The organism is Aquimarina muelleri DSM 19832 (assembly GCF_000430665.1).
GTDB lineage: Bacteria > Bacteroidota > Bacteroidia > Flavobacteriales > Flavobacteriaceae > Aquimarina > Aquimarina muelleri.
The window spans coordinates 1-57,671 of record NZ_AUML01000029.1 but is presented as its reverse complement, the minus strand read 5'-3'; the positions used below and the strand labels follow the sequence as shown (position 1 = coordinate 57,671).

The 57,671-nt window shown below is 30.9% G+C and carries 59 protein-coding genes (1 of these 59 running past the window's edge); 27 read left to right on the top strand and 32 right to left on the bottom strand.

Translation table 11 applies throughout. The features are described from left to right. Positions 1-1,043 carry the 5' portion of a glyceraldehyde-3-phosphate dehydrogenase gene (locus H527_RS0112635; RefSeq protein WP_027413056.1) on the bottom strand. 406 nt of this gene lie to the left of the window's left edge, so the window shows 1,043 of its 1,449 coding nt (coding positions 1-1,043); it begins with the start codon at positions 1,041-1,043; its stop codon lies off the left edge, out of view. Positions 1,044-1,184: 141 nt separating this feature from the next. Continuing rightward, a complete protein-coding gene (locus H527_RS0112630) occupies positions 1,185-2,600 on the bottom strand; it encodes a trypsin-like peptidase domain-containing protein (protein WP_027413055.1) in 1,416 nt (471 codons plus the stop codon). 165 nt (positions 2,601-2,765) lie between these two features. Here H527_RS0112630 and dapF point away from each other — a divergent pair, with 165 nt between their 5' ends. The 4 genes from dapF (at position 2,766) to H527_RS0112610 (ending at position 6,091) form a co-directional block, all read left to right on the top strand. Then, positions 2,766-3,551: a diaminopimelate epimerase gene (gene dapF, locus H527_RS0112625; RefSeq protein ID WP_027413054.1), complete on the top strand. Its 786-nt coding sequence runs from the start codon at positions 2,766-2,768 to the stop codon at positions 3,549-3,551. Next, positions 3,545-4,072, top strand: a complete 528-nt coding sequence (locus H527_RS0112620; RefSeq protein ID WP_027413053.1) for a GNAT family N-acetyltransferase — start codon at positions 3,545-3,547, stop codon at positions 4,070-4,072. Before dapF ends, H527_RS0112620 begins: the two co-directional genes overlap by 7 nt. Further along, entirely contained in the window at positions 4,062-5,105 is a 1,044-nt protein-coding gene (gene mltG / locus H527_RS0112615) for an endolytic transglycosylase MltG (RefSeq protein WP_027413052.1), read from the top strand. The genes H527_RS0112620 and mltG overlap by 11 nt, the downstream gene beginning before the upstream one ends. A 341-nt stretch (positions 5,106-5,446) precedes the next feature. Further along, entirely contained in the window at positions 5,447-6,091 is a 645-nt protein-coding gene (locus H527_RS0112610) for a hypothetical protein (protein ID WP_027413051.1), read from the top strand. Between the two features lie 7 nt (positions 6,092-6,098). Here the strand turns inward: H527_RS0112610 and H527_RS0112605 are convergent, their stop codons facing one another. The 3 genes from H527_RS0112605 to dnaA all read right to left on the bottom strand — a co-directional run bounded on the left by H527_RS0112605 (position 6,099) and on the right by dnaA (position 8,944). Beyond that, positions 6,099-6,827, bottom strand: a complete 729-nt coding sequence (locus H527_RS0112605; RefSeq protein WP_027413050.1) for an SAM-dependent methyltransferase — start codon at positions 6,825-6,827, stop codon at positions 6,099-6,101. Between the two features lie 209 nt (positions 6,828-7,036). Continuing rightward, entirely contained in the window at positions 7,037-7,501 is a 465-nt protein-coding gene (locus tag H527_RS0112600) for a low molecular weight protein-tyrosine-phosphatase (RefSeq protein WP_027413049.1), read from the bottom strand. Positions 7,502-7,516: 15 nt separating this feature from the next. Further along, complete coding sequence (gene dnaA, locus H527_RS0112595) at positions 7,517-8,944, bottom strand: chromosomal replication initiator protein DnaA (RefSeq protein WP_027413048.1); 1,428 nt, start codon at positions 8,942-8,944, stop codon at positions 7,517-7,519. Positions 8,945-9,133: 189 nt separating this feature from the next. Here dnaA and H527_RS0112590 point away from each other — a divergent pair, with 189 nt between their 5' ends. Continuing rightward, on the top strand, positions 9,134-9,538 hold the full coding sequence (locus tag H527_RS0112590) for an acyl-CoA thioesterase (RefSeq protein WP_027413047.1): 405 nt from the start codon (positions 9,134-9,136) through the stop codon (positions 9,536-9,538). Here the strand turns inward: H527_RS0112590 and H527_RS0112585 are convergent. The 5 genes from H527_RS0112585 to H527_RS0112565 all read right to left on the bottom strand — a co-directional run bounded on the left by H527_RS0112585 (position 9,535) and on the right by H527_RS0112565 (position 13,040). Beyond that, a complete protein-coding gene (locus tag H527_RS0112585) occupies positions 9,535-10,149 on the bottom strand; it encodes an IMPACT family protein (protein ID WP_027413046.1) in 615 nt (204 codons plus the stop codon). The two genes, H527_RS0112590 and H527_RS0112585, sit on opposite strands and share 4 nt — an antisense overlap. A 12-nt stretch (positions 10,150-10,161) precedes the next feature. After that, a complete protein-coding gene (locus tag H527_RS0112580) occupies positions 10,162-11,031 on the bottom strand; it encodes an EamA family transporter (protein WP_027413045.1) in 870 nt (289 codons plus the stop codon). Continuing rightward, positions 11,028-11,636: an HAD family hydrolase gene (locus H527_RS0112575; RefSeq protein ID WP_027413044.1), complete on the bottom strand. Its 609-nt coding sequence runs from the start codon at positions 11,634-11,636 to the stop codon at positions 11,028-11,030. The genes H527_RS0112580 and H527_RS0112575 overlap by 4 nt, the downstream gene beginning before the upstream one ends. Beyond that, positions 11,629-12,672 carry a bifunctional diaminohydroxyphosphoribosylaminopyrimidine deaminase/5-amino-6-(5-phosphoribosylamino)uracil reductase RibD gene (ribD, locus tag H527_RS0112570; protein ID WP_027413043.1) on the bottom strand — a complete coding sequence of 348 codons (1,044 nt, stop codon included), beginning with the start codon at positions 12,670-12,672 and terminating at the stop codon, positions 11,629-11,631. Before ribD ends, H527_RS0112575 begins: the two co-directional genes overlap by 8 nt. 107 nt (positions 12,673-12,779) lie before the next feature. Then, complete coding sequence (locus H527_RS0112565) at positions 12,780-13,040, bottom strand: hypothetical protein (RefSeq protein WP_027413042.1); 261 nt, start codon at positions 13,038-13,040, stop codon at positions 12,780-12,782. Positions 13,041-13,169: 129 nt separating this feature from the next. Between H527_RS0112565 and H527_RS0112560 the strand changes: the two genes are divergently transcribed. The 18 genes from H527_RS0112560 to H527_RS0112475 all read left to right on the top strand — a co-directional run bounded on the left by H527_RS0112560 (position 13,170) and on the right by H527_RS0112475 (position 31,009). After that, complete coding sequence (locus H527_RS0112560) at positions 13,170-13,658, top strand: GNAT family N-acetyltransferase (protein ID WP_027413041.1); 489 nt, start codon at positions 13,170-13,172, stop codon at positions 13,656-13,658. 16 nt (positions 13,659-13,674) lie between these two features. Then, complete coding sequence (gene prmC / locus H527_RS24595) at positions 13,675-14,529, top strand: peptide chain release factor N(5)-glutamine methyltransferase (protein ID WP_027413040.1); 855 nt, start codon at positions 13,675-13,677, stop codon at positions 14,527-14,529. Positions 14,530-14,538: 9 nt separating this feature from the next. Then, the gene (locus tag H527_RS24590; protein WP_027413039.1) at positions 14,539-15,129 is read left to right on the top strand and encodes an LOG family protein; all 591 of its coding nucleotides are present in this window, start codon (positions 14,539-14,541) and stop codon (positions 15,127-15,129) included. 78 nt (positions 15,130-15,207) lie between these two features. Then, positions 15,208-17,202, top strand: coding sequence for an NAD-dependent DNA ligase LigA (gene ligA / locus H527_RS0112545; protein WP_027413038.1), 1,995 nt, complete (start codon positions 15,208-15,210; stop codon positions 17,200-17,202). A gap of 433 nt (positions 17,203-17,635) precedes the next feature. Further along, positions 17,636-18,181 carry a hypothetical protein gene (locus tag H527_RS0112540; protein WP_155837888.1) on the top strand — a complete coding sequence of 182 codons (546 nt, stop codon included), beginning with the start codon at positions 17,636-17,638 and terminating at the stop codon, positions 18,179-18,181. 118 nt (positions 18,182-18,299) lie between these two features. Next, a complete protein-coding gene (locus H527_RS0112535) occupies positions 18,300-18,824 on the top strand; it encodes a DUF6913 domain-containing protein (protein WP_229809291.1) in 525 nt (174 codons plus the stop codon). A gap of 1 nt (position 18,825) precedes the next feature. Continuing rightward, positions 18,826-19,701, top strand: a complete 876-nt coding sequence (gene dapA / locus H527_RS0112530; RefSeq protein ID WP_027413035.1) for a 4-hydroxy-tetrahydrodipicolinate synthase — start codon at positions 18,826-18,828, stop codon at positions 19,699-19,701. Positions 19,702-20,113: 412 nt separating this feature from the next. Next, entirely contained in the window at positions 20,114-20,923 is an 810-nt protein-coding gene (locus H527_RS0112525; protein WP_027413034.1) for an outer membrane protein assembly factor BamD, read from the top strand. A gap of 15 nt (positions 20,924-20,938) precedes the next feature. Continuing rightward, positions 20,939-21,271, top strand: a complete 333-nt coding sequence (locus tag H527_RS0112520) for a DNA-directed RNA polymerase subunit omega (protein ID WP_027413033.1) — start codon at positions 20,939-20,941, stop codon at positions 21,269-21,271. 4 nt (positions 21,272-21,275) lie between these two features. Further along, positions 21,276-22,487: a bifunctional phosphopantothenoylcysteine decarboxylase/phosphopantothenate--cysteine ligase CoaBC gene (gene coaBC, locus H527_RS0112515; RefSeq protein WP_027413032.1), complete on the top strand. Its 1,212-nt coding sequence runs from the start codon at positions 21,276-21,278 to the stop codon at positions 22,485-22,487. Further along, a complete protein-coding gene (gene porD, locus H527_RS0112510) occupies positions 22,480-23,364 on the top strand; it encodes a type IX secretion system protein PorD (RefSeq protein ID WP_027413031.1) in 885 nt (294 codons plus the stop codon). Before coaBC ends, porD begins: the two co-directional genes overlap by 8 nt. 67 nt (positions 23,365-23,431) lie before the next feature. Then, complete coding sequence (gene recN, locus H527_RS0112505) at positions 23,432-25,087, top strand: DNA repair protein RecN (protein WP_027413030.1); 1,656 nt, start codon at positions 23,432-23,434, stop codon at positions 25,085-25,087. Between the two features lie 103 nt (positions 25,088-25,190). Continuing rightward, entirely contained in the window at positions 25,191-26,006 is an 816-nt protein-coding gene (locus H527_RS0112500) for an enoyl-ACP reductase FabI (protein WP_027413029.1), read from the top strand. Between the two features lie 77 nt (positions 26,007-26,083). After that, positions 26,084-27,088: a glycosyltransferase family 2 protein gene (locus H527_RS0112495; protein ID WP_027413028.1), complete on the top strand. Its 1,005-nt coding sequence runs from the start codon at positions 26,084-26,086 to the stop codon at positions 27,086-27,088. A gap of 5 nt (positions 27,089-27,093) precedes the next feature. Continuing rightward, positions 27,094-28,053, top strand: a complete 960-nt coding sequence (locus H527_RS0112490; protein WP_027413027.1) for a CdaR family protein — start codon at positions 27,094-27,096, stop codon at positions 28,051-28,053. Positions 28,054-28,064: 11 nt separating this feature from the next. Then, entirely contained in the window at positions 28,065-28,658 is a 594-nt protein-coding gene (coaE, locus tag H527_RS0112485) for a dephospho-CoA kinase (RefSeq protein ID WP_027413026.1), read from the top strand. A 68-nt stretch (positions 28,659-28,726) separates the two neighbouring features. Continuing rightward, a complete protein-coding gene (locus tag H527_RS0112480) occupies positions 28,727-30,292 on the top strand; it encodes a sensor histidine kinase (protein ID WP_027413025.1) in 1,566 nt (521 codons plus the stop codon). Positions 30,293-30,295: 3 nt separating this feature from the next. Continuing rightward, on the top strand, positions 30,296-31,009 hold the full coding sequence (locus tag H527_RS0112475) for a response regulator transcription factor (RefSeq protein ID WP_027413024.1): 714 nt from the start codon (positions 30,296-30,298) through the stop codon (positions 31,007-31,009). Between the two features lie 47 nt (positions 31,010-31,056). On the opposite strand, the gene miaA is transcribed toward H527_RS0112475, so the two are convergent. The 8 genes from miaA to H527_RS0112435 form a co-directional block, all read right to left on the bottom strand. Continuing rightward, positions 31,057-31,962: a tRNA (adenosine(37)-N6)-dimethylallyltransferase MiaA gene (gene miaA, locus H527_RS0112470; protein WP_035088122.1), complete on the bottom strand. Its 906-nt coding sequence runs from the start codon at positions 31,960-31,962 to the stop codon at positions 31,057-31,059. After that, positions 31,955-32,794, bottom strand: coding sequence for an ion transporter (locus H527_RS0112465; RefSeq protein WP_027413022.1), 840 nt, complete (start codon positions 32,792-32,794; stop codon positions 31,955-31,957). The genes miaA and H527_RS0112465 overlap by 8 nt, the downstream gene beginning before the upstream one ends. Positions 32,795-32,831: 37 nt before the next feature. Next, positions 32,832-34,202, bottom strand: a complete 1,371-nt coding sequence (locus tag H527_RS0112460) for an exonuclease domain-containing protein (protein WP_027413021.1) — start codon at positions 34,200-34,202, stop codon at positions 32,832-32,834. A gap of 63 nt (positions 34,203-34,265) precedes the next feature. Next, positions 34,266-34,928 (bottom strand): YggS family pyridoxal phosphate-dependent enzyme, encoded by a 663-nt coding sequence (locus tag H527_RS0112455; RefSeq protein ID WP_027413020.1) that lies wholly within the window; start codon positions 34,926-34,928, stop codon positions 34,266-34,268. Positions 34,929-34,974: 46 nt separating this feature from the next. Then, a complete protein-coding gene (locus H527_RS0112450; RefSeq protein ID WP_027413019.1) occupies positions 34,975-36,213 on the bottom strand; it encodes a DUF1015 domain-containing protein in 1,239 nt (412 codons plus the stop codon). Continuing rightward, positions 36,213-36,830, bottom strand: coding sequence for a M23 family metallopeptidase (locus H527_RS0112445; protein ID WP_027413018.1), 618 nt, complete (start codon positions 36,828-36,830; stop codon positions 36,213-36,215). The genes H527_RS0112450 and H527_RS0112445 overlap by 1 nt, the downstream gene beginning before the upstream one ends. A gap of 41 nt (positions 36,831-36,871) precedes the next feature. Continuing rightward, entirely contained in the window at positions 36,872-37,759 is an 888-nt protein-coding gene (locus H527_RS0112440) for a 3-hydroxybutyryl-CoA dehydrogenase (protein WP_027413017.1), read from the bottom strand. 124 nt (positions 37,760-37,883) lie between these two features. After that, positions 37,884-38,849 (bottom strand): Gfo/Idh/MocA family protein, encoded by a 966-nt coding sequence (locus H527_RS0112435; protein ID WP_027413016.1) that lies wholly within the window; start codon positions 38,847-38,849, stop codon positions 37,884-37,886. Between the two features lie 150 nt (positions 38,850-38,999). On the opposite strand from H527_RS0112435, the gene H527_RS0112430 reads away from it, so the two are divergent. Continuing rightward, positions 39,000-39,641 (top strand): protein-L-isoaspartate(D-aspartate) O-methyltransferase, encoded by a 642-nt coding sequence (locus tag H527_RS0112430; protein ID WP_027413015.1) that lies wholly within the window; start codon positions 39,000-39,002, stop codon positions 39,639-39,641. A gap of 59 nt (positions 39,642-39,700) precedes the next feature. Here the strand turns inward: H527_RS0112430 and smpB are convergent, their stop codons facing one another. Beyond that, complete coding sequence (gene smpB, locus H527_RS0112425) at positions 39,701-40,159, bottom strand: SsrA-binding protein SmpB (RefSeq protein WP_027413014.1); 459 nt, start codon at positions 40,157-40,159, stop codon at positions 39,701-39,703. Between the two features lie 96 nt (positions 40,160-40,255). Beyond that, the gene (locus H527_RS0112420; RefSeq protein ID WP_155837887.1) at positions 40,256-40,612 is read right to left on the bottom strand and encodes a DUF3887 domain-containing protein; all 357 of its coding nucleotides are present in this window, start codon (positions 40,610-40,612) and stop codon (positions 40,256-40,258) included. 215 nt (positions 40,613-40,827) lie between these two features. Here H527_RS0112420 and H527_RS0112415 point away from each other — a divergent pair, with 215 nt between their 5' ends. Then, entirely contained in the window at positions 40,828-41,577 is a 750-nt protein-coding gene (locus H527_RS0112415; protein ID WP_027413012.1) for a DUF6503 family protein, read from the top strand. A gap of 96 nt (positions 41,578-41,673) precedes the next feature. On the opposite strand, the gene H527_RS0112410 is transcribed toward H527_RS0112415, so the two are convergent. The 5 genes from H527_RS0112410 to clpB form a co-directional block, all read right to left on the bottom strand. Beyond that, complete coding sequence (locus H527_RS0112410) at positions 41,674-43,446, bottom strand: hypothetical protein (protein WP_027413011.1); 1,773 nt, start codon at positions 43,444-43,446, stop codon at positions 41,674-41,676. 305 nt (positions 43,447-43,751) lie between these two features. Further along, positions 43,752-44,306: a SixA phosphatase family protein gene (locus H527_RS0112405; RefSeq protein ID WP_229809293.1), complete on the bottom strand. Its 555-nt coding sequence runs from the start codon at positions 44,304-44,306 to the stop codon at positions 43,752-43,754. A gap of 222 nt (positions 44,307-44,528) precedes the next feature. Beyond that, complete coding sequence (locus tag H527_RS0112400; protein ID WP_035088113.1) at positions 44,529-45,011, bottom strand: acyl-CoA thioesterase; 483 nt, start codon at positions 45,009-45,011, stop codon at positions 44,529-44,531. A gap of 50 nt (positions 45,012-45,061) precedes the next feature. Beyond that, positions 45,062-45,658: a TetR/AcrR family transcriptional regulator gene (locus H527_RS0112395; RefSeq protein ID WP_027413008.1), complete on the bottom strand. Its 597-nt coding sequence runs from the start codon at positions 45,656-45,658 to the stop codon at positions 45,062-45,064. Positions 45,659-46,028: 370 nt separating this feature from the next. Next, positions 46,029-48,629, bottom strand: a complete 2,601-nt coding sequence (clpB, locus tag H527_RS0112390) for an ATP-dependent chaperone ClpB (RefSeq protein ID WP_027413007.1) — start codon at positions 48,627-48,629, stop codon at positions 46,029-46,031. A gap of 201 nt (positions 48,630-48,830) precedes the next feature. Here clpB and ytxJ point away from each other — a divergent pair, with 201 nt between their 5' ends. Further along, positions 48,831-49,226: a bacillithiol system redox-active protein YtxJ gene (gene ytxJ / locus H527_RS0112385; RefSeq protein ID WP_027413006.1), complete on the top strand. Its 396-nt coding sequence runs from the start codon at positions 48,831-48,833 to the stop codon at positions 49,224-49,226. A 9-nt stretch (positions 49,227-49,235) separates the two neighbouring features. Here the strand turns inward: ytxJ and H527_RS22045 are convergent, their stop codons facing one another. The 5 genes from H527_RS22045 to fahA all read right to left on the bottom strand — a co-directional run bounded on the left by H527_RS22045 (position 49,236) and on the right by fahA (position 53,420). Then, positions 49,236-49,670 carry a group III truncated hemoglobin gene (locus H527_RS22045; RefSeq protein ID WP_035088111.1) on the bottom strand — a complete coding sequence of 145 codons (435 nt, stop codon included), beginning with the start codon at positions 49,668-49,670 and terminating at the stop codon, positions 49,236-49,238. Positions 49,671-49,783: 113 nt separating this feature from the next. Continuing rightward, the gene (locus tag H527_RS0112375; protein ID WP_035088109.1) at positions 49,784-50,062 is read right to left on the bottom strand and encodes a hypothetical protein; all 279 of its coding nucleotides are present in this window, start codon (positions 50,060-50,062) and stop codon (positions 49,784-49,786) included. A gap of 89 nt (positions 50,063-50,151) precedes the next feature. Beyond that, positions 50,152-50,748, bottom strand: coding sequence for a Crp/Fnr family transcriptional regulator (locus H527_RS0112370; protein WP_027413004.1), 597 nt, complete (start codon positions 50,746-50,748; stop codon positions 50,152-50,154). Between the two features lie 67 nt (positions 50,749-50,815). After that, a complete protein-coding gene (locus tag H527_RS0112365) occupies positions 50,816-52,003 on the bottom strand; it encodes a hypothetical protein (protein ID WP_027413003.1) in 1,188 nt (395 codons plus the stop codon). Positions 52,004-52,139: 136 nt separating this feature from the next. Beyond that, positions 52,140-53,420 carry a fumarylacetoacetase gene (gene fahA, locus H527_RS0112360; RefSeq protein ID WP_027413002.1) on the bottom strand — a complete coding sequence of 427 codons (1,281 nt, stop codon included), beginning with the start codon at positions 53,418-53,420 and terminating at the stop codon, positions 52,140-52,142. 336 nt (positions 53,421-53,756) lie between these two features. On the opposite strand from fahA, the gene glyA reads away from it, so the two are divergent. Further along, positions 53,757-55,028 carry a serine hydroxymethyltransferase gene (glyA, locus tag H527_RS0112355; protein ID WP_027413001.1) on the top strand — a complete coding sequence of 424 codons (1,272 nt, stop codon included), beginning with the start codon at positions 53,757-53,759 and terminating at the stop codon, positions 55,026-55,028. Positions 55,029-55,104: 76 nt separating this feature from the next. Here the strand turns inward: glyA and H527_RS0112350 are convergent, their stop codons facing one another. Together H527_RS0112350 and H527_RS0112345 are read right to left on the bottom strand one after the other, a co-directional pair. Further along, positions 55,105-55,830, bottom strand: a complete 726-nt coding sequence (locus H527_RS0112350; protein WP_027413000.1) for a YebC/PmpR family DNA-binding transcriptional regulator — start codon at positions 55,828-55,830, stop codon at positions 55,105-55,107. Positions 55,831-56,173: 343 nt separating this feature from the next. Next, positions 56,174-56,872 carry a hypothetical protein gene (locus H527_RS0112345; protein WP_027412999.1) on the bottom strand — a complete coding sequence of 233 codons (699 nt, stop codon included), beginning with the start codon at positions 56,870-56,872 and terminating at the stop codon, positions 56,174-56,176. Positions 56,873-57,671 lie beyond the last annotated feature (799 nt).

Here is a 57,671-nt window from a genome sequence, read left to right as displayed (position 1 = left end):
GTAATTACCATGTTTAATGCTGCTGCACGACCTCTTCGATATTTGCTATGCATATTGTCTACCAAATTCTGATCGTTGGTATATGCATGAATTGTCTCTAAGTGTCCATTAATGACACCGAAACTTTCGTCTACCGCTTGTAAAATAGGCGTAATAGCATTGGTTGTACAAGATGCTGCAGAAAATATATCTACTTTATCAGGATCATGATCTTTATGATTTACTCCATGAACAATATTAGGTATCCCTTTTCCTGGAGCAGTAAGTAATACTTTATCAACTCCTTTTGCTAAAAGATGTCTATTTAAGGCTTCTTTATCTCTAAAGGCACCAGTATTGTCAATAACTAAGGCGTTTTTTATACCGTAACTAGTGTAGTCTATATCTTCAGGATTATTAGCACTAATAATTTTTACTGTAGTACCATTTATTATAAGAGCATTATTTGCCAGATCTGTTTCTACTGTACCAGCAAAATCTCCATGTACAGAGTCACTACGAAGTAAAGAAGCTCTTTTTTCTAAAATGTCTTGAGTAATTGCACCTCGTGTAACAATAGCTCTAAGTCTTAATTGACTTCCTTTTCCGGTAATAGTCATTAACTCTCTAGCTACTAAACGACCGATTCGGCCAAATCCATAAAGAACTACATTCTTAGGTGAGATAGGCTGGAATTTTTTAGCATCTTTTAGCTTATCTTGTACAAACCCATTTATAGAGTTGTATTCTTCGCTAGCTAAATGATACTCGTATGTAAGTTTACCTATATCCAATTTTGAAGGAGGTAGATTCATTAGCTTAATAGCTTGTGCAATTTCTACAGAATCAAAAATAGAAATTGGTTTTTGTACAAACTCACCAGCATATTCGTGTAGATTAATAATCTCACTTACATTTTTATCAATTAATTGATTTCGGAAAAGTACTAACTCTATAGAGTTGTCGTACCAGAGATCGCTTACAGTCTTGATGAATGCAACTGTGGCGCGACGTCTGTCTGCCTGAAAGGCTAATTCTTTTTCATAAACTTCGTTAGAGCTCATAATATGTTGTGTTTTACAGTCTTGAAATTTCGTGCAAAAGTATATATTTCAAACGTTTTCGTGAAACCTTTTATGAAAAAAAATCTCATTACTTTTTTTAAGTAATGAGATTTTCTTTTTTTTACTAAGATTTATTACGGATTATTGAAATACAAATTCTCTTTTTTTGCCATTTCTATCTACCAGACTAATGGTGATGTCTTCGTCTTTATATTTGTTGTCTAATATCTCTTTTACATCAATAACATTTTTTACTTTTTTCCCATCTATTTCACTAATAATAAGCCCTTCGAGGTTATATCTTTTCATTCGAGAACTTAGTGCTTTACTAATTACAACTCCATGATCTAGATTGAAATTTTTTAAATAATCTTTTGGAGGATTCATTACCTCAACGCCTACATCATCGATATTATACTTTTGAATTTTATATTTAGACAAAGTAACTGGCAAAACTAATTCTTTTCTTTTTCTTAAAATTTTTACGTTTATAATATCTTTAGGTCTTTTGCTATTTACATAACCTGTTAAATCTGCAAATTTTCTAATAGGTAATCCATCTATTTCTTTGATAACATCGCCTTCTAATAAACCAGCTTTTTTAGCACCACTGTTTTCTGCAACAGAAGATACAAAAACACCTTGCGAAACAGGGATGTCATATTCCTCCATGGCTTTTGGATTTATGGTGCCACCAGTTATACCTAATATACCACGTTGTACACCTCCAAACTCTATGATGTCATCTATGATTTTTTTAGCATTGTTAGATGGTACGGCAAATGCATACCCTACGTAGCTTCCTGTTTGAGATGTTATAGCAGTGTTAATCCCTATTAATTCTCCTCTGGTGTTTACTAATGCACCACCACTGTTTCCAGGGTTAATAGCTGCATCTGTTTGTATAAAAGATTGGATTTTGTCGTCAGACTCGTCTAAATCTCTGGATTTAGCACTAATTATTCCAGCTGTTACGGTAGAGGTAAGGTTAAAAGGGTTTCCTACCGCAAGTACCCATTCTCCTATTTTAGCAGAATTGGAGTCTCCAAAAGGGATGTAAGACAATTTTTCATCTGCATCAATTTTGATTAATGCAATGTCAGATTGTGGAGCGGTACCAACTATTTTGGCTTTGTAGGATTTATTATTGTTCAATGTTATCTCTAGATCAGTAGCACCTTCAATTACATGATTATTGGTTACTATATATCCATCCTCGGTAATGATAACTCCAGATCCAGCACCTTGAATTCGTCTTTCTTGTGTTCCTCCATTTCTAAAGAACTCCATTAGATTTCTTGGTGTGCGAGAAATGCCATATTGTTTAACATGTACTACAGCGTTTACAGTTTTTTCTGCCGCTAGGCTAAAGTCAATACTAGATACTGGTAAAGCTGTATTGCTGTTTGTAACAGTATAACTTGTTGGGATTACATTTGGTTTGGATTCACTTTCTTTAACAACAACAGTTTCGGTCTCTAAAAACATTTTGTATCCTCCTAGAGTAAACATTCCTGAAAGGATAGCTACAACCAATAAACTCAAAAATCTTTTCATATTTTTTTCTTTTTTTATGATTTAACTAGTATTACTTTATTATAGACTGTTATTAACTTTTAAAATTACAATTATAGTATACTTTTTTATGATATTTAACTCGCAAGTAACAACGATTTTGTATCAACATTCTTTTGTACCTTTGCCCTGCTAATTGAATAAATAATGATGCTCACTTTTTATAAATACCAAGGAACGGGTAATGATTTTGTTATCATTGATAACCGACAATCAATATTAACCAAAAATGATACCAAATTATTCGCTAGACTTTGTGACAGAAAATTTGGGATAGGAGCAGATGGTTTAATGCTTTTGGAATTACCTAATAATGAACAAGATGATTTTACAATGGTGTATTTTAATGCCGATGGAAAAGAGAGTTCAATGTGTGGGAATGGAGGAAGGTGTTTAGTAGCTTTTGCAGCTTATTTAGGTGTTATAAGTGATACTGCCACTTTTACAGCGATTGATGGTCCGCATAAGGCCACAATCAAAAAAGATCTGGTGCATTTACAGATGCAAAATGTCTCCTTGATAGAAAAATTTGATACACACTTGTTTTTAGATACAGGTTCTCCTCATCATGTGACAATGGTTAGAGAATTAGCTAATTATGATGTTAAGAATATAGGTAGAAAGATTAGAAATGGGGCTCCTTATTTTGAAAAGGGTAGTAATGTAAATTTTGTAGAAAAGAAACAGGATGGTGTGTTTGATGTACGCACTTATGAGCGCGGGGTAGAGGATGAAACACTATCTTGTGGTACAGGTGTTACTGCGGTAGCACTTTCTATGCATGCTACAAATTTAACAGATAGGCAAGAGGTTGTTGTTAATACATTAGGAGGAGAGTTAAAAGTTACTTTTCAAGAAACGGAAAACGGATATGAAAATATTTTTTTGATAGGTCCTGCAAAACAAGTTTTTAAAGGAGAGATTGAATGGTGACATTAAAAGGAGAAAATATTTATTTACGAGCTTTAGAGCCAGAGGATCTTGATTTTGTATATGTTATAGAGAATGACGAGCAAATTTGGGAAATGAGCTCTACGCAAACACCATACTCCAGGTTTTTGATCAAACAATACCTCGAGAATTCTCATAAAGATATTTACGAAGTAAAACAATTACGATTAGTTATTTGCTCTAATGATCATGCAGCTTTAGGTTTGATTGATTTGTTTGATTTTTGCCCTGCTCATAATAGAGCTGGAATAGGTATTTTAATAGCGGAAAAAGAAAATAGGGGTAGTGGTTATGGAGCAGAGGCTTTACAGCTTGTTGTAAATTATGGTTTTACGCACCTTAATTTACATCAATTATATGCTAATATTTCTGAAGATAATATAATAAGTATAAAGTTATTCGAGAATCAAGGTTTTAATAAAGTAGGTGTTAAAAAAGACTGGAATTTGGTAAAAGACACCTATAAAGATGAATTTTTATATCAATTAATATATGTACATTAAAAAAATATTATTCGTTATTGCAGGGTTAGGCTTAATTGCTGGAGGAGTTTTTGCATATTATGTGTATCAGGCTGTGTTCTCACCGAACACTAAATTTGAAACAGAAACAAAGGTTCTTTATGTGCCTACTGGGGCTACTTACACAGAGCTTATTGAGCTTATTAGCCCTGCGCTTAAAGATATTTATAGTTTTGATAGGATAGCTAGGAAAAAAGGGTATGTAGAAAAAATAAAGGCAGGAAGGTATATCTTGAAGAAAAATTTAAACAATAACCAGATAATAAATGTACTGAGGAGTAAAAATTCACCTGTTCAGATAAGTTTTAATAATCAAGAAAGACTCGAGAATTTGGCAGGCAGAATTGCATCGCAGATCGAGGCGGATAGTCTTTCGTTGTTAAAATCTTTTAAAGATGAGGTTTTTTTAAAATCAAAAGATTTCTCTTTAGAAACAGCATTAGCGATGTACATACCGAATAAATACGAATTTTTTTGGAACACTTCTGCACAACAGTTTAGAGAAAGAATGTTTAAAGAATATAATAGATTTTGGAACGATTCACGTGTTTTGAAAACAAAGCAAATAGGATTGACAAAAAATGAAGTTATTACTGTTGCTTCAATTGTTCAGAAAGAAACAGCTAAGGTTGATGAGCGTGCTAGGGTTGCAGGTGTGTATATGAATAGGTATAAAAATGGATGGAAATTGGATGCTGATCCTACGGTTATTTATGCAATAAAAAAACATCGTAATGATTGGGATACAGTTATAAAAAGAGTTTTGTATAAAGATTTAGAAATAGATAGTCCATATAATACGTATAAATATATGACTTTGCCTCCGGGGCCAATCGCGATGCCAGATATTTCTTCTATAGATGCTGTTCTTAATTATGAAAAGCATGAATATTACTTTTTTGTGGCAGATGTTGGAAATATAGGGTATCATAAATTTGCAAAAACATTAAAACAACATAATAATAATAAAAAACAATATGTTGATTGGATTAATAAAAAAGGAATAAAGCGATAATATTTATTAGTTATTATCGTATAAAAAAAATAGTATGTTTACTATTTTTTCAGTTCAAAAAACCACATCTTATTAACAAAGTTGTGGTTTTTTTTATGAATGATACTCTTGTTGATAGAGTATTTTTATTCGTTAAAAAGATATGATTCGACGTTTAAGTGTGTTTTTAGAAGGGTTTTTAGTCGTTTTTAACACTTTTTTTTAACGTAAAACACTGTTTTACAGTATTATAATTGTTTTTTATGATGATATTTTTTTTTAAAATAAAAGTTGTATATTTGCACCGCAAAAATTTAAGTAGATGGGGACATCTTTAAGGTGGCTACTTAGAAAATTTTTATATGATAAAAAGGATAATAGGATCATCGGTATTACTTACAATTGGTGGAGTGTGTTTGTTAAGTTTTACAAAAAAAGAGGACTTAGATCTTAGTTCGTATAGTACGGCAGGCTTAGACTTGTACTATGTTGCACCTAATTTTGATGAGATAGAAGATGACAATACATTTGTTTCTTTAAAACTAGGTAAATCTTATGTAGGTTTTAAAGAAGCTCTTGCTTTTAAGGAGTCTAGAGGAGACTACGGGGTTGTAAATCAGTTTGGTTATTTGGGTAAATATCAATTTGGCAAAGGTACTCTTGCTTTGTTAGGGGTTAAGGGTTTTAAAAAGTCTGATTTTTTAGATAATCCAGAGCTTCAAGAAAAAGCATTTTATGCTAATTTGTCCAGAAATAAATGGATTTTGCGTAGGGATATTAAATGGTTTAGTTCTAAAAAAATTAATGGAGTAGAGGTGACAGAATCAGGGATTCTTGCAGCTGCTCATTTGTCTGGTCCTGGTGCTGTAAAAAAGTATCTCCGTAGTGGTGGAGTAGAGGGCTTTGCAGATGCTTTCGGTACAACTATCCGTTACTATATGAAAAGATTTGGAGGATATGATACTTCTTTTGTAGTTGCGGATAGAAAAGCAAAAGTGGTTTTCTGATTTTTTTCTAGTCCTTTTGTATGATATATATAGTGGGTCTTTTGTGAAGACTTACCTCTTCTTGTTTCCATTTTGCTACAGTTTTGGTAGCAATAAATTCAGTTGTTAGTGTGATGTCGCAAGCAATGCAAAGTCGAGTATTTTCATTCAGTATTGTTTTTAGATCATCAAACATTTTGTCATTTCTGTATGGGGTTTCAATAAATATTTGTGCTTGACTTTTTTCAAATGAGGTTTTTTCTAATTGTTTTATAGCTGATTTTCTTTCGTTTTTATCAATAGGGAGATATCCGTTAAAAGTAAAACTTTGGCCATTCATTCCGCTGCTCATCATTGCTAATAATATAGAGGATGGTCCAACAAGTGGTGTGACAGGTATTCCTTTTTCATGAGCAATTTTTACTACTTCAGCTCCAGGGTCAGCAACTCCAGGACATCCTGCATCTGATAATAATCCAATGGACTCTCCATTTAAACAAGGGGTTAGATAACTGGGGATTTCGGAGATGTCAGTGTATTTGTTAACAGTGTTTATTACCAAGGAGCGTTGAGATTTGCTAGGACTTACTTTTTTTATAAATCTTCTGGCTGGTTTTTCATTTTCTACAATATAATGATTGACTTGTTCTAATACTTTTTTAATAGATATAGGAAGTACTTCTAAGGGCATATCGTCTCCTAAACGTGTTGGGATTAGGTATAGTTTGCCTTTGGTGTCTAAGGGTTTGGGTTCCATAAGTTTTTATAGCTGATTTTGATTAGATTTGTCTGAAGAATCTAAAAACGCTGAATATAATATATTATCGAATTTGTACTAATTTAATATTATTTTTTTATAGACAACTATTGTAACGTTATTATTTACTTATATAGTATTTGTAGAGAGGTAATAATGATTTATCATTAAAAGGTCTTTGCTGTTTGCTTGTTTAAACAAGTATAAAGCTAATCTATTGTTTTAAGTTTTGATGCAATATTATCGCATGCTTTGTCTAGCATTTGAAAAACTTCTTCAAAACCTTGTTTTCCTCCATGATATGGGTCTGGAACATCAAGGTTTTTCTTGGGGTGTAGTTCGTTAAGAATGTATTCTACTTTTTCTTTTTCTTGAATGTCTTTGGTTAAAGCTATTATATTTTTGTAATTAGAGCTATCCATGACATATATGTAGTCATACGTTTTAAAATCACTTTTTTCAAATTGAGCTGCTCTTTGTTGTGTAATATCAATGTGGTGTGCTTTAGCAACTCTTATAGATCGTTCGTCTGGTTTGCTGCCAATATGAAAGTCGCTGGTTCCGCAAGATTCTATTGTATATCTGTTTAAATCCAGTTTAGATTTGAGGATGCCTTCTGCTAAAGGAGATCTACAGATATTGCCAAGGCAAACCATTAAGATTTTGGTTTTCATTTGATAGTTATGAAATTACAAAGTAAGCTTTTTTCTTAAATCATCTACATATTTTTTAAACTGTTTGTCTGTAGAGGATAGGTTGTCTACTGTTTTACAAGCATGAAGAACTGTTGCGTGATCTCTTTTGCCAATTTGAGTACCGATACTTGCTAATGAGGCTTTTGTTAGTTTTTTTGCAAAAAACATTGCCAACTGTCGTGCTTGTACGATATGTCGCTTTCGTGTTTTAGATTGTAATGTTTCTACGTCCATCTGGAAATAGTCGCTTACTACTTTTTGGATATAATCTATAGATACCTCTCGCTTCGTGTTTTTAACATAGTTGTCTACTATTGTTTTAGCAAGATCTATAGTAATGTCCTTTTTATTAAAAGAGGAATGTGCAATTAAAGAGATAATAGCACCTTCTAGTTCTCTAATATTAGTTTTTATGTTATTGGCTAAAAATTCAACTATATCTTCTGGCATTTCTACACCATCTCGGTATAGTTTATTTTTTATGATTGAAATTCGAGTTTCAAAATCTGGTTGATGTAATTCGGCAGATAAGCCCCATTTAAATCTGGATAGCAGGCGTTGTTCTATGTCTTGCATATCTACAGGAGCTTTGTCGCTGGTCAGGATTACTTGCTTTCCGTTTTGATGTAAATGATTAAAAATATGAAAAAATACATCTTGTGTTCCAGCTTTTCCAGATAAAAGTTGGATGTCATCAACAATTAGCACATCGATAATTTGATAAAAATGAATGAAATCATTTCTGTTATTCTTTTTTACCGATTCAATATATTGTTGTGTAAATTTCTCTGCAGAAATATATAAAACTGTTTTCTCTGGATAGTTATCCTTTATGTTTACCCCAATAGCATGTGCTAAATGCGTTTTGCCTAAGCCAACTCCTCCAAAAATAAGTAGGGGATTGAAAGAAGTTCCTCCAGGTTTGTTAGCTACTGCCATCCCTGCAGAACGGGCTAATCTGTTAGAATCTCCTTCTAAGAAATTTTCAAAATTATAATTTGGATTTAATTGAGATTCTATTTTTACATTTCGTATTCCTGGAATGATAAACGGGTTTTTTAATTCCGGATTTCTGCTTTTTATAGGGACATCAACTTCTTGAGAGTTGACTGGTGTTCTGTTAGAGCTGGGTATTTTTTCTGTAAATGGTTTCTTGTTGCCATAGGTGTTTTCCATCTTGATAACATAAACTAACTTGGCGCCTTCTCCTAGTTCTCTGGTTAGAGATACTTTAAGGAGATTTACGTAATGTTCTTCTAGCCATTCATAAAAAAATTTACTAGGAACTTGAATACTTAAAGCGCCATCTGTAAGTTTTACAGCTTTTATTGGTTCAAACCAAGTTTTAAAAGCTTGGGGTGTAATATTGTCTTCTATAAAAGACAAACAATTATCCCAAACTGATTGCGCGGTTACATTCATTCTTACGGTTAGATTTACTTTTTTTTGTTAAGATACTAAAAAGAAATTATCGAAAAACTTCTTACTAATTTTGCAGGACAAATATGTGAACAAAAAATGTAAAAAAAAAACTATTAGGGGGTTGAATATTAATTATTTTTTTCGCATAATTTGATAGTACTACTATTAATTAACTTATATATTTAAAATATGCTTATCACTTCGGAAACATTACTAAAAGTACGATACTCTGAAACAGATCAAATGGGTGTTGTACACCACGGTAACTATGCACAGTATTTAGAATTGGCACGAATTGATTGGTTATCAAAATTAGGGGTTTCTTATAAATCAATGGAGGAAAGCGGTATCATGCTTCCAGTGTTTGTAATGGACTTTAAATTTAAAAAATCTGCTTTTTTCGATGATGAATTAACTATTAAAAGTACGCTAAGGAAAATTCCTACAATTAAAATAATTTTTGACTTTGAAATTTTTAATCAAAAAAAAGAATTGTTAACAATAGCATCTACAACTTTAGTTTTTGTTAATAGCGAAACAAGAAAGCCTATTTCATGTCCTCCATATTTAATTGATAAAATAAAGAAATATTAATTCCCTAATTTTTTAATTTCTACTTCATACAACGGTAAGAAAACCTCTTTTATTTTATCTACCATCTTTTTTCTTACAGAAATATAAATTTTGCAATTAAGGTTAAGATCTTGACTATAGATGTTAAGGTTATTTTCCTTAATAATTCTCATGACTTTATTCATGTCTTTATACTCAAAAATAATCACAAAGTTGATGTTTATAGTCTTTTTAGTTATTTTGGAAGCCTCTAAGGCTAATTGAGCAGTAGATCTGTAAGCGTTTATTAAGCCGCCAACTCCTAATTTTACTCCGCCAAAATATCGAACAATAATAATTAGGATATTTGTAACATCAAAGGAAAGAATTTGACCATAGATAGGTTGTCCTGCAGAGTTAGAAGGTTCTCCATCATCATTAGCACGATATTTTATGTTTTCGGTTCCTATCTGCCATGCATAACACCAATGTCGGGCAGAATGATGTTGTTTTTTTAGATTTTCTATAATTTGTTTAACATCCTCTTCATTGTTTATAGGGAATGTATATCCAAAGAACTTGCTGTTCTTGTCTTTAAAAAGTACTTCTGCTCCTGGAGAATCAATAGTTTTGTATGTGTCGTCTATTTCCAAATAATACTATTTTTATATAGAAGAGGCTACTAAAATAATGCTAAATATAGCTAGTAAGATACCAATCCAATTTTTTAAAATTAATCGTTCTTTAAAAAGTAAAATTCCTGCAAAAGTAGAAACCAAAAGCACTATGATATTATTGATAGTAAATACAGTAGAGCTTTCCATAGCATCATGGCGTAATGCTTTAATTAAAAAATAAACAGAAAAATAATTTGGTACTCCTAATCCAATTCCGGCTATGATATTTTTTAAAGAAATTTTTAGAGACCCTTTGAAGGCTTTATATGTTAATGTGGATAAACCTATGATTGCTGCGCATACAAAAATAGTAGCAGAAAAAATTGGAATATCATTTTTAGAAACATAGCTTGTTTCTAAAAATTTAAGGCTGGTGTCAATGATTCCACTGCCAATGAATACTAATAAAGGGAAAATTACATTTTCTTTTTTTATAGAAATGTCATTGTTAGTCTTAATAGAAGTTAGATATACTGCTATAATTGCCACAATGATTCCTGTTATCTTTAAAAAGCCTGTGCTTTCATGGTATACTAATATTCCGAATAGGATAGGTATAACTAGGCTCATTTTATTAGCTACTGCAGCTACAGAGAGACCATTTTTTTGCGTTGTATATGCCATTAGGTTGAAAACAGAAATAAAAACAACTCCTAATATCATAGCTCCGTAAAACCAGTCTTGCTTTGATATAATAACCAGATTAATTGGCTCAGAATACGCCACTATTCCTGAAATTGAAGCAACAATGTAATTTACAACTATAGCTTGTAGTGTATTTACATTGTATTTAGAAAATAGCTTAAAGATTACAAAAATCCAAGAAGAGGCTATTATACTTAAAAATAAATAAATCAAAATAAATCAGATTTTATGGTAAATAAATCGATTATATCTTCTGTTTTTGGATTGTTATTCCAAGTATGGATTTTAAGTGTTGCAGCAGCATTTGTGTTCTCTTTAGTGTCATCAATAAATAATGTTTCTTCAGGATTTAATTGATGTTCTTTTAAAACAAATTTAAAAATATCTATTTCAGGTTTGCGTAAATTGATTTCGTGTGAAAGATAAAAAGCATCAAAACAAGATTTGAATACTGGATAAAATGAAATATGGTTTTTGATCCAATTTATGTGCAATTCATTAGTGTTGCTTAATAAAATTAGTTTGTATTGTTTTTCTGTAGCTAATTTTTTTAAGAATTCTAATCGGTGTTTTGGGAAATCTAACAGAATAGCATTCCAGGCATCTATAATTTGATTTTCTGAAGCTTCAGGGATTACTGTTTTGAAGTTATTAATAAATTCGGGAGTAGAGATAATTCCTGTTTCATAATGTTTAGTTATTTTTTTTGTTTCTGTAGCAAAAGATATGTTTTTTAATTTAAAAAACGCTTTTTCTGTAGCAGGCTTGTCTAAATTGATAAAAACGTCGCCAAAATCAAAAATTATAGTTTTAATCATTTTGATATGTTTTTAGTACGTCAGTTTTTATTCTTTCTTCAGAAACCATTTTTCCTTTATAAACTGGAGCTTTTATTCCAGATTCAAAAATAGTATTTCCTGTAAAAACTCTTGCTTCATCCCAAAGATTTTTATCTATAAAGGATTGGATTGTATGTGAACCACCTTCTATAATTACAGATTGTATGTTGTGTTTGTAAAGAATAGCACAGATTTCTTCTGTTGTACATTTTTGCGAATCAACAATTTCATAAATAAGAGTATCGCTGTTTGTATTTTTATGTTTCTCTGAGGTGATTAATATTGTTTGTGTAGTTAGATTCAGAACCGAAGAGTCTTTAGGAATTTTACTAGATCGATCAATAACAACTCTGATGGGATTTTTCCCAAACCAATCTCGTATGGTTAATTTAGGATTGTCTTTTAATACAGTTTGGTTACCTACTAGAATAGCTTGTTCTTCTGCGCGCCATTTATGTACAATTTGTCTTGAATATGCATTGGTAATCCACACAGGTTCTCTTTTTTTAGTAGAAGCAGGGGCAATATAGCCGTCTTTTGTTTCTGCCCATTTTAAAATAATGTATGGTCGTTTTTTGTTATGAAAAGTAAAGAAACGCTTATTAAGGTCAGCACATTCTTTTTCTAAAACACCAACTATAACATCGCAACCTGCGCTCATTAATTTTTGAACACCAGACCCAGAAACCTTATCAAAAGTATCTATTGTTCCTATAACTACTTTTTTGATTCCTTTTGCTATGATAAGATCACTACAAGGTGGGGTTTTTCCAAAATGGCTACATGGTTCTAGGCTTACATAAATTGTAGATTCTTTTAAAAGAGATGTTTTTTTAACAGAAGCAATTGCATTTACTTCTGCATGAGGCTTTCCAGCTTCATAATGCCATCCTTCACCAATAATCTTATTATTATGCACAATTACACTACCTACCATTGGGTTTGGATACGTAGTTCCTAAGCCATTTTTTGCCAATTGAATGCATCGTTGCATGTATTTTTGATGTGTTGTCACTTTATTTGAGTCTTATTTTTTGTTCTTTGTTTGTAAGATGGGATAGGAGAAATTTTTTGAATAGTATTTAATAGAGCCTTTATATTATACGATAATACAATAATTTTTTAGGATGTTTTGTATAATATTATTTTTCCAAGAATATTAAGTTTTTTTGTAGAAATAGCTCCTATGTTTATGTTATTTATGAGTGATTTTTTGTTTAAGTTGTTAAGATTGTTAAAAACAACATTTGTATTAATAGTAATATTACCTAGACTAATGTCGGTAACTTCTATAGAATCAAAGGGTTTAAAATTAGGTGTTCTGATAATATAACAACTTGTGATAAATGCAAATATTGTTGATAATAATAGAATTTTACTCATTGATTTCTTATTAGATTTAATGTATATTTCAATATCCTTAAATATAAATTAGTTTTTATTTAATCTGAAGACCCAAAGGTTTTTCTGATATATCCTTTATAGAAATGTAAAAGTAGTATTTAAAATATAATGAGTAGTATAAAAATACGGACTATACAGCCTAGCGATAATAAAGAAATAGCAAAGGTGATACGTAATGTTTTAATTGAGATGGAGGTTCCAAAAGTAGGAACTGCATACGAAGATAAATCTTTAGATAAGATGTTTGAGACATATAATAAGCCCAAGATGCAATATTATGTGGTTGAGGAAGAGGGGCGGATCATAGGAGGCGCAGGAATTGCTCCTTTAGAAGGAGAGGCATCTATGCAGGTTTGTGAATTGCAAAAAATGTATTTTTTGGAGCAAGCAAGAGGTAAAGGAGTAGGGTTTAAAATGATAAATACGTGTCTTAGTTTTGCAAAAGAACAAGGATATATTAAATGTTATTTAGAAACAATGCCTTATATGGAATCTGCGAGGAAATTGTATCACAAAGTAGGTTTTTTGCCATTGGAAGCGCCTATGGGAAATACAGGGCATTATAGTTGTCAGGCATGGATGATAAAAGAATTATAACAAAAAAACTTCAGTTTTGAAGATAAAAGACCTTAGAACTAATTTTGTTGATTCTTTATCTGGTATATATGATTCAGAAGAAATTTTGTCGTTTTTCTATATTCTTTCCGAAGATATTTTAAGTCTTAGAAGAGTAGATGTAGCTATGCGTTTGGATCAAGAGGTTTCTGTAAAGCAGATAGAGGTTTTTGATAAAGCAAAGCAACGATTAGAAAAACAAGAACCAATTCAACACATCATAGGAGAGGTTGATTTTTATGGGATGTCTTTTAAGGTAAGTCCAAATGTTCTTATCCCAAGACCAGAAACGGAAGAGTTAGTGGATTGGGTCTTAAAAGATCAACCAAAAGATGCTTCTTTAGCTATTTTAGATATAGGCACAGGTAGTGGCTGTATTGCTATTTCATTAGCCAAAAATTTACCTAAAGCCAGAGTGTATGCTATAGATGTGTCAGAACAGGCTTTAGAAGTAGCAAAAGAAAATGCAAAAAATAATAAAGTAGAGGTAACGTTTATTAAAGAAGATATTCTAAAGGTAGAAAGTTTATTTCAAAAGTTTGATATTATAGTCTCCAACCCACCTTATGTAAGAGAGATGGAGAAGCAAGAAATGAAACCTAATGTACTTAATAACGAACCGTCGTTAGCTTTATTTGTGTCGGATAAAGATCCGTTGCTTTTTTATGAAAAAATAGCAATATTAGCTAATAAAAAATTGAATAATGACGGAGTGTTGTATTTTGAGATTAATCAATATTTAAGCTTTGAAACAAAAAAAAGGATCGAAGAATTAGGCTTTACTTCTGTAAAGGTAAGAGAAGATATATATGGTAACAAACGAATGATAAGAGCTTGTGCTCCTAAAAAATAAATAGTAAGTATGAGTAATTTGAATTCCATTTGTGTGTTTTGCGGAAGTAGTGAAGGTAATGACGCCAAAATAATTTCTGAGTCATATTTGTTAGGAGAAAAATTAGCATATCAAAAAATAACGTTGGTATATGGAGCAGCTAAAATCGGAATAATGGGAGAGGTAGCTGAAGGGGTATTACAAAATAAAGGAAAAGTAATTGGGGTGATTCCTGAGTTTTTAATGTTAAAAGAGGTAGTGCATCGTGGTTTAGATGAGTTGATTGTTACGGCTAATATGCATGAGCGAAAAATGAAAATGCAAGAGTTAAGTGGTGGTTTTATAACATTGCCAGGAGGATTTGGGACGCTAGAAGAGCTATTCGAGATTATAACTTGGTCACAATTGGGGCTACATCAAAAACCAATAGGGCTTTTAAATATAAATGGATTTTATGATGATCTACTGGCTTTATTGAAAAACATGGTTCGCAAAAACTTTTTAAAAACAGAAAACTACGAGTTACTTATTGTAGAAGAGGATATAGATATATTGTTAGAAAAAATGAAAAGCTTTGAGCCAGTACAAACTAAAAAATGGTTGCAACCAGATAAAGTATAATATTTGTTAAAAACAAATAAAAGATATTGATTGAAGAAGTAAGGTTTTGTTAGGTCTTTAAAAAAGATACATGTTAAAATGAATATAGAGCAGAGGATAAATTTATTAAGAGAAGAGTTAAGAGAACATAATTATAATTATTACGTGCTGGATGCAGCTATAATAAGTGATTATGAGTTTGATATGAAACTTAAATCTCTACAAGAGCTTGAAGAAAAATATCCAGAGTTTTACGATCCAAATTCACCAACACTTAGGGTTGGAGGACAGGTTACTAAAAATTTTGCAACTGTAGTACATGACGAACGAATGTACTCTTTGGATAATTCGTATTCACAAGAGGATCTGCTAGATTGGGAGAAACGTTTAAAGAAAATGGTAGATGGGTCAATTAGTTATACTTGTGAACTTAAATATGATGGTGCTTCTATAAATTTAACTTATGAAAAGGGTATTTTAAAAAAGGCGGTTACCAGAGGAGATGGGATACAAGGAGATGATGTTACTACAAATGTAAAAACTATAAAATCGGTACCATTAAAATTAAAAGGAGATTTTCCAGAAAAATTTGATATTAGAGGAGAGATTGTTTTGCCTTACAAAGGATTTCTTAAAATGAATGAAGAACGGATAGCAGCAGGAGAAGAGCCTTATGCAAACCCCAGAAATACAGCTTCGGGTAGTTTGAAATTGCAAGATAGTAGCGAGACTGCTAAAAGACCACTAGATTGCTTATTGTATAGTGTTAAAGGCAATAAGTTAAAAATAAAAACTCAATTTGAGAGCCTTGATAAAGCCAGAAATTGGGGCTTTAAGGTACCTGCAGAATCTAAATTAGTAAACTCTATTGAAGAGGTATTAAATTTTATAACCTACTGGGACAGCCACCGGCATGATTTACCATACGAAACCGATGGCGTTGTAATAAAAGTAAATAACCTACAGCAACAAGAGGAGCTTGGTTTTACTGCAAAAGCTCCCAGATGGGCAATGGCTTATAAATTTAAAGCAGAGCAAGTGTCTACAATACTTAATGAAATCACATATCAGGTAGGCAGAACAGGAGCAATTACTCCTGTAGCAAATCTTAAACCAGTATCTCTTGCAGGGACTACTGTAAAAAGAGCTTCTTTGCATAATGCAGATCAGATAGAAAAATTAGATATACGAGTAGGAGATACTGTTTTTGTAGAAAAAGGAGGAGAAATTATTCCTAAAATTATAGCAGTAGATCTTAAAAACAGAAAACAGGAATCTGTTCCAACATCATATATAACACATTGCCCAGAATGTCATACCGAACTAATACGAAAAGAAGGAGAAGCACAGCATTATTGCCCTAATTATAAAGGTTGCGCTCCGCAAATAATTGGTCGCATACAGCATTATATTTCTAGGAAAGCAATGGATATTGAAGGTCTGGGAGGAGAAACGGTAGCATTACTTGTTAAAGAAGGTTTGATCACAAACTATGCAGATCTTTATGAGTTGAAAAAAGAACAAGTAGTTCCTTTAGAAAGAATGGCCGAAAAAAGTGCCGAAAACCTTATTTTAGGAATTGAAAAATCAAAAGAAATTCCTTTTGAACGAGTTTTGTTTGCTTTAGGGATTAGGTATGTAGGAGAAACGGTTGCTAAAAAATTAACCAAACATTATAAATTTATAGATGCAATAATGATAGCATCAGAAGAAGACTTGGTTAATGTAGATGAAATAGGAATTAAAATAGCACAAAGTGTTGTAGAGTTTTTTGGAGCTGAAGAAAATAGGGCATTAATTCATAGGTTAAAACAATATGGGGTTCAGTTAGAAATATCTGCAGATAAGTTAGCGGGTCAAACAAATATTTTTCAAGGAGTAACTTTTGTAGTTTCAGGAGTTTTTGAAAAAGTATCACGAAATGAACTTAAAAAAATGATAGAAGATAATGGAGGTAAGGTTTCTAGTTCAATATCGGCTAAAACATCCTTTGTTGTGGCAGGACAAAATATGGGGCCTAGTAAGCTAGAAAAAGCAAATATGTTATCCATACCTATTATAAGTGAAGAAGATTTTCTTGGTAAGTTAGAATAAAAAAGGTGTTTTAGTTGTTATAAAGACTTTATGTTGTTAAATAAGGTTCTTTAAAAATTACTATCTTGTGTTAAGATATTCTAGAGATATAAATCTAGTAATATTTTTTCTAGGGGTAAATTAAAATTAATGGAGAAAGAAAAGATAGTAGAAACTTTTTTTATTATCGTTAATGTATTTATGTTTAGTATATATTTTTAATTTAAATACATTTTTTTCTTTTCTCGTAGTAATAATCACTTTTATTATATATTGATGTAATTTTTTTATTTTTTTGAGAAAAGTAGAGGCTACATATCTAATTTTTTATATTACTTATTTGATAGTTGTATGTGTAAGCGTTTTTTTTGAGAAAAGATTGTTGGTGTACGTAAAACCTATTGTTCCTGTATCTTTAATTTATTTATATTTTAAGTTTGTTAAAGAATCGAGTTTGTTATTTCCATTATCTATGCTAGTTATAGCAATTACAGATGTTTTTATATATCTTGATTTTGTGAAATATTATACAGTGATAGCAGTACTTATATTTACTTTTTATGGATTATGTAGTTTTTTGTTAAAAGATTTTATTTCAAAGAAAGATGTTAAATTGAAAGTATTTGCGTCTCCACCAGTAATAGTGAGCATAATTTTGATAGGGTATCTTATTTTTTCTATTATCGATCTGGTTTTGCCTAAGATTATTAACTCAGTTGGAGCAATGAGTCTTATCGTTATAGGTCTTTTATTATTTGTTACAATTTGTTTTTTTATTTATGTTTCAGATAGATATGAGAAGTCAATTTATCTATTTATAGCTGCTTGCTGTACATTGTTTGTAGATGCTCTTTTAGCAATAAATGAGTTGTATTATTATAGTAGAGAGTTTACGATATTGATTAATGGTGTAGAGATATTGGGGATTTACTTTTTTACTAAATTTTTTATAGATACAAAACCGATAGATATAAAGTCTATAAACGATACATATTTTTAAATTTAACAAAAACAACTATGTTGTTTAATTATAATGGTATTCTTCTTTCTAGAAGAATACAAGACGAATTTAAACTGTAAAATAGCTACATTTGTGGCTTATTAATTTTTTTTAATAAATGATTTTAAAAGGCCTTAAAAGAAATGCGATAAGAAAAAATATCGAAGCGCATCTAGGGAAAAGACAAGCTGGATCACAAAGTATTTCAAGCCTTAAAACATTGGCGGTTCTTATAGATGCATCTCAATCGATTAACATTGTTTCTTTGTTAAAATTAGCAAACGAATTGGGAGTTGAATCAGAGAGGCTTAAAGTGATAGGTTATAAAGAAAATCAAAAAGAATTAGACGAGGATGAGGAGGCTGCTTATTATGGAAATAAAAGCTTTGGTGTAAGCGGAGTTATAAAAAGTAAATCTTTAAAAGAGTTTGTAAATGAAGACTATGATGTATTGATTAATTTTTATGAAGAAGACTTGATAGAATTAAATTATGTAGCGGCAGCTTCTAAAGCTAAATTTAAAGTAGGTTTTTCTACAGTAGATAACAGGATTAATGACTTGATTATTGGAGCTACTACAAATGACACAAATCTTTTTATAGCAGAATTAAAAAAGTATTTAAAAATTTTACAGATTATATAGTATGAGTAATTTTCTCAGAGGAACTGGTGTAGCATTGGCTACTCCTTTTGATAAAGATGGTGCGATAGATTATAAAGGAGTTACATCCTTGGTTAATTTTTGTGTAGAAGGTAATGTAGAATACCTTGTTGTGTTAGGGACAACCGCAGAGTCGGTAACTCTTACAAAGGAAGAAAAAAAGAGTTTAATTGCACATATAGTAGAAGTAAATAATAAAAGACTCCCTTTAGTTATAGGTGTAGGAGGAAATGACACTCTAGCAGTAGTAGAAGAGGTTAAAAAAGTTAGGTCATCTGATTTTGATGCAATACTTTCTGTAGTGCCAATGTACAATAGGCCAAGTCAAGAAGGAATTTTTCAGCATTATAAAAGTATAAACGATAATAGTCCTTTACCTGTATTACTGTATAATGTTCCAGCTAGAACAGGGGTTAATATGATGGCAGAAACGACCTTGCGTCTTGCTCAATTAGATAAAATAATTGGTGTTAAGGAGGCAGTAAGTGATTTTACGCAAGTATTAAAAATTATCAAAAATAAACCTACTGATTTTTTGGTGATTTCTGGAGATGATACATTAGCATTACCAGCAGTTGTAGCAGGTGGAGATGGAGTTATAAGTGTAGTTGGACAAGGGTTTCCTAATGAGTTTTCAGAAATGATACGCTTAGGATTGTCTGGTCAAACAAAAAAAGCATTTGATATTTTATATACATTACTTCCTGTTCTTGATTATGCCTTTGAAGAAGGTAATCCAGCGGGGATTAAAAATATCTTAAAAGTAAAAGGTGTTTGTGAGGATTACCTTCGATTGCCGTTGGTGTCTGTTTCATTAAGTTTAGAGGAAAAAATAAAAAAATTTATTGAGAAATATTAACTTTTATAAATAGAGGTTGAAAAGAATAATAGATTCAGAATTTTATATGTTAATAGGTTGTTGGTTCAAGTAAACCTGTTAATGTGAAGCATATTTTTAGTTTATAAATATTAAGAAGTAGCAAATATTACTGGTTTAGTTCTTATAAAGGTAGTTCTGTTGTTCTGGATCATGATGTTTTTAAGTAAAAAATCTTCGTTTAATAAATAAAAATAGTCTTTAGTGTTAAATATTGTTGAGTCTTGCAACAAGCTTTTAATTGTGTAGTTATTGATATAGTTAATCAACAAAGTAGTATAGACTATAATGATTACTGGTTAATTTGTCTGCTAAATAAATAGTAATACATATAGGTAAGTTAATTCAATAGATAAAGTTTTTGTAATACGGTAGAAATACATATTTTTGCCAGATGTTTTTTTATGATATGGATAGATTATTGTATTTGCTTGTTTTTGTTTTATTCTTAGGTTCTTGTAGTGAATACCAAAAGGTAGTTAGAGGCGAGGATTTAGCAGCTAAATATAAAGTTGCAGAGAATTTATATAAAGAAGGAAAGTATAAAAAAGCTTTACGGCTTTTAGAACAAATAGTTCCTCAGTATAGAGGTAAGCCTCAGGCAGAAAGAATAATGTACTATTATGCAGATACATATTATCAATTAGAAGATTTTTACTTATCTGGATATCAGTTTGAAAGATATGTTAAATCATACCCTAATAGTCAGAAAAAGGAAGAAGCAGCATATAAAGGAGCAAAAAGTTATTATTATTTATCTCCAAGATATAGTTTAGATCAAGAAGAGACAACAAAAGCAATAGAGAAGCTTCAAGAGTTCATTAATACATTCCCCGAAAGCGAGGATTTAAAAGAAGCAAATGCTCTAGTAACAGAACTTAGAAATAAAAAAGAAAGAAAAGCCTACGAAATAGCTAAACAATATCATCACAGAGAAGATTATAAAGTAGCTATTGCAGCATTTGATAATTATCTTGTGGATTATCCAGGATCATCTTTCAAAGAAAAAATATTATATTACAAGTTAGAGTCTGAATATCTTTTAGCTATAGGAAGTTACGAAAGCTTAGTAAAAGAGCGTTTAGAAATTGCTCAGGATTATTATAATGGTTATAAGAAATATTATAAAACTGAGGGAGAATATCTAGAAAAAGCAGAAGAAATAGCACAAGATATAAAAACAAGACTAGAATTAATTAAATAGAAAATAAAGCAGAAGATGGATTTGAAAAAAAGTAATGCGCCTGTAAATACGATCACTATAGATAAAAACCGAATTGATCAACCAACAGATAATGTCTATGAAGCAATTTCGATAATAGCTAAAAGAGCTATACAGATTAATACAGATATAAAGAAAGAGCTTTTAGAAAAACTGGATGAGTTCGCAACATATAATGATAGTTTAGAAGAGATTTTTGAAAATAAAGAACAAATAGAGGTTTCTAAGTTTTATGAAAGATTACCTAAACCACATGCTTTAGCAGTACAAGAATGGTTAGAAGGTAAAATTTATCACAGAAACACAAAGACAGACACAGAAGCTCTATAAATTTATGTCTGTTTTAAGCGGTAAAAAAATTTTAATAGGTGTCACCGCTGGTATTGCTGCTTATAAAACAGCAAGTTTAGTGCGCCTATTTATTAAATCAGGAGCGCAGGTAAAAGTGGTAATGACTCCTGCAGCTAAAGACTTTGTTACACCACTTACCTTATCTACATTATCCAAAAACCCAGTGCACTCTTCCTTTTTTGATGAAGAAGACGAAAATACTGTTTGGAATAATCATGTAGAAATGGGGTTGTGGGCAGATTTAATGTTAATAGCTCCTGCTACAGCAAATACTTTGTCTAAGATGGCTACAGGTAATAGTGATAACCTGCTATTAGCAACTTATTTGTCTGCTAAATGTCCAATTTATTATGCTCCAGCAATGGATTTGGATATGTACAATCATCCTTCTACAAAACAGTCTTTTAAAAAATTACAAGAATTCGGTAATATTATGATTCCTGCAGAATCAGGAGAGCTTGCTAGCGGATTGGTAGGGCAAGGGCGCATGGCAGAGCCTGAGAATATCGTACAATACATCGAAAAAGATATTTTAAGTAAACTGCCATTAAAAGGACAAAAAGTTTTAATAACCGCTGGTCCTACTTACGAAGCAATAGATCCAGTACGGTTTATAGGAAATCATTCCAGTGGCAGAATGGGAATAGAATTAGCTAAGGTTGCTGCTAATTTGGGAGCACATGTAACACTTGTTTTAGGACCATCTGCAATCAAAGTAGATCATGCTTATATAGAGGTGATAAATGTAGTTAGTGCTCAGCAAATGTATGAAGCAGTAGTTCCTTTGTATAAATATTGTGATATAGCAATAGCATCTGCTGCTGTCTCAGATTATAGACCTAAAGAAATATCAGGTCAAAAAATTAAAAAGAAAGAAATAGAGTTTTCTGTAGAATTAGAGAGAACAAAAGATATTCTTAAGTGGATGGGGATAGAGAAAAAAAATCAATTTCTCGTTGGATTTGCTTTAGAAACAGAAAATGAAGAAGAAAATGCTAAAAACAAACTAAAAAATAAAAACTTAGATTTAATTGTTCTAAATTCACTTAATGATAAAGGAGCAGGTTTTAAAGAACAAACAAATAAAGTAAGTTTAATCAATCATAAATTAGAGATTAAAACGTTTGCTTTAAAAGCAAAGTCAAAAGTTGCACAAGATATATTTGATGAAATTAATACATTAAAGAATGAATAAGCTATTTGTTGTTGTAATATTCATAATTGGTTTTAATCTAAATGCTCAGGAGTTTAATGCTACAGTAGCTATTAATGCAGAACAAACAGGTAATCCAAATCTTCAGGTTTTTAAAACTCTAGAACGTTCATTAACTGAATTTGTTAATAATACAAAGTGGACCTCTGTAGAGTATCGTACCGAAGAACGAATTAACTGTAGTTTTTTTATAACTATTGTTAATTATGATAATGATACCTTTTCTGCAACAATACAAGTGCAGGCATCCAGGCCAGTATATGGTTCTGGTTATAATACAACAATATTTAATGTAAATGATAAACAGTTTAACTTTGATTATTTAGAGTTTCAGCCTTTGAATTATAATCCAAATAGTTATGAATCGAACCTAATTTCGGTAATTGCATTTTATTTATATACCATATTAGGGGTAGATGCAGATACATTCGAGCTAAATAAAGGTACAGATTATTATAAAGAAGCTAAAAACATTGTTAATAACGCACAAGGAAGTAATACAGCAGGTTGGGCTAGAGAACAAAACCCTAATAGGTTCAGGCTTAATGATGACCTTCTTTCAGGGACTTATGAAGGATATAGAAAAGCAATGTATATATACCACAGAGAGGGATTAGATGTTATGTATAATAATCTAAAACAAGGAAAAGAAACGATTACTCAATCAATGAAATCTTTAGAAGAAGTTCATGATACCAGACCTAACTCTTACATAATGAGGGTGTTTTTTGATGCTAAAGCAGATGAGGTATCTAGTATACTATCAGGAGGACCTTCTGTTGATATAGCAGAGACTGTACAAGTGCTTAATAAAATAGCACCTACATATTCAGAAAATTGGAAAGATATTAAGTTTTAAAAAAACGTTTTATTTTTAAAACTATGGTATCTTTACTTTTTAAAAATAACTAAAATTTTTCTATCCTTTGCTAAGAAGTCTTTCTATACAAAACTTCGCGTTAATAGAACAACTACAGGTATCTTTTGATTCTGGTTTAATAACAATTACAGGAGAAACAGGTGCAGGTAAATCCTTGTTGCTTGGAGCTTTAGGGTTGTTATTAGGAAAAAGAGCCGATATTAACAGCGTAAAAGATAATACTCAAAAATGCTTTATAGAAGGTGTTTTTGATATTAAAAAATATAATCTTGTTTCTTTTTTTCAGCAAGAAGAATTGGATTATGAAGATCAAACCATAATACGGCGAGAAATATTACCATCAGGAAAATCTAGAGCTTTTGTAAATGATACACCAGTTACATTACAATCATTAACATCTTTAGGAACAAGGTTAATTGATATTCATAGCCAGCACCAAACACTAGAAATTACTACTAATGATTTTCAATTTGAAGTTTTAGATGCTTTGGCAGGGGCGGATAGAGAAATTGAATCTTATAAAAGAGGTCTTCAGCTTCTAAAAGAAAAGAAAAAAGAAGTAAAATCTTTGGAGGCCAGTCAAGAAGAATTCACGAAAGAATATGATTATAATGCCTTTCTTTTAAAAGAATTAGAAGAAGCTAAGCTAAAAGTAGGGGAGCTGCAGGAGTTGGAGGAGCAGTATGAACAGCTTAATAATATCGAAGAGATACAAGAACGATTATCAGGATCTTTGGCTATTGTTTCTTCTGAAGAAATAGGGGTGTCAGATCAACTAAATACTATTAAAAATAATATTTTAAAGATAGAATCCTATTCCTCTCCTTTAAAAGAACTCTCGCAAAGAATTCAAAGTCTTTATATAGAATTGGATGATATAGGAGAAACATTATTAAGAGAATTAGAGAAACTAGAAGCCGACCCTGAACAATTAGAAAAAACCAGTCAACGACTACAATTACTAAATAACTTATTAGTAAAACATTCTGTTTCTAAAATAGAAGAGTTAATGGTTTTAACAGAAGAACTACGTGAAAAAGTTTCTAAAACAGAATCGTTAACAGAAGATATAGAATTACTTAAAAAAGAAATTTATAAAACAGAATCTAAATTAGATGAGGTTGCAACTAAAATTCACAAAAAAAGAAATAAAGCATTACCACAGTTAGTAAAAGAATTAGAAGAAATTCTTAAAGAGTTAGGGATGGCTAATGCAACTTTTCAAGCTTCTTTAGAGCTACAAGAAAAATACTTGTCTAATGGTAAAGAGGTTCTAGAATTTTTGTTTTCAGCTAATAAAGGAGGAGCTTATGGGCAACTTAAAAAAGTAGCTTCTGGTGGTGAATTATCTAGAATTATGATTGCTATAAAATCTATTCTTTCTAGATATACGCAATTACCAACAATTATATTTGATGAAATAGATACAGGAGTTTCTGGAGAGATAGCGCATAAAATGGCAGATTTGATGAAAGATATGAGTCAAAAAATGCAAGTTTTTAGCATTACACACCTCCCACAAATAGCTGCTAAGGGACAAAACCATTATAAAGTATATAAAGAAGATGTTCAAAATACTACAATAACACAACTTAAATTGTTAAGTAGAGAAGAACGAATAAAAGAAATTGCAGAAATGATTGGAGGGAAAAACATTTCAGATTCTGCATTAACTCATGCAAAATCATTATTAGGTTCATAATAAGATTATTGAGAGTTAAACTAATTTTTTTTTCAATTAGTGATGGTTTGGGTCGTTTTGTTATCTTTACCATTCGTATAACCATACTTTAATTTACAGTTAAATGGCACACAATTTATTAAAAGGTAAAAGAGGAATTATTTTTGGGGCATTGGATGAAAATTCAATAGCATGGAAAACAGCAGAGCGTGTTTTTGAAGAAGGAGGAAGTTTTGTTCTTACCAATGCACCTGTTGCAATGCGAATGGGTACTATAAATACCCTTGCAGAAAAAACAAATTCTCAAGTAATACCTGCGGATGCTACTTCGTTAGAGGATTTAGAAAATCTTGTAGATAAGGCAACAGAAATTTTGGGTGGTAAACTTGATTTTGTTTTGCACTCTATAGGGATGTCGATAAATGTGCGTAAAGGACGTCATTATACAGATCAGAATTATGATTGGACACAAAAAGGATTAGATGTATCAGCGCTTTCTTTTCATAAAACAATGCAGACTTTATATAAAAAGAAAGCTATGAATGAATGGGGAAGTGTAGTTGCACTAACCTATATGGCAGCACAACGAGTGTTTCCAGATTATAATGATATGGCAGATAATAAAGCATACTTAGAATCGATAGCACGTAGTTTTGGATATTTCTTTGGTAGAGAACATAAAGTGCGAGTGAACACAATTTCTCAATCCCCAACCCCAACAACTGCAGGAAAAGGAGTAAAAGGATTTGATGGGTTTATCGAATATGCTGATAAGATGTCGCCTTTGGGTAATGCTTCAGCATCAGAATGTGCAGATTATACAATTACTTTATTCTCTGACTTAACCAAAAAAGTAACTCTTCAAAATTTATATCATGATGGAGGATTTTCTAATATGGGAGTAAGTCAGATGGTGATGGATAAATTTATAGAAGAATAGTTCTTTTAGTTAAAATAAATATTTAAAAATCCCATTTTTGACAGATAATGGGATTTTTTGTTGGTTACCTTTATGATATGAAAATAAACTTTTCTTTTATAGTGCCCGTTTTTAATAGACCAAATGAGATTAAAGAACTTTTGGAGAGCATGGTGGAGATGGATTATTCTCAAGAATATGAGATTGTTATTGTAGAAGATGGATCGTCACAAACGTCGGAATCTGTTATAGAAACTTTTAAAGACAAACTATTAATTAGTTATTATATAAAGCCTAATACAGGTCCAGGGGATTCCCGTAACTATGGAATGCGTAAGGCAAAAGGAAATTACTTTATTATTTTAGATAGTGATGTAATATTGCCAAAAGATTATCTATATAAAGCTAGTAATTCTTTAGAAAATCATTTTGTGCACTGTTATGGTGGGCCTGATGATGCGCATAATAGTTTTTCTAACCTTCAAAAAGCAATAAGCTATAGTATGACATCTTATTTAACTACAGGAGGAATAAGAGGTCGAAAAAATACAATAGGTAAGTTTCAACCGCGTAGTTTTAACATGGGATTGTCAAAAGAAGCTTTTTTGGCTTCCAACGGATTTGGAAATATACATCCAGGAGAAGATCCAGATCTTACTATAAGGTTGTGGAAGTTAGGATATGAAACAACATTAATTTCTGAAGCAAAAGTATTTCATAAAAGAAGAATTTCTTGGGAAAAATTCTATATTCAAGTTAATAAATTTGGATTAGTAAGACCAATTTTAAATAAATGGCATCCAGAGACAGCTAAGTTGACGTACTGGTTTCCTAGTATATTTATGGGGTACATGTTATTTGCAATAATAACAATGTTTTTGGGATGGTGGTATTTTATAATTGCTTTAGGGGTTTATTTTGGATTTATATTTGTAGGAGCAACTATAGAGTATAAAAAAATTTCTATAGGTATTCAGTCTGTTTTAGCAGTTTTGATACAATTTTATGGTTATGGAAAAGGATTCCTGAAATCTTATTATTATATTCATCTGTTAAAAAAGACTCCTGAAAAACAATTCAAGAAGTTGTTTTTTTTAAAGTAGTATATATGCCAAGCAGAAAAAAAAATAAATTTTATATAAAAAGAAGTAATGTAAAAACCTTTTTGTTTTTTCTTTTGTTTACCTCTGTTTTATGGTTATTTAAGCAGTTTTCAAAAAATTATACTAAAGAGATAGAGGTAACAATACAGTATTCAGGCATCCCTAAAGATAAAATTTTTAACGAAAAAAGCGACCAGATATTAAAAATGGTGCTTAATGGTAATGGTTTTAGACTAATGAATTATTATTGGGGTAAGCCTGTCTTGAAATTAGATATAAAAGATGCAGTTACTGATGTTAAAGATCAATATTACTTTTATATAGACAAAGAATCCTCAGTATTAAAAAATAAATTAGATTTTAAAGGTAGGGTTTTATCGATGCAAAAAGATACACTAAGGTTAAAGCTAGATCATAAACTGCAAAAGAAAATACCTGTTGTAATAGAGCAAAATATTGAATACTCAGTTGGGTATGGTAGTAGTAAAGGAGTGTCTGTTTTTCCAGACTCTATTACGATTAGCGGTCCTTCAAAAATAGTAGATACGATACAATCTATAAAAACACAAAAAATAGTATTAGAAGGATTAAATATCAACTATACTTCTAGTATAGATATAGATATGGATAATTTACCATCTAGTATTGTTGTTAGTCCAACAAAAGTAAAAAGTAATATTTTGGTAAGTAAATTTACTGAAGGAAATCAAAAAACCCCAATAATTCTAAATAACATACCTGAAGGTCTTGAGGTTAAAATATTTCCGAAAGAAATTTCTGTAGTGTATAGGGTAGGTTTGGATAAATACAATGAGATAAGTCCAAGAGATTTTATAGTGATGGCTGATTATGCAAAAAAATCAGTAGAAAGCTCGTTCTTGACTTTGGAGTTAATAAATAAATCAGAGTTTGTTCACGATGTACGTTTACAAGAAAAACAAGTGCAATTCATAGTTTTAAAATGATATCTTGATATATGAAAGTAGTAGGTCTAACAGGTGGAATAGGTAGTGGGAAATCCACAGTAGCAAAAATGTTTCAAAAACTTGGAGTAGCTATTTATATAGCAGATGATGAGGCAAAAAAAATGATGAATGAGAATGCTTTTCTGAAAAACAAAATTATAGAACTATTAGGAAAGGAATCTTATTTAAATGAAAAACTGAACAGAGAGTATATTGCTAATATCGTTTTTAAAGATAAAGTACAACTAGATCAACTAAACGCCATTGTGCATCCTGAAGTAGCTAAACATTTTAATCATTGGAAAAAACAACAACAAGGAGAATATGTGCTCAAAGAAGCTGCAATACTTTTTGAAAATGAAGGATATAAACAATGTGATTATACTATTTTGGTCTCGGCTCCTATAGAAATAAGGATAGAAAGAGTTTTAAGGCGAGATGATACTAGTAGAGAGAATATTCTATCTAGGATGAATAATCAGTGGGATGATGCTCAGAAAATAGTATTAGCAGATTTTGTTATTAGTAATGATAATTTAAAAGATACAGAAAATCAGGTTAATGAGATTCATAAGGTGTTATCCGCAAAACAACCTGTAGTCTGAATCTTTCATTTTGTTAACATTTGGTTAAACCCTAAAGTCGCTAAATGTTAAAGTCTTACTTTTGATCTATGAATAAAAGGTTATTCGTGTTGCTGATAATCCTGATGAGTTTATCGTTAATTGGGATTATTTTTGTTCAGGGATATTGGATTAACAACACTGTGGAGAATAATGAAGAACAATTTTCTTTTAATGCTAAACAAATATTAATATCTGTATCGAATAGAATTCAATATAGAGAATTTGAAGAGATGTTTATACCATTACAAGGAATTTTGGATAGCATCGATGAGCCTGATAATAAAACTATTCATCAGTTGCTAGATATTAGTATTGATAATACAACAAAGTCTTTTGCGTATGCAAATGGTATTTTAGAAGAAGATTATAAATTATTTTCGTCTTTTATAAACCTAAATATTGATACCATACGATTAAAAAATATTTTACATCGTAATACAGATATAGCTGCACAAGATGCAAAAAATAATTTTGCTAAGCAAAATTCTAAATCTAAATTGGAGAGAATTAGAGGTTTAACAGATCTTCAAAGAATAGATTATGAAATAGTAATAGGAGAGATAGCTAGTTTTATACCGATTCATAGACGAGTTCAAGAAAAGGAAATAGAATATTTTCTTAAAAAAGAATTAGAAGAAAGAGATATAAAAGTTGATTTTGAATACGCTATTTATAGTAACGCCCTAGCAACCAAAGTACGTTCTGACGATTTTAGTTTGGATAATCCAACAACATATGGGATTCCTCTTTTTGTAAATGAACAAGGAGTGAGTGAATACCAGTTATATGTTAATTTTACTGGAAAAAAGCAATATGTGCTTTCTACAATTAAAGGAATGGCCATACTGTCAATAATTTTTACATTGATTATTGTTGTAGCTTATTCCAGTGCATTGTCACAATTAATGCAACAACGACAAATATCTCAAATTAAAACAGACTTTATTAATAATATGACGCACGAGCTTAAAACTCCTATTGCTACTATTAATTTAGCATTAGATTCTATAAAAAATCCAAAAATAGTAGGAGACCCAGAAAAAGTGCAGCGTTATATGAATATGATACGTGAAGAAAATAAGCGAATGCATGCTCAAGTAGAAAATGTATTAAGAATATCTCAATTAGAGAAAAATGAACTTAATATCAAAAAAGAAAGACAAGAATTACATGATATTATTGAAGATGCAATCACACATGTCTCTTTGCTTGTAGAAAATAGAGAAGGATATATAAAAATGCACTTAGGAGCACTTAAATCAACAATATTAGCAAATGATAGTCATTTAACAAATGTAATTGTAAATATCCTTGATAATGCAATAAAATATTCTGAAGATGAACCTAAAATTGATATATACACAGAAAATATAAAAAATAGTATTATTGTAAAGTTTCGTGACCAAGGAATAGGAATGAGTAAAGTAGCACAAAAAAAGATTTTTGAAAAGTTCTTTAGAGAACATACTGGAGATCTTCATAATGTAAAAGGGCACGGATTGGGCTTAACCTATGTAAAAAGAATTGTAGATGACCATCATGGTCAAATCTGGGTGGAGAGTGAAAGGGGAAAAGGCTCCACATTTATAATTAAATTACCGTTAATATCTTAAAATATGGAAACAGAAAACAAAAAGATTTTGCTTGTAGAAGATGATCCAAACTTCGGTACAGTTTTAAAAGATTATCTAATAATGAATGATTATGATGTTGTACATGCTAAAAATGGTATGGAAGGCTTTGAAAAATTTAAAAAAGATGATTATGATATGTGCATCCTTGATGTAATGATGCCTTATAAAGACGGATTTACCTTAGCAAAAGAAATAAGAGAGAAAAATGAAGAAATACCAATCATCTTTTTAACAGCGAAAGCAATGAAAGAAGATGTATTGAAAGGGTATAAAGTAGGAGCAGATGATTATCTTAATAAACCTTTTGATAGTGAGGTCTTATTAATGAAAATACAAGCTATAATGCAACGTAAAAGTACAGAGTCTGTTGCAGATAGTAAACAATTTGAATTTAAAATCGGAGGATTTCATCTTAATTCAAAACTTCGTTTTTTAACATATAAAGAAGAAGACTCTATTAAGCTTTCACCAAAAGAAAATGAACTTCTTAGGTTATTAGCGTTGCATCTTAATGATCTTATGCCTAGAGAGTTAGCGTTAACAAAAATATGGCGAGATGATAATTATTTTACTTCTCGTAGTATGGATGTTTACATAGCTAAACTAAGAAAATATCTAAAGAAAGATGAAAATGTTGAAATCCTAAACATCCACGGAGAAGGATTTAGACTAGTAGTGAGAAATGAAGAGTCTTAGAAAAATAGTATAACGGTAACTAGCTTAAAAAAATCACTATAATTATCTTATAGTGATTTTTTTTTAATATACGTGATAATAGATGTATTGTTTTTTTTGTAACCAAACCATTCGATTTCTATATCTTTTTTAAACCAAGTAAGCTGTCTTTTTGCAAAACGTCTGGTATTTTTTTTAATCTCAGAAATTGCAAAATCAATACTCCATTCATTATCTAGATATTTGAATATTTCTTTATATCCAACAGTATTTAACGCATTTAGTGTTTTGTAGTTGTAAAGATTTTTTACTTCATTTACTAATCCTCCTTCAATCATTAAATCTACCCTTTTGTTTATTCTTTCATAAATAACTTCTCTATCCGCAGTAATACCTATTTTAATAACTTGGAAAGGACGTTTTTTCTTAGGTTTTTTTAGAAATGAAGAATAAGGGAGGCCAGTACTGATACATACCTCAAGAGCCCTCATTACTCTATGTGTATTATATAGATCTACTTTGTTATAGTATTCAGGATCTAAAATTTTTAATTGTTGTTGAAGATTTTCAATTCCTTTATTCGTATATTCTTCTTGTAATTTTTTCCTAATTTCTATACCTGTTTCAGGAAAATGATCTAAACCATTTGTTACAGCATTAATGTATAAACCAGACCCTCCGATAAGAATAGCATAATCGTTATGCTTAAATAATTCAGTAAGCTTTGTTAGAGCATCTCTTTCAAAATCTCCAACACTATATTCTTCTTTAATACTTTTATGTTGTATAAAATGATGTTTAGCTTCTTTTAACTCTTTTATAGTAGGAGCAGCGGTGCCAATACTCATCTCCCTGTAAAACTGTCTGCTATCAGCAGAAACAATTTCACAATCAAAATACTTTGCAAGCGCAATAGACAAGCTAGTTTTTCCTATTGCTGTTGGTCCAACAATGACAATTAAATTTTTATTCATTATTAATGTATAAGTCCTGTCCGCATTTATGGCAGAATTTAGAGTTATCAAAATGCTTACTTTCATTACAATGACCACAAGATTGAGTGTTTAAGTCCACATTCTTGTTCTGATGTTGTGTGTATTCTGCACTTACAATTCCAGTAGGAACAGCGATTATCCCATATCCCATAATCATTATTATTGCAGCAATAAATTGTCCTAAAGGTGTTGCTGGAGCAATATCACCATACCCAACAGTAGTTAATGTAACGATACACCAATATACACTTATAGGAATGCTCTTGAAACCACTTTCTTCTCCTTCTACAAGGTACATTAAAGTACCTAAAATTATGCAAAGTACAATCACCGCAAAAAGAAACACTAAAATTTTAGCTCTACTATCTTTAATTGCTTTTACTAATTTATTAGATTCTCCTATGTAACGAGATATTTTTAAAATTCTAAAGACTCTTAATAAACGTAATGCTCTAACGGCAAGAAGAGCGCTGGAGCCAGTAATAAAAAAAGAAAGGTATAATGGTAGGGTAGACAATAGGTCAATTATGCCATAAAAACTAAAAATATATGAAGAGGTTTTTTTTATAGAAATTACTCTTGCAATATACTCTAAAGTAAAAAATATCGTAACTACCCATTCTGAATAATATAATAAATTATAGGTATATGCAGGTAGACCTTTTACACTTTCTAACATTACAAAAAAGATGCTCAAAAGAATTAGTATAAGTAAAACTACATCAAATAGCTTTCCTGTAGGGGTGTCTGCTTCATATATAATACTATGCAGTTTAGTTTTCCAGTTTTTTTGGGATGAGTTATTGCTCAATTTTTTGATTTTTAATAAAAATACTAAAACTTCGAAATTAAAGTTTGTGAATAGGGATAATCTTTAATTTTTTATGTGTGCGAACATAGCTTTGGATAATATGCTTTGCATCTCTATTATGAGACATAGCAGTGGTTATAGAGCGTAAGATCTCTATATTGTTGATTTGATAATTTAAGTTAAAATAACCAACACCTTTAAACAGTCCTTCTTCGACTAAAATAAAGCTTTGTTCATCAATATCCCTTCCTCGATCTATTATAATCATATCCTGATTTCGCATAGAATTACTAAGAATCAGTTTTTGAACTCGTAAATTATATTCTTCAGCAGATTCATTTCCAATACATGCACCTAAGCATTGTTTTATGGTGTAATTAAAACAATTGCTTTTCCCGGTATCCAGACCCATAAATTTTTGACATAAATTATATTCTTCAGCCCAACGATGCATATAAGATTTAGCTTGTTGTCTGTTTACAAACGTAGTAATACTTGTTTTTCGGTTATCAGCTCTTTCGACTTTTAGGTTTATGTATCCATTATCATCTGTGAATTGATATAACGCCTGATCGTATTTTGTTTTACGTAAAGCTCTGTTGTATTTTGGTTTATTAAGCTTTATTTCTTCACTTTCTTTTAAAAGAGCTAAGAGTTCACTTCCTGTAATTTCATAGGTTACGCTAACGACTTCGTCTTGTATTCTTTTTGATTTTCTGTTGTCGTTTGTGAAATGTTGATTTAGTCGTTTTTTTATGTTCTTACTTTTACCTATGTAAATAATGGTTCCATCTTCACGGTGCATATAATATACTCCTGTTGCGGTAGGAGCGGTTTCAATCAATTTAAGAAGTTTATCATCAACCTGTTTTTTAGTTTCTGTGCGAACAGTTTCTATTATTATTTTTTTTTCGGTGTCTTTAGATAATAAAAGCTTAAATAATCTTACTGTTGCTTGGGCATCTCCATTAGCTCTATGTCTATCAGAAATAGGAATACCTAAATTACGAACTAGTTTTCCTAAGCTATAAGATTGCTGGTTGGGTATAAGTTTTTTAGAGAGCTCTACGGTACATAAAGATTTTCTTTCAAACTCAAACCCTAATCTAGAGAATTCTGTTCTAAGTATTCTGTAATCAAAGCTTGCATTATGAGCTACGATTACACACTCTGTAGTGATTTCTATAATTCTCTTAGCTACTTCATAGAATTTTGGAGCATTTTGGAGCATTTGATTATTGATTCCAGTAAGATTAACTACAAAAGGCTGTATAGTTCTTTCTGGATTAATCAAGCTTATAAATTGGTCTACTACATTAAGGCCGTCGAATTTATATATAGCAATTTCAGTAATTCCTTCTTCATTATATTTTCCTCCGGTAGTTTCTATATCTAAAATTGCGTACATATATTATGTCTGTGTAGCTATCACATTTTTAATTTTTAATAATTTAAGGGTAGGGCTAATTGATTATTCATAATTTCTTGCCCCAAAGATAGAACTACCTATTCTTACCATTGTACTTCCGCACTCAATAGCTAATTCATAATCGCCACTCATACCTATAGATAAGGTTTTTATTTGTGGATATTTTGGTTGCAAGCTTTTAAAGAAAGACATAATCTTATTAAATTCATCTTTTATTTGTTGTGGATTAGTAGTAAAAGTGGCCATTCCCATTAATCCTTCAATATGAACGTTGGTTAGTTTTTTTATATCTTCATTATCTAATAGATTAATTGCTTCCTGTTCATTTAATCCAAATTTACTTTCTTCTTCTGCAATTTTTATTTGCAACAAACAGTTTATTACCCTGTTATTTTTTTTTGCTTGTTTGTCAATTTCTTTAAGTAGTTTAAAACTATCTACTGCATGAATCAAATCTACAAAAGGAGCCATATACTTGACTTTGTTTGTTTGCACGTGACCAATCATGTGCCAACTAATATCTTTTGGCAGCATATCCCATTTTTCAGCCATTTCTTGAATCTTATTTTCTCCAAAAATACGCTGTCCTGTATTATAAGCAGTCATAAGATCCGAAACAGGCTTGGTTTTGGATACAGCAACTAAGGTAACATCTATAGGAATAGAGTCTTTTATTTTCTTAAGGTTTGTTTGGATATCATTCATAGTTAGCAAAGATATCTAAATTCCTTTTTTTAGAATGTTGTATAGCTTAAAATTCATAAATAGTTACTCCACTTCTTAATTTAGGTTCAATATAAGTGCTTTTTGGGGGCATTTTTAATCCTTCGTTTGCTATTTTTTTTACTTGCTCTATTGATGCAGGGAAAAGGCCAAAGCCTACTTTATATTCTTTATTATCTACCATGCTTTTTACTAAAACAATGTCATTTTTACCATGTGAGTACCCTATGCGGGTATCGCTGCGTAAATCTTTTATGTTTAAGATTGGTTCTAGTACTGTTTTGTATAGTATTTGAGCATCTAACTCTTCTAAAGCATCTGTGAATTTATATGCTGTTTTTCTAAGGTATAGCGAATAAAATTCGCCATCAAGATACATGCTGAAATGATGAGGTTTTGATGGTTTATAAGCTTTAATACCTCTATTTTCTATACGAAACCACTCATCTAATCGAATTAAAAACTCTTGTTTAGTTAATCCATTAAGATCTTTAACTAATCTGTTGAATTCATGAATTTTTAAATCAGACTCAGGAATTAAATAACTCATAAAAAAATTATAAGCCTCATTGCCTTGATGTTCAGGGTTGTTTTCTTTTAAATCTTGAGATAACAAGTAAGAAGACGCAGAACGATGATGTCCATCTGCAATATATATAATGCTGATGGAAGAAAAAGCATCTTGTATTTCCTGAACAGATTTTTTATCATCTATTTTCCAGAGATAATGAGTGTCTCTATATGTAGTTGTAAATTCGTATTCGGCTCTTGTTTTTACAGTTTCTGAAATAACTTTTGTGATAAAATCATTATCCGGATACGTAAGTAATACAGGTTCGGCATTAAATCCTACTGTTTTTAGATATTCTTTAAAAGTGCTTTCACGATCTTTTAGGGTATCTTCATGCTTTTTAATAATATCATTATGATAATCTTCTGCGCTAGCAGCAGCTATGATTCCACAAAAGGATTCTTGTTCCCGATTTACAATTTTATATACATAAAAACACGGATTATCATCTTGTATAAAAATTTCATCCTCTTTAAACTCCAGATATCGATTACGAACTAATTTGTAACGTTCTTCCCCAGATATTTCTTTTTGATATTTATATCCAGGATTAACAATATGTAAAAAAGAATAAGGGTTGTAATTCATGCGTGAATCACGCTCAATAGGAGTGTAGCTTTGATAAGACCTGCAAGCAACTAAGCTAACTTTGTCTCTTGTTGGTCGTACTGCTTTAAATGGATGAATTTTTGCCATTAATTTTTATTTATAAATTTACTAGGATCTAGATATCCAGATGTGTTTTTTGCATATCCTCTACCAATATCCATATAAATATTATCTCTAATTTCTAAATGTAAATGAGCCAAATACATACCATTGGCATTGCCAATAGTTGCAATCAGAGCGCCTTTTTTAACAAAATCAGCTTCTTTTACTCCTATTGAATTACAGTGAGCATAAATAGATTCATAATATTTTCTTTTATATTTATGTATGATTCTAATGACTTTACCCCAGCCTCCTTCGATATCTTTGGCAAAAGATACATATCCATTTGCGATAGCATAAATGGAGTCTCCATGATCAGTATTACCTCCTCCTAAACCATTCCAGTCATTACCTAAGTGATTATTTTCTTTAAATTTTTGAGCATCATAATAGCCTTTAGCATTTGGTTTACCTACGGGGTAATCAAAGCTAGTAGCTATAAAATCAGGATTTTTCTTAAATAGAGAATTATATTTTTGAGATTTATCCTGAATTACATCAATTTCTTTGGTGTATTTTTCGTTAACGGTTAAAAAACTGAATATCTTTTTTTCGTTTTTACAAAAAAATAAAATTAAAACTAATAGTAAAAACTTATTCATATTGAAAATTAAGAAGTGTAATTTTTTAACATTATATTTTTTTATAGAAATTGTTTAGATACGTTTTCTGCTTTTCTGTTTTCAGAATAATCATAAAACCCTTCTCCACTTTTTACTCCAAGTTTTCCTGCCATAACCATATTTACTAATAATGGACAAGGAGCATATTTTGGGTTTTTAAACCCTTCATACATAACATTAAGGATAGAAAGGCATACGTCAAGACCAATAAAATCAGCTAATTGTAATGGTCCCATTGGATGTGCCATGCCTAGTTTCATAACCGTATCTATTTCAGCTACTCCTGCGACCCCATTATATAAAGTTTCTATCGATTCGTTAATCATAGGCATTAGAATCCTATTTGCTACAAACCCTGGGTAATCATTAACTTCTACAGGATTTTTTCCTAATGTTTTTGATAATTCCATAATAGTATTAGTGACTTCATCAGAGGTGTTGTATCCTCTAATAATTTCTACTAACTTCATAATTGGCACTGGATTCATAAAATGCATTCCTATTACCATTTCAGGACGGTTGGTTACCGCGGCAATTTGGGTGATAGATATCGAAGAAGTATTAGACGCTAAGATTGTATCCTCAGAGCATAAGTTGTTTAGTTCTTTAAAAATGTTTAATTTTAGATCTACGTTTTCTGTAGCGGCTTCAACAACAAGTTCGGCATATTCTACTCCTTCTTTAATATTTGTAAAAGTAGATATATTAGCAAGTGTTTCACTTTTATCACTTTCAGATATTTTTTCTTTAGCAATCATTCTATCCAAATTTTTTGTGATAGTTGCTAACCCTTTATCTAAGGACTGTTGAGAGATATCTATAAGTTGTACTTTAAAACCTTTTTGAGCAAAAGTATGTGCAATACCATTACCCATAGTTCCTGCACCTATTACTGCAATGTTTTTCATGTTTTTTTATTTTGAATTTGTATTTTACAATTCACGATTCTAAACCATTGGATTAGAATTGTATATATGATTTAATAATATTGTTTACAGAAATATTCCTTACTGGAAACAAATATGAATATGATTATGACTTAAAACAATCAATAATTTTTAATGCTACTTCTAATGCTTTTTTACCTTGTTCTAAAGAGACAATAGGGGTTGTGTTGTTATGTATAGCATGAGCAAAAGCATTCAATTCATCTAATATTGCGTTATTAGATGGTACATCAGGGTTATCAAAATAGATTTGTTTTTTTATTCCTTCAGCATTTTGCAAGATCATAGCAAAGTCATCTGGTTCTTTAGGAGCGTCTTTCATTTTTACAACTTCACATTTTTTCTCAAAAAAATCGACAGAGATGTATGCATCTCGTTGAAAAAATCTGGATTTTCTCATGTTTTTAAGTGAAATTCGACTGGCAGTAAGATTTGCTACACAACCGTTTTCAAATTCTATCCGAGCATTTGCTATATCTGGTGTTTCACTAATAACAGAAACGCCGCTGGCACTTATATGTTTAACATCAGAATGAACTACACTTAATATAGCGTCAATATCATGAATCATTAAATCCAAAACAACAGGTACATCTGTTCCTCTAGGATTAAATTCTGCTAGCCTGTGTGCTTCAATAAACATAGGGTTTTCTATTTTGTTTGAAACAGCAGTATATGCAGGGTTAAAACGTTCTACATGCCCTACTTGTCCTTTTACATTATTAGCATTGGCTAGATCGATAAGTTGTTCGGCTTCTGCAACCGTATTAGTAATTGGTTTTTCAATAAAAACATGTTTTCCTGCTTCTATTGCTTGTTTAGCAACATCAAAATGAGCAAATGTAGGAGTAACAATATCTACTACATCTACAGCTGCTATTAACTCTTCGATAGAGTTGAATAGGTGATACCCAAACTCTTTGGCTATCGATTTTGCTTGAGTGTTGTTAGTGTCGTAGAAACCAACAAGGGTATAGTTTTCGGATTGTTCTAAAAGACGTAAATGGATTTTACCAAGGTGTCCTGCACCGAGTACTCCAGCTTTGAGCATAATTCATGGTTTTACACAAAAATAGTATTATTTATAAATTTTAAATCCTAATTATATCTAAAATCCAAAAAAATACTAAAGAGAAGAGAATTGTTTATTAATCTTTAAAATGTTTATGTAATTTTAGCCTTCTAAATAACCCTTAGAATATTGAAAGATACCCTTAGACACGCCGGAAAAAGAAAGCAGTTAGTAGATGTTTTGATTCAAAAAGGAATCACAAATAAAGCAGTATTGTCTGCTATAGGAAAAATTCCCAGACATTTATTTATGGATTCTGGTTTTGAAGATCATGCTTATCAAGATAAAGCTTTTCCTATTGCTGCAGATCAAACCATTTCTCAACCCTATACAGTTGCTTTTCAAACCGAATTATTAGAGATTAAAAAAGGAAGCACAGTATTAGAAATAGGAACAGGATCGGGTTACCAAACTGCAGTGTTGTGTGAGTTAGGAGTAAAAGTATACAGTATAGAACGTCAACAAGAATTATTTAAAAAAACAAAACTATTTTTATCTAAACTTGGATACAGACCAAAATATCTGTCATTTGGTGATGGCTATAAAGGGTTGATAGAGCATGCTCCTTATGATGGAATAATTGTTACTGCAGGAGCCCCTTATGTTCCGAAACCTTTGTTAAGCCAATTAAAGGTTAATGGACGTTTGGTAATCCCTGTAGGGGAAGATGTGCAAATAATGACTCTTTTTATACGTAAAAGTGAAACAGAATTTGAAAAAAGAGAATTTGGCGAATTTAGATTTGTTCCTTTGTTAGAAGATAAAAACTAAAATAGCAGCAGGTATTAGTAAAAAAAAATATGGAATAGTTAATTGTAATTAGATAGGGGTTATTTAAAATCTTTTTTAATTCTAGCAAGTGTTCTTTTGTTGTCTCGGTCTTTAATGGCTTCTCGTTTATCGTACATTTTTTTACCACGAGCCAGAACAATATTTAACTTAGCTAATCCACGGTCATTTATAAATAACTTTGTTGGTATAATGGTTAAACCTGAGTTTTTGACTTCTTTTTCTAGTTTTTTTAATTCCTTTTTGTTAAGAAGTAGTTTACGTACGCTTTTTGGGCTATGATTAAAATAGGTGGCATGAGAATACTCTTCAATATGCATATTGATTACAAAAAGTTCACTGTTACTAAATTCACAAAAACTCTCTGCTATATTGGCTTTTCCTTCACGTATAGCTTTTATTTCAGTACCGACAAGTTTAATTCCTGCAGTAAAACTATCTAAGAACTCATATTCGAATTTAGCTTTACGGTTTAATATGTTGATTTTATTTGGATTCATATTTAGGTGTATTCAAAATGCTTTTAAAATGCTTACAAAAGTACAAAGCTTTCTTGAAAGAAAGCTTTGTACAAAAAATGAATATTTTAAATATTTTTATAGTTCTTGAAATTGTATTGTTGATATTTTACCATTATCACTAAGTTGAAGATCCATTGATAGATTTGTTTTATCAAATTCTGCAGTATAAGTGTAGATTCCTTCTGTAGTTTCCACAAAAGTTATTTTTTTTAAATTTCCAAATTGCTCGTAGCACCCTTTAACAAAACTAGAAACACCTTCTTTAGTGATAGTTTCTTGCATATCTGTAGTATACATATCAAAAATTGCATCTACATTTTGTGCATTAAAATTTTTTTGAAAAGTTTTTATAGTATTTTCATATGTAGTAGCATCCTGAGATAGTATGGGTTGGGTTATTAAGCAAATTAATAATAAAACTATATATTTCATTGTTTTTTGTTTTGGGTTTAATAATACAAAATAATTATCTTTTTTTAAATTTTGAAAAAAAAATTTTATAAAAGACAAGTATGAATAGAGCGAAATAAATGTGAAATCACGTATTATAGTCTTCTAAAAATGAATAAAATGATGTTTTTAGTTTAACAAAATTGTTGCATATAATACTAATAGAAATACTATTTTAGTCTTTTAAATAATATTATATGCAACGAAGTTTAATAATTTTACTATTCTTTTTTTCTTTTTCAAAACCAATTTCAGCTCAAATTTCAGCTAATGAAATAATTAATAAAACAATTGATGTAGCAGGAGGAAAAAGATATGATAATGTAGTTATTTATTTTACTTTTAGAAATAAGCAATATCGAAGTAAGAGAAGCAAAGGGGTATATGAGTTAGAACGTTCTGTGAAAGGGGCTAATGGAATAACAAAGGATGTTATTAGTAATTCTGGTTTAAAAAGATTTATAGAGAATTGCCCTGTTGAAGTAGCAGATTCTTTAATAACTAAAATTAGTGATGGAGTTAATTCGGTACATTACTTTGCAAATTTGCCTTATGGACTTAACTCTCCTGCAGTACATAAAAAACTGATAGGAGAAGCAGTAGTTAAAGGAAATTCCTACTATAAAATTAGAGTAACCTTTAGTGAAGAGGGGGGAGGTACTGATTTTGAAGATGAATTTTTATATTGGATACACAAAGATAACTTTACGGTAGATTATCTGGCATATAAATATGCTGTAAACGGGGGAGGTATTCGATTTAGAGAAGCGTATAATCCAAGAGTTATAAATGGAATACGCTTTGCAGATTATAAAAACTATAAAACAGATTTTCTTAATACTCCTTTGTCTAATTTAGATAAGTTGTTCAAAGATAAACAGCTAAAGTTTCTTTCGGAAATAGAGTTAGAGGATATTTTTGTATATATAGAAAGAGATTGTTGTTGATTTCAACGATAATTTGATATAGATTTTCATAAAAGATAAAAAGGTTCAAAAACAAGTGTTGCTTTTGAACCTTTTTATTTTTTAAAATAAGCTTACTTATTTGTTCTGAGAGAATATAATAGAATTGCTTTCACCGTTTTGTAATAACGTACTTGATAATCCTTTTCCAGATTGGGTATATATTATATTATTAGAATTACCGATTTGAGTAGTATTTGTACTGTTTAATTCTCCTATTTGGGTACTTTCTATACTGTTTTCTATTCCATTTTGAATACTAAAAACTGTATTCTCATTTCCTTCCTGAGTTTGTATAATTGTATTGTTAACAGAAAAAGAGCTGTCTTTTCCCTGGATACCTTCTGCGATATTCATGTTTCCAGTTTGGGTTTGTTTAACAATATCATAAGTTCCGTTATATTGTGTAGCTTTTGCAAAGTTGTCTAATCCAGTTTGGATTTGTTGAATTATATTATATTTTCCGTTTTTTTGAAAAGCATTACTACTATTTTTTTCTCCATTTTGAGTTTGATTAATAGTATGTGAGTAACTCTTTTCTTGTTTAGCAGTGACTAGGTTATTATTGCCTTCATATTGTATTTGGGTAATAGAGTTATCCTCTCCATTTTGTATAGCAATTGCTTCATTTTTTTCACCGCCTTCTTGTGTTGTGAAGATAATATTTCTTGATCCATTCTGAGTTTGCGAAATAATATTAAGAACTCCATTGTTTTGTATTGCGGTAGCAAAGTTGTTAATACCTATTTGCTTTTGAGAAATGATATTATTTTCTCCGTTTTTTTGTTCAATTTTAGCTTGATTCTCATCTCCGTCTTGGGTTTGTGAGATTTCATTTGTATTTCCATTTTGTGTTATACTAATATTGTTTAGCTCTCCATTTTGATTACTATTAATGTAATTAGTAAGATCTGATTGTATTATGTCTATAGAGTTGTTTTTTCCTGTTTGATCCGTTTGGGTTGTATTAAAATTTCCAGATTGTTCGGTATTTACGTTGTTAGATAGTCCGTTTTGTTTTTGCTGTATATTATTTGTTTGCTCGGTTTGTAATGCTATAGCAGAGTTACGAAATCCTTTTTGATTTTGTGAAATTTCATTATCATCGCCTTTTTGTGTAGCATTAGTGCTATTCTCTTCTCCGTTTTGTATTTGAGTAACTGTGTTATTTTTATTTTGGTTTACAGTAGCTATATTATTTATTCCGGTTTGACTTTGTTTTATGATTCCTAAATTACCGAAAGATATTGCAGAAGCTTTATTTTTAACTCCATTCTGTGTTTGATTTATAGTATTTGCATCAAAACTAATTACTTCAGCATTATTTTTATAACCATCTTGATTTTGCGTGATACTGCTTCCTAAAGAACGTTCCTTAGCGGTTGCTGTAGCTATATTGTTAATTCCATTTTGTATTTGTTCAATATGGTTATAATTGGATAATAGTTCTTGTGCAGCTTCAGCGGTGTTCATGTTTCCGTTCTGTATCTGTTTGATAAAGTTATAGTTGGATACGAAACCTTGATTTGCATTGGCGATATTCGTGTTTCCATTCTGAGTTTGTTGAATTTCATTGTTTCCTCCCATTTGAGAGATAAAAGCTTTATTTCGATTACCTGTTTGGGATTGGGTAATTACCCCGTCTATAGATGGGTCTTCTTTATGTCCTTGAATGATTTCCAGTGTATTATCTTTTCCGTTTTGAGTAATACTTAGAGTTTTTGGATCTCCATGTTGAGAAATATTTAAGTGATTAGATCTACCAGTTTGTTTAATGTCGTTTATTTCAGATTGTGCAAAAACTGAAGATACACTTAATACAACTATACAGTTTAAAAATATTTTTTTCATGATTAGGTTTTAAAAGTTTATTATAGTAATTGATTTTTTTTAAGTAGGATGGGAGGGAATACCCCCTGTTATTCTAAGTTTACTTAAACGTCAGTTTTATTAAATAAGAGTTTATCGGGAGTGGTAATCACTAACGAAATCAAAAATATTATATTTTATAATATACAGTTATGCTTTATTCTGTTTTTCGATAAAGAGTAGATAATAAAACGATTTTAGCATTTAAGATGTCGGATATTTCGTTCGCGTTATATAAGAAGATTTTTTGGGGTGGGGAACCGTTGTTTTTTTAAGATGTAACCTTGTTAATTGATATTTAAAACGATATCAGTAATAGCATTGTTTGTAATTGTTAAAATAAATATTTTACCATAGATTTTTTCATCAATAGATTTGTATTTATTTTCACCAATTATTTTATTTACAAAGCTAGGAGTAGTATTACTATGTCCAACAATTACAGTAGTTTTTCCTTTGGTTTTTTTTTGAAAATCACTATCATTTAAGGCTTTAGGATTGTATATTGTTGTTTCTAAACCTTGGCTCGTGGCTATAGGCTCAGCGGTTTTTCGTGTTCGTATGTAATCTGTGGTGTATATGATGTCTACTTTTGTGTCTGCAAGGATTTTAGCCCAGTTTTCTGCTCTTGTTTTTCCTTCTTCAGTAAGATTTGGATTTCGATTATTTGGATCAGAAAGATCTTTTTCGGCATGTCTTATAAAAATGTAAGTAGTTGTAGTTGTTTCTTTTTGTATTTGCGTAGGTATTGCGCTCTGATTACAACTAGTTAAGAAGAAAAGAAAAATTAATAATAGAGATACAGATTTCATAAAATGAATTAATATAGATGTGTAAAGCATGAAATATCCTTTTTATTTATTTCAAGCTTGATAAGATTATTCCAACATTCCCATTTGCCAAATAACTATACCCATGGATATAATGGCTATGATAAAAAATCCAATATAAATAAATGTACTTCTCTTTTTATGAGAGCAGCTTATATCTCCAGAAGATTTCATAAGATCTAGTTTATGTTTAAGGAGGTTGTGTTTTTATAAGACGTGTAAAAAATAAAAATGTTACACTTTTAGTGGTTTTAACAGTAAAATCCTTTCTTCAAAATTTTTTGTTTCTAATGGTTCAAGTACATTTTTAAATAATTCTAAAAGGTGTTGTTCATGATTCCATCGTTTTTGTTTTAATAAATTAAAATGAACAAATGTACTCCACAGTACAGATTTTAGTTCGGTTTTATCATTGTTCCACATTCTAATTTCTACTTGCAATTGATTTTCGGTATATCGAATTAATTGTGAGTCTATAGTGACTTCTTCCATCAATAAAGCAGGTTTTAGATAAGCTATTTGATTGGTGCCTACCACCCAACTTACTCCTTTTGTTTTTGCAAGCTCAAAAATATCAAGATTATAATGTTTGTCTATTTGATCTTCTCGGGCATTAATCATATAATTAATATAGGAAGCATTATTAAGATGATTGAAAGGATCGCAATCCTGAAATCGTATTTTTGCTTTACTTTCTAATACTTTTAATAGTTTCATAATGTATGTGTTTTTATACTGATTGGTATATTTCTAGTTAAAAAAAATAATTATCGTTTAAGTTGTTTATGTATCATGCTGTCTATTTGATCCATGGTTTCTAATAAATAACTATTATCCTCCATAGTGTGAGTCATAAAGATAGCACCAGTTATCATACTATATAATCGTTTTGCATATAGCATAGAGTCTATGCTTTTTTTTATTTCCTGATATTTTTTGCCTGCATCAATGAGTTTGGCTACATTGTTTTGAATCCTAGTAATTGTAAGTTGCACGTGTTCAAAAAGAACTGGAATTTGATACTTTGCATCTACTCCCATATTTAGGACAGGGCAACCTCCCATTTCATGAGTGTAATTATAGTAATTTCTATAAAAATCGGTAACCAAAAATAATTTTTCAATAGGTGATTTGCTTAAAGATTGATGATCTACAATACGGCGGATCATATTTTCTTCTGTCATTTTAAAAGCAGCAATAGCTAATTCCTCCTTGTTTTTAAAGTTGCCATAGATTGCACCTTTAGTAAGACCGGTAGCTTTAGTGATGTCACTTAGACTAGTTGCTGCGTACCCATTTTTATTAAATATAGGAGCTACGGTTTGAATAATAAACTCTGCAGTTTGTTCGGCCTTTGTTAGCATTTGGATGAAAATATTGTTAAATATACAAAAGAAATATACCAATCGGTATATTTTGTCTCATTAATATAAACTTAAAATTAGACGTATTTTTTTAATTACTTATTATAGATTACATCCAAAGGTTCTTTATTAGATATGCTTTTGGGTAGATTGTAAGCTTCTTCGATAGTGTTTTTTTGAAAGCGTATTAAAGTATCAAACTTTCTAAGAGAGTTTTGTGCTTGGTTACAGTCAATATTCCAATATATGGTTAAGCCGTAAATTATTATAGGGTAAAGTTCATTATTTTTGTTTTATGTTAAAAAGAGTAGAGAGATAGGTTTTTTATTTCTATCTCTCCACTCCTTAATGTTGTGATAAACTTATTTTTTTAGGAAACTAAGTCTGTTTCATTTCTAAATACAAGATTATTATCAAACTCATCTAATAAGATTATACTTTCTGTAGACACTTTGCCAGCAAGTATTTCTTTAGATAGTTTATTTAAAACTTCTTTTTGTATAGTACGTTTTATTGGTCTTGCACCAAATTCTGGTTGAAATCCTTTTTCAGACAGATATAGTACTGCTTGGTCCGTAGCATCTAGAGTTATATTTTGTTCTGCTAACATTTTAGAAACAGATTTTAGTTGCAGTTTTACTATTTCTTTAACATCTCCTTTGGTTAGAGGAGTAAACATAATAATGTCGTCTATCCTATTTAAAAATTCTGGACGAACAGATTGTTTTAGTAAACCCAATACATCTAGTTTTGCTGTTTCCATAGCAGTGTCCATGTCTTTTATAGTTTCTAATTTTTCTTGTATGATATGGCTTCCCATGTTGCTGGTCATTATGATAATAGTGTTTCTAAAATCAGCAGTCCTGCCTTTATTATCTGTTAATCGGCCTTCATCTAATACTTGTAAAAGTATATTAAAAGTATCTGGATGTGCTTTTTCAATTTCATCTAGTAGCACTACAGAGTATGGTTTTCTTCTAACGGCCTCTGTTAATTGACCACCTTCTTCATATCCGACATATCCAGGAGGAGCTCCTACTAATCTACTGACAGCATGACGTTCTTGATATTCACTCATATCTATTCGTGTCATAGCACTTTCATCATTAAACAAGTATTCGGCTAGTGCTTTTGCAAGTTCTGTTTTACCAACGCCTGTGGTACCTAGAAATAGAAAAGATCCTATAGGTTTTCTTTTATCTTGCAATCCTGCTCGGCTTCTTCGTACTGCATCACTAACGGCTTGTATTGCTTCGTTTTGTCCGACTACACGTTTATGAAGTTCTTTTTCTAAAACCAATAATTTTTCTCGCTCACTTTGCAGCATTTTGGTTACAGGTATTCCTGTCCATTTTGCTACTACTTCTGCAATATCATCATTAGTAACCTCTTCTTTAATAAGGGAAGATTTATTTTGTTGCAGATCTAGTTGTTTTTGTAATTCATCCAGGTTTTCTTGTGCTTCTTTTATTTTACCATAGCGTAACTCTGCAACTTTTCCATAATCACCGTTTCGCTCTGCTCTTTCCGCTTCGGTTTTATATTCTTCAATATTAGTTTTGGTATTTTGTATGGCGTCGACTACTTCTTTTTCACTTTGCCATTTAGAAAATATTTCATTACGATCTTCTTTGAGGTTTGCTAAATCAGCATTAAGTGTTTTTAGTTTTGTTTCATCATTTTCACGCTTAATGGCTTCGATTTCTATTTCGAGTTGCATGATCTTTCTGTCTAAGACGTCTAATTCTTCTGGCTTAGAGTTGATTTCCATTCTAAGCTTAGAAGCTGCTTCATCCATTAAATCGATAGCCTTATCTGGTAAAAACCTATTAGTAATATATCGTTGAGATAGTTCTACAGCAGCAATTATGGCTTCATCTTTTATACGTACTTTATGGTGGGTTTCGTATTTTTCTTTAATTCCTCTAAGAATAGATATGGCACTTTCTGTATCAGGTTCGTTTACGATGACTTTCTGAAAACGTCTTTCTAGTGCTTTATCTTTTTCAAAATATTTTTGATATTCATCTAGGGTGGTAGCTCCAATCGCACGAAGCTCCCCTCTTGCTAAGGCTGGTTTTAAAATATTTGCAGCATCCATAGCTCCTTGTCCGCCACCAGCTCCTACAAGCGTATGAATTTCATCTATAAATAATACAATATTTCCATCGCTGGATGTTACTTCTTTAATAACGGCTTTTAAGCGTTCTTCAAATTCCCCTTTAAATTTTGCTCCTGCAATTAAAGCTCCCATGTCTAAAGAAAAAATTTGTTTTTCTTTTAAGTTTTCAGGAATATCACCAGAAACAATTCTATGTGCTAACCCCTCTGCGATTGCAGTTTTACCAACGCCTGGTTCACCAACTAGCATAGGGTTGTTTTTAGTACGACGGGAAAGGATTTGTAAAATTCTACGTATTTCTTCATCACGACCAATTACAGGATCTAGTTTTCCAGTTTCTGCCATTTCGTTAAGATTTTTGGCATATTTATTTAAAGACTGGTAGGTTTCTTCTGCACTTTGCGAAGTAACTCTTTCTCCTTTTCTGATTTCGTTAATAGCTTCGGTAAGGTGTTTTTCGGTTACACCCTGATCTTTTAATATTTGAGCAATTTTACTTTTAGATTTAAAAATAGAGATTACCAGATGTTCAATAGAAACATACTCATCATTCATTTTTTTAGCGATAATACTTGCTTCGTTTAATGTTTTTCCAGCTTCTCTGGATAATTGTATTTCTCCTCCAGAAACTTTAGGGAAACTTTCTAACGTACTATCCAAAACTTGTTGTAAAAGAGAAACATTTACATTTAATTTTTTTAATAGAAAGGGTAGTACGTTTTCATCCACACTAAAAATGGATTTAAATATATGTTCGTTTTCTATTTGTTGATGTCCTAAGCTTTGAGCAAGTTGTTGCGCTTGCTGTATAGCTTCTTGTGATTTTATGGTGAAATTATTAAAATTCATTTTTATTTATTTTGAGTTTCATTTTATAGAATCAAATAATATTCCTGATATTAAAAAACGACAAAATGTCTTTATTTTGATTTGTTTTACTGACTTTTTGACTTAGTGTAAAGTTAAACTTTTTGTAACGACCAATATATGATTATAGTCAATTTTAAAAATGATTTAACTAAGTTTGTAACATATTTGATAAGATAAAAAATGGGAATATTTAATAAATTATTCGGGGGAGAGGAACAAGAGCCAAAAGAAGAAAAGCAAGCTTTGTCTTGGCAAGAACTTACTTCTGTAGATCAATTAGATGAAATTATTGAAGCCTCTAAAACTAAAACACAAGCTATTTTTAAGCACTCTACTCGTTGTGGAATTAGTAGTATGGTTTTTCGTAATTTTGAACGAAGTTTTGATATTGAAGAAGGAAAACTAGATCTTTATTATTTGGATTTGTTAAGTTATAGAGATTTATCTGCTGAGGTTGCTGCCAGATTTCAGGTATTTCATGAATCTCCACAGTTTATCATCATACGAAATGGGGTTACTGTTCATCATTCGTCACATAGTACGATTACGCCACAGGTTCTGCATCAGTTTATTTAAAACATATTTTTATTTTTTTTCAGGTATAAACGGACAAATAGTTTTTTCTGCTGTTCGGGACTCGAACATTTTTATATAAAGATGTGTAGACATTTTTCTAGCTCTTCGTTTGGCTATTTCTACATTTTCTCCTTTAAATAGTTGGTCTAGAGTTTCTATCCATAAGTTGAGCCATATTCCAAAATGAGATTGGTTAATAGTTCCTTTAAAAGTAGCATCTACTTTTTGATGTACAGCAATTGGATTGCCTTTATATTTTATTTCAAACAAAAGATTAGTTTCCCAAAAATCGGTTAGTTTATTTATGTGTTGTTCCCAATCTATAATCATGTGATTAAAAATTGGGCCTAGAGTTTTTTCTGCTCTAATTTTAGAATAGAATGAAGAAATTAGTAGATATATGTCTTTTCTATTTAGGATATCGTTAATTGGTGTTTTTTTCATTTGACTCTGTAATTTTGATCCACATTGTGGAGTTTAATTCTCTTAGGCTTATCTCAAAAGCAAAATATATTTTCCACAAGCATACCTCATGAGTTTGGCTCCAAGGTTATTAATTAATATGGTAAATTGATAATGGTTAGTAAGCTATTAATAAAAAGACTAGCTATTAATAGATTGAGAATAAATTTTGGTTTCATTTGAGCTAAAATAGAAGCATTAAATACCATACATACAATAACGCATACAGATAGTTCTATAACTTGAAGTGAGGATCGTTCTTGCATTAGAATATACATTGCAGCAACAGATCCTAAGCAACTCGAAATTATAATCATAAGAGGGATGTACGCCATATACATCTGTTTGAAATCTTTTAATATCTTTGAATACATAACTTCTTTTTTTAGAAATTAATCAAAGATATTATAATCAGGTATTAAGTTTTTATGACCCTAATCATAAGAATAGTATGGTAGTACAGTTACCGATGTACTTTTCTGTCTTTAATAAAAAGTTCTCCTTTTTGCTCTAGTTTTTTAATACTTCGTATTACAGTCTCTACACGTAATCCTGTTAAATCAGCAAGTTGTTGTCTTGTGAGTTCTACTTTGTAAATATTAGAGCTGTTTTTTTTAGAATTATTTTTTTTAAAGTAATCTAAAATTCTAAGAATACGATGTTCTGGTTCTTGGGTAGATATTTCAGAAACCATAATTGCTTTATAATAAAGGCGTAAAGCTAAAGTGCTAGTGAACTTGTGGTGTATTTTTGGGTTTTCTTCTAGGAGAGTTAAAAACTTTTGTTTAGATAATAGCCATACTTCAGAGTCTGTAATAGCTTCGGCATTTGCAGGGTATTTAAAATCTGCAAATAATGGAGGTTCACCAAAACTTTTGTCTTTAGTAAAAATACCTTGTATGTGTTCCTTTCCGTCTTGGTTATAATTATTCATTTTAATTTCACCGATATGCACTTGATAATAGTATCGAGCGGTAGCTCCTTCTTCAAAAAGAACTTCCCCACGGTTATATTTTTTTAATTTCCCTCCTGAGTTAAGTAAGATTTTAGGATCGATCATATTAAAATAGGTCTAGTATAGGTTAAGATCTTGTACAAAGATAAATTATAGATCGTAGAATAGTTTATTATTTGAAACGATAGGTGGTAATAATCTTTTTTATTTTATTTTTTAAATCTTCACCAGAGTCATAAACCATTTGTTCATTGGACGGAAACTGAACAGACTTTAGTCCTAGATAGCCCAGCAATGGATCTTCAAGAGCGCGTTTGTCTCCATTGTAATTAGCATAGGTGTGTTGAAAAACATGCTCACTGACTATAGGAAAGGCATCTAGAAGTTGTTTTGTTTCTAGGTTTTTGTATTGTACATTACCTACTACATTAGCCGCTTTAAATTGGGTAAATTCATAATATTCGCACTGTACTTTTATCAGTTTATCTACTTTAACCTTTTTTCCTTTATCATCAATTACAATTTCATCGTTTTCATCTAATAAATATTCCCACCCATCTTTAACCAATCTTTCTTTTTTTAATTGTTTCTCTTTGATTTGTTCAGGTGATATATTGATTTCTCTTAAATCTACAATCATTGCATAGTTGTATAATATAGATCGTTGGGGGCGACTATGATAAACAGTCCATAGATCATCAAGGCCATATGTGCTAAAATTAAGTAAATCACTTTCTAATCTTTTAGGAATAATAACATTTGTATTATTTTGCATTGTTACTTTTATAAAATCGGTTCCTTTTTCATGAGCTTCTTCTATCATCTCCCGAGTATTTTTATAATTGGGTGTAATTTTGTCTAGATATATCAGGTCTTCATATATATTTCGATATTCTAATTTCTTTCTTGCTGAGGATAATAAAGATTTAGCATTATTGTATAAGTATCTAGAGAGTTTTTCTTTGGTATTTATGATTTTTTGGTCATAGTTATCTATAGAGAAATTAGCGGTTCTGCTTTCTTCGACTACGTATAAAGGTAATAATGGTTTGATTCGTTCTTGTCTTTTCTTTAAAGATAAATAGGTGTTATATATGCGTTCAAGATTTGCAGGGTTTTCTTCTTTTTCTAAAAAAATAACTGCATTTTTATCCCGATCTATAGCTTTATCGTATGCTTGCTCTAGCATTAGGATATATGGTTGCTTTCCTTTTTTGTTTTTGTTTGTTCTAAGTTTGCTTAGCGCAATATTTATTGCCTGGTCATAGTTTCCTGTATTAAGAGCCTTTTCGGTTTTCTTAACACTACTACAAGAAAAAGTGATTATAATTATGACTAGTAAAAGTAGTAGTTTTTTCATATTTACAGTTTTTATACCTATTTCAAAATTAAATTGGTATTAGATTTGGGGTAGTAATGACAACTTTGATGCCAAAAGGTAATAAAAAAACCCCGAAAACAGATTTCTCGGGGTTTTATAGTAGTTGATAGTGTTTTTATTTTTTAAATACAGGGAGTAATTTTGTAGAAACTTCACCAAATCCTATTCTAGCTCCTTCTTTTTCACAATACCCTCTAATAATTACGGTATCATTATCTTCAATAAACTTACGACTGCCACCAGCATTAAGTTGCACAGGTTTTTCGCCTCGCCAACTTAGCTCTAGCATAGACCCGTAAGACTCTGGTGTAGGCCCAGATAGGGTTCCACTACCCATTAAATCACCTGAGTTTACTGGGCAGCCATTAACTGTATGATGTGTAAGTTGTTGTGCCATATTCCAGTACATGTGCTTAAAGTTACTTCTGGAAACTACTGTTTCTTCTTGCTTTTCTGGTTTAATAGCTACTTCCAGTTTTATATCAAAGCTTTTGTCTCCCTTATATTGAAGGTAGGGTAGTTGTTTTTTTAATGGTTTAGGTCCTTTTGTTCTATATGGTTCTAAAGCATCCAGGGTTACAATCCAAGGAGATATAGAAGATGCGAAGTTTTTACCTAAAAATGGACCAAGAGGCACATATTCCCATTTTTGAATATCTCTGGCACTCCAGTCATTAAATAATACTAAGCCAAATATATAATCTTCAGCTTCCTCAATAGGAATAGGTTCTCCTAAATGATTAGCATCGGTAGTAATAAAAGCCATTTCTAGTTCAAAATCTACTAATCTCGATGGTCCAAAAATAGGTTCTGTAGCGCCATTAATAAGTTTTTGACCTTGTGGGCGGTGTATAGGGATATTTGATGGGATAATAGAGCTACTACGCCCATGATACCCTACAGGCATGTGTAACCAATTAGGAAGTAAAGCATTTTCTGGATCTCTAAACATTTTTCCAACATTGGTAGCATGTTCTATACTACTATAAAAATCTGTATAATCTCCAATACTAACTGGTAATTGCATTTCGATCTCATCCAAAGAGAATAAGACTTCTTTTCTGTGGTTTTCGTTGTTTTTTAAAGTATCGTTTTTGTCGTCAAAAATTTCAGCAATTTTATTACGAACCAACCTCCATGTTTTTTTTCCATCAGAAATAAAATCATTTAAGGTGTCTTGTAAAAAAATATCATCTGTTAAAGGAATATCGCTAAAATAACCTAATTGGTGTAGTGCCCCAAGATCAATAGCTGTATCTCCGATTCTAGTACCTATAGTTATAATATCATCCCTTGTAAGAAAAACCCCAAAAGGGATATTCTGTATAGGGAAATCCGTGTTGTGGGGTGTTTCAATCCATGTTTTTCTATCTGGATAATTTGCAGTTATGGGCATTATTGTTTTTTTAATACGGTTGTTATAATTTTTATAATCAAATATATAATTTTCGAGCGGTTAAAAGTTTTTATAAGTGTAAAAAATATTTAAATTAATGGTAAGATATGTTATTATTTTTATAAAAACATCTATCTAAATTAATTAACGAATTTTCTCTCTTTAAAGTTATATGTTTTTTTATATAAAAAAAATGAACTCTAAAAAGAATATGTCTTTTTTTAGAAATATGTAGCTAAGCTGTGAACAAGTTGTTTATATTTATTAGACGCTATTTAGACTTATTTAAGGAATGGATTCCCTATTTTTACACCTTTATTAACAAACTATCAATTCATGCAACGCGACGAACAAATATTTGATTTGATTCAGGACGAAAAAGAACGTCAAATCAACGGATTAGAACTTATTGCTTCAGAAAACTTTGTGAGTGAACAAGTAATGGAAGCTGCTGGGTCTGTACTAACTAATAAATATGCCGAGGGGTATCCAGGCAAGAGATATTATGGTGGGTGTGCCGTAGTAGATGTTGTAGAACAGATAGCTATTGATCGAGCTAAAGAATTGTTTGGTGCAACGTATGCTAATGTGCAACCTCATTCGGGCTCTCAGGCAAATACGGCAGTGTATCATGCGTGTCTTAAACCAGGAGATAAAATATTAGGTTTTGATCTTTCTCATGGGGGGCATTTAACACATGGATCTCCAGTTAATTTTTCGGGTAAATTGTATAAGACAGCTTTTTATGGAGTGGATAAAGAGACGGGAAGATTAAATTATGATAAAATCCAAGAAATTGCTTTAGCAGAAAAACCACAATTAATCATTGCAGGTGCATCTGCATATTCAAGAGAGATTGATTACAAAAGATTTAGAGAAATAGCAGATAGTGTAGGAGCAATTCTTTTTGCAGATATAGCTCATCCAGCAGGACTAATTGCAAAAGGAGTGATTTCAGATCCTATCCCGCATTGTCATGTAGTTACTACAACAACACATAAAACATTACGTGGTCCAAGAGGAGGTCTTATCCTTATGGGGGAAGATTTTGAGAATCCTTTTGGGATTACTTTAAAAAATGGTAAGAAAAGGATGATGTCCTCATTGTTAGATAGTGCTGTATTTCCTGGAAACCAAGGAGGGCCTTTAGAGCATATAATCGCTGCAAAAGCAATCGCATTTGGAGAAGCCTTGACAGATGATTTTTTACATTATATCGTACAAGTAAAGAAAAATGCTGCGGTTATGGCTGCTGCTTTTGTAAAGAAAGGATATGAAGTTATTTCTGGAGGTACAGATAATCACATGATGTTGATCGATCTACGAAATAAAGGAGTTACAGGCAAACAAGCAGAAGAAGCATTAGGTGTTGCCGAAATTACGGTTAACAAAAATATGGTACCTTTTGATGACCAGTCTCCTTTTGTAACATCAGGAATTCGTATTGGTGTTTCTGCGGTTACTACTCGTGGATTAAAAGAAGAGGATATGTTGGCTATTGTAGAATTAATAGACAAGGTAATTGTTAACATAGAAAACGAAGAGATATTACATGGTATTGCCGATGATGTTAATGAAATGATGGCAAACAAACCTTTATTTGTATAAGATGGTTACCTCTTAATAGGATAAAAAAAAGAGTTTAGTACTACTAAACTCTTTTTTTGTGCAAACAAAAACATTTTTATTCTTCTGAAGAGGACTCTTCCATTGTATGGTATACGTTCTGCACGTCGTCATCTTCTTCTATTTTTTCTAATAATTTTTCTACATCAGCAGCTTCCTCTGGAGTTAGTTTTTTAGTCACCTGTGGTATACGTTCAAATCCTGAAGACAGAATTTCTATCTCCCGGCTTTCTAACTCTTTTTGTATAGCACCAAAACTTTCAAAAGGTGCATAGATTAGTATACCATCTTCATCCTGAAAAACTTCTTCGGCTCCATAATCAATAAATTCAAGTTCTAATTCTTCTGGATCCAGTCCTTCACTATTAATTCTAAAGTTACAGGTGTGATCAAACATAAACTCAACAGAACCAGATGTGCCTAAATTTCCATCACATTTATTAAAATAAGACCTTATATTAGCAACCGTTCGATTATTGTTATCCGTCGCTGTTTCTACCAAAATAGCAATTCCATGAGGGGCATACCCTTCAAAAAGTACTTCTTTATAATCTCCTTGATCTTTGTCTGAAGCTTTTTTGATAGCTCTTTCAATATTGTCTTTAGGCATGTTCACAGACTTGGCATTCTGGATTACTGCTCTAAGGCGAGAGTTAGAAGCAGGATCTGGCCCACCTTCTTTTACAGCCATTACAATATCTTTACCAATTCTGGTAAACGCTTTAGCCATTGCTGACCAACGTTTCATTTTACGTGCCTTTCGAAATTCAAAAGCTCTTCCCATATGCTAAATTTAAAAATCTGAATACAAACATAAGTAGAAACCAAGTTTTTGACAAATGTTTATGTAATTTCAAGTAAAGGTTATTATATTTTTAAGAATATGCAACATCTGATAGATGTTTTTAGTGAATAAGCTAGATGGGGGCAGTGAGCGAAGCGGCTAGGCAGTAACGCAAAGCTCTATGCTAGATACTATTACTACCATATACAGAGATAAAAGAATAGGATGTGTTACTGTCTGTTATGAGATATGTGTGCAGACAGGTTGTACTTTGATTAACTAAGTAGAACTGTGAGAAGTGTTTCGGTAAACTCAATAAAATTGTAATCTATTATCTACTTGATTACCTATTTTTATTTTGCTTAGAATTGTTATTAACCACCATTAGCTTTAATGCTTTTTCAGAATCTTCTAAAACCAAAATTTTATAATTCTTCCATTCTATCGATAGCTCCTTATCAGTATTTTTATTTAGGGACATAAATGAGACGGTCTTCTGCTCATTTTCTTCTGATAGCGAAATGTTATAGGTATTAAAGGCATCTGTTTGATTTCCATTTATATCAACGGACCATTCTCCAATACAATCTTCAAATAGAATTGTAAGGTTTCCGATAACTGCTGTTTGCCCTAAATCAATAAACATTGCTTTGCCAAAGTCTAATTTTTCAACAACTAACTCAATCTCTTCTTTATTCATTTTTAAATTAAAAGAGTAGTTTTGGTATGCTTTCGGATAGTTTATTTTTTGACTACCATTAGACTCATTATAATTCCAGAGAAAAGTAGTGTATCTACTATTATTGTCAATTATATTTAATTCTAGTTGAATATGCGAAAAGGGTTTATTTACTGGTTTTGATTGGATGAATAGATTGGCAGGTTCTATAACTAATGTCTCCAATTGAGTGCTAGGATTTTTTCCGATTTTTAAAGGTATAACCAAGGAGTTGTTCGACATATTCTTTTCTGATTGCGTATATCCTGAAAATTGAATGAATACGAGTAGTAGAATTACTATATTAATTTCAAAAGTCTTCATTATTAGGTGCGTTTTATTGTAATGCTTATAATCACTTTTGCTACTTATTTACAAGAGTGTTTTATGGTTTAAAAAAGTCTATTAAAGATAACAATCATTGCTGTACTTATGTTTATATTATTTATCGGTATTTTTTTGATTGTAGGCAATGCCTGGTTTATGAGTTGGAGCAAGGTAGATATGCCTGAGCTACTTGGTTCTACTGCGTTTTTTAAGTTTTTTTCGAAGCTTATAAAAATTAGGAGCCGTAGCAAAAAGAAATAACCTTTCGATCTAGTATTAAATTGCTTTGATTTATATATAATATGTGTACATTAAATGGTAAATATAGTTTATTTACATGAACGTCCGAGCGAATTAAAATCTTAAATGAGCAGGGTTGTGTTCGTAAGTACAGCAATTAGGTGGGATTTTTACCTAGATATTGTACTACTACATAAATTGTATTTAGGGAGCCAAAGATATTTAGATTGAAATTATTTATTACTTCTCCTAGTGTTCCTATTTGACTATGACTTGTGTTATTGATTATAACGTTTGTTTATCCAAAATGAAAGATTGTTGGTTTAACCTGAATTATGCAATAGGGTTTAAATTATTGTTATTCCTATTGATTATTACTAGCTTTAGGTTATATTTTAAATTTCACCCATATGGTTAACCTTCCTATTGAGTATTCAGATAAACAAGTCACTCCTTTTGGGGGTATGAGTTTGATGAAAAGATTTATAGATCAAACAGGGATTCGGGAGTATATGTCTGAATTAGATTTACCTGAACCCGGTTCTAATCGTGGCTA

What these genes read in the sequence shown, in the direction of transcription:
- H527_RS0112630 (WP_027413055.1), bottom strand. Translation starts at nt 2,600, where the DNA reads ATGAAAAGATTTTTGAGTTTATTGGTTGTAGCTATCCTTTCAGGAATG.
- dapF (WP_027413054.1), top strand. Translation starts at nt 2,766, where the DNA reads ATGATGCTCACTTTTTATAAATACCAAGGAACGGGTAATGATTTTGTT.
- H527_RS0112620 (WP_027413053.1), top strand. Translation starts at nt 3,545, where the DNA reads ATGGTGACATTAAAAGGAGAAAATATTTATTTACGAGCTTTAGAGCCA.
- mltG (WP_027413052.1), top strand. Translation starts at nt 4,062, where the DNA reads ATGTACATTAAAAAAATATTATTCGTTATTGCAGGGTTAGGCTTAATT.
- H527_RS0112610 (WP_027413051.1), top strand. Translation starts at nt 5,447, where the DNA reads ATGATAAAAAGGATAATAGGATCATCGGTATTACTTACAATTGGTGGA.
- H527_RS0112605 (WP_027413050.1), bottom strand. Translation starts at nt 6,827, where the DNA reads ATGGAACCCAAACCCTTAGACACCAAAGGCAAACTATACCTAATCCCA.
- H527_RS0112600 (WP_027413049.1), bottom strand. Translation starts at nt 7,501, where the DNA reads ATGAAAACCAAAATCTTAATGGTTTGCCTTGGCAATATCTGTAGATCT.
- dnaA (WP_027413048.1), bottom strand. Translation starts at nt 8,944, where the DNA reads ATGAATGTAACCGCGCAATCAGTTTGGGATAATTGTTTGTCTTTTATA.
- H527_RS0112590 (WP_027413047.1), top strand. Translation starts at nt 9,134, where the DNA reads ATGCTTATCACTTCGGAAACATTACTAAAAGTACGATACTCTGAAACA.
- H527_RS0112575 (WP_027413044.1), bottom strand. Translation starts at nt 11,636, where the DNA reads ATGATTAAAACTATAATTTTTGATTTTGGCGACGTTTTTATCAATTTA.
- H527_RS0112565 (WP_027413042.1), bottom strand. Translation starts at nt 13,040, where the DNA reads ATGAGTAAAATTCTATTATTATCAACAATATTTGCATTTATCACAAGT.
- H527_RS0112560 (WP_027413041.1), top strand. Translation starts at nt 13,170, where the DNA reads ATGAGTAGTATAAAAATACGGACTATACAGCCTAGCGATAATAAAGAA.
- H527_RS24590 (WP_027413039.1), top strand. Translation starts at nt 14,539, where the DNA reads ATGAGTAATTTGAATTCCATTTGTGTGTTTTGCGGAAGTAGTGAAGGT.
- ligA (WP_027413038.1), top strand. Translation starts at nt 15,208, where the DNA reads ATGAATATAGAGCAGAGGATAAATTTATTAAGAGAAGAGTTAAGAGAA.
- H527_RS0112535 (WP_229809291.1), top strand. Translation starts at nt 18,300, where the DNA reads ATGATTTTAAAAGGCCTTAAAAGAAATGCGATAAGAAAAAATATCGAA.
- dapA (WP_027413035.1), top strand. Translation starts at nt 18,826, where the DNA reads ATGAGTAATTTTCTCAGAGGAACTGGTGTAGCATTGGCTACTCCTTTT.
- H527_RS0112525 (WP_027413034.1), top strand. Translation starts at nt 20,114, where the DNA reads ATGTTTTTTTATGATATGGATAGATTATTGTATTTGCTTGTTTTTGTT.
- H527_RS0112520 (WP_027413033.1), top strand. Translation starts at nt 20,939, where the DNA reads ATGGATTTGAAAAAAAGTAATGCGCCTGTAAATACGATCACTATAGAT.
- coaBC (WP_027413032.1), top strand. Translation starts at nt 21,276, where the DNA reads ATGTCTGTTTTAAGCGGTAAAAAAATTTTAATAGGTGTCACCGCTGGT.
- porD (WP_027413031.1), top strand. Translation starts at nt 22,480, where the DNA reads ATGAATAAGCTATTTGTTGTTGTAATATTCATAATTGGTTTTAATCTA.
- H527_RS0112500 (WP_027413029.1), top strand. Translation starts at nt 25,191, where the DNA reads ATGGCACACAATTTATTAAAAGGTAAAAGAGGAATTATTTTTGGGGCA.
- H527_RS0112495 (WP_027413028.1), top strand. Translation starts at nt 26,084, where the DNA reads ATGAAAATAAACTTTTCTTTTATAGTGCCCGTTTTTAATAGACCAAAT.
- H527_RS0112490 (WP_027413027.1), top strand. Translation starts at nt 27,094, where the DNA reads ATGCCAAGCAGAAAAAAAAATAAATTTTATATAAAAAGAAGTAATGTA.
- coaE (WP_027413026.1), top strand. Translation starts at nt 28,065, where the DNA reads ATGAAAGTAGTAGGTCTAACAGGTGGAATAGGTAGTGGGAAATCCACA.
- H527_RS0112480 (WP_027413025.1), top strand. Translation starts at nt 28,727, where the DNA reads ATGAATAAAAGGTTATTCGTGTTGCTGATAATCCTGATGAGTTTATCG.
- H527_RS0112475 (WP_027413024.1), top strand. Translation starts at nt 30,296, where the DNA reads ATGGAAACAGAAAACAAAAAGATTTTGCTTGTAGAAGATGATCCAAAC.
- miaA (WP_035088122.1), bottom strand. Translation starts at nt 31,962, where the DNA reads ATGAATAAAAATTTAATTGTCATTGTTGGACCAACAGCAATAGGAAAA.
- H527_RS0112460 (WP_027413021.1), bottom strand. Translation starts at nt 34,202, where the DNA reads ATGTACGCAATTTTAGATATAGAAACTACCGGAGGAAAATATAATGAA.
- H527_RS0112455 (WP_027413020.1), bottom strand. Translation starts at nt 34,928, where the DNA reads ATGAATGATATCCAAACAAACCTTAAGAAAATAAAAGACTCTATTCCT.
- H527_RS0112450 (WP_027413019.1), bottom strand. Translation starts at nt 36,213, where the DNA reads ATGGCAAAAATTCATCCATTTAAAGCAGTACGACCAACAAGAGACAAA.
- H527_RS0112445 (WP_027413018.1), bottom strand. Translation starts at nt 36,830, where the DNA reads ATGAATAAGTTTTTACTATTAGTTTTAATTTTATTTTTTTGTAAAAAC.
- H527_RS0112440 (WP_027413017.1), bottom strand. Translation starts at nt 37,759, where the DNA reads ATGAAAAACATTGCAGTAATAGGTGCAGGAACTATGGGTAATGGTATT.
- H527_RS0112435 (WP_027413016.1), bottom strand. Translation starts at nt 38,849, where the DNA reads ATGCTCAAAGCTGGAGTACTCGGTGCAGGACACCTTGGTAAAATCCAT.
- smpB (WP_027413014.1), bottom strand. Translation starts at nt 40,159, where the DNA reads ATGAATCCAAATAAAATCAACATATTAAACCGTAAAGCTAAATTCGAA.
- H527_RS0112420 (WP_155837887.1), bottom strand. Translation starts at nt 40,612, where the DNA reads ATGAAATATATAGTTTTATTATTAATTTGCTTAATAACCCAACCCATA.
- H527_RS0112415 (WP_027413012.1), top strand. Translation starts at nt 40,828, where the DNA reads ATGCAACGAAGTTTAATAATTTTACTATTCTTTTTTTCTTTTTCAAAA.
- H527_RS0112410 (WP_027413011.1), bottom strand. Translation starts at nt 43,446, where the DNA reads ATGAAAAAAATATTTTTAAACTGTATAGTTGTATTAAGTGTATCTTCA.
- H527_RS0112405 (WP_229809293.1), bottom strand. Translation starts at nt 44,306, where the DNA reads ATGCTTTACACATCTATATTAATTCATTTTATGAAATCTGTATCTCTA.
- H527_RS0112400 (WP_035088113.1), bottom strand. Translation starts at nt 45,011, where the DNA reads ATGAAACTATTAAAAGTATTAGAAAGTAAAGCAAAAATACGATTTCAG.
- H527_RS0112395 (WP_027413008.1), bottom strand. Translation starts at nt 45,658, where the DNA reads ATGCTAACAAAGGCCGAACAAACTGCAGAGTTTATTATTCAAACCGTA.
- clpB (WP_027413007.1), bottom strand. Translation starts at nt 48,629, where the DNA reads ATGAATTTTAATAATTTCACCATAAAATCACAAGAAGCTATACAGCAA.
- ytxJ (WP_027413006.1), top strand. Translation starts at nt 48,831, where the DNA reads ATGGGAATATTTAATAAATTATTCGGGGGAGAGGAACAAGAGCCAAAA.
- H527_RS22045 (WP_035088111.1), bottom strand. Translation starts at nt 49,670, where the DNA reads ATGAAAAAAACACCAATTAACGATATCCTAAATAGAAAAGACATATAT.
- H527_RS0112375 (WP_035088109.1), bottom strand. Translation starts at nt 50,062, where the DNA reads ATGTATTCAAAGATATTAAAAGATTTCAAACAGATGTATATGGCGTAC.
- H527_RS0112370 (WP_027413004.1), bottom strand. Translation starts at nt 50,748, where the DNA reads ATGATCGATCCTAAAATCTTACTTAACTCAGGAGGGAAATTAAAAAAA.
- H527_RS0112365 (WP_027413003.1), bottom strand. Translation starts at nt 52,003, where the DNA reads ATGAAAAAACTACTACTTTTACTAGTCATAATTATAATCACTTTTTCT.
- fahA (WP_027413002.1), bottom strand. Translation starts at nt 53,420, where the DNA reads ATGCCCATAACTGCAAATTATCCAGATAGAAAAACATGGATTGAAACA.
- glyA (WP_027413001.1), top strand. Translation starts at nt 53,757, where the DNA reads ATGCAACGCGACGAACAAATATTTGATTTGATTCAGGACGAAAAAGAA.
- H527_RS0112350 (WP_027413000.1), bottom strand. Translation starts at nt 55,830, where the DNA reads ATGGGAAGAGCTTTTGAATTTCGAAAGGCACGTAAAATGAAACGTTGG.
- H527_RS0112345 (WP_027412999.1), bottom strand. Translation starts at nt 56,872, where the DNA reads ATGAAGACTTTTGAAATTAATATAGTAATTCTACTACTCGTATTCATT.